Origin of the sequence: Micromonospora sp. NPDC048169, from assembly GCF_040652815.1 — a bacterium.
In the GTDB taxonomy this organism is placed as follows: Bacteria; Actinomycetota; Actinomycetes; order Mycobacteriales; family Micromonosporaceae; genus Micromonospora.
Genome location: NZ_JBEZMS010000012.1, coordinates 57,176 through 114,047, shown reverse-complemented (window position 1 = coordinate 114,047; position 56,872 = coordinate 57,176). Strand labels below are relative to the sequence as shown.

The following is a 56,872-nucleotide window of genomic DNA, read 5'->3' as shown; positions in this document are numbered from 1 at the left end:
CTGGTCGCCTCCCAGCGCTCGACCACGATGCCGTCCGTCCCCACCTCGGCCACCAGGTGGCCCAGCCACCGCTCGTCGGCCGTCGGGAAGTCCTCGCGCCAGTGGCAGCCCCGCGTCTCCTGGCGCGCGTACGCGGCGGCGACCAGCGTCGACGCCACTGTGAGCAGGTTCGTGGCCTCCCAGTCGGCGGTACGCGGCGAGCCCTGCCCCGCGCCCAGCGCGGTGAGCGTGGCGGCGGTGGCCTCCAGCGTTCGCTCCGACCGGAGCACGCCCGCGCCCCGGGTCATCGCCCGTTGCAGATCCGCCGTGCCGGACGCCGGCACCAGCGGACCCGGCCCGCCCACCCAGGCGCCGGTCTCCGCCGGGCGAGCCTGCTCGGGCAGGCCGGCGGCGATGTCCTCGGCGATCCGGCGGGAGAAGACCAGCCCTTCCAGCAGCGAGTTGCTGGCGAGCCGGTTCGCGCCGTGCACGCCGGTGCAGGCGACCTCGCCGCACGCGTACAGGCCGGGGATGGAGGTACGGCCGCGCAGGTCCGTCCGGACGCCGCCGGAGGCGTAGTGCGCGGCCGGCGCGACCGGGATCAGGTCGGTCGCCGGGTCCACGCCGATGGCCAGACAGGACGCCACGATGGTCGGGAAACGCCGGGCCAGGAAGTCGCCGCCCAGGTGCCGGGCGTCCAGGAACACGTGGTCGGCGCCGGCCGCGAGCAGCACCCGGTGGATGCCCTTGGCGACCACGTCCCGGGGGGCCAGCTCGGCCAGTTCGTGCTGGCCGACCATGAACCGCTTGCCGTCGCCGTCAACCAGGTGGGCGCCCTCGCCGCGCAGCGCCTCGGAGACCAGCGGCTGCTGTGCCAGCCCGGCGCCCGGGCCGCCCGCCGGCACGATCAGCGCGGTCGGGTGGAACTGGACGAACTCCACGTCGGTGACCGCAGCGCCCGCGCGCAACGCCAGCGCCACGCCGTCCCCGGTGGAGACCGCCGGATTGGTGGTGGCGGCGAAGACCTGCCCCATGCCGCCGGTGGCCAGCACCACCGCGCGGCCGAGGATCGCGCCGACGCCGTCCTCGCTGCCCTCGCCGAGCACGTGCAGTGTGATGCCGCAGGCCGGGCCGAGTCCGCCCGGCCCGTCGCCGGGGGCGCGCAGCAGGTCCAGCACCAGCGCGTGCTCGACCAGCCGGATCCACGGGTCGCGGCGCACCGCGTCGTGCAGCGCCCGCTGCACCTCCGCGCCGGTGGCGTCACCGCCCGCGTGCACGATCCGGTCGGCCCGGTGGCCGCCCTCGCGGGTCAGCATCAGCGAGCCGTCCGGGTTGCGGTCGAACTCCGCCCCGATCCGCATCAGCTCACGCAGCCGGGTCGGCCCCTCGGCCACCAGCGCGCGGACCGCCGCCGGGTCGCACAGACCGACGCCGGCGACCTCCGTGTCGTACGCGTGCGCGGCCGGCGTGTCCGCCGGGTCCAGCACGGCGGCGATCCCGCCCTGCGCCCAGCGGGTGGAGCCCTCGTCCATGTCGACCTTGGTAACGACCGTGACGTGCAGGCCCGCCTCGCGCAGGTGCAGCGCGGCGGTCAGCCCGGCCACACCGGAGCCGACCACGATCACGTCTGTGGTCTCCACCCAGCCGGGGGCGGGCGCGGCGAGCAGCCGGGGCAGCGCCGGCAGGCCGACTGTGGGTAGGTCCATGAGCACAGTCAACCCGAAGCGTCCTCGGCTCGGGCGCGGGGGGCGTGACGAGTGCGGTCGGCTACCTCGTCCGGCGCGGCAGGGCGGCCGGTCCGGCGCCCTTGAGCGAGGTGGTCACCGTACGGTCGCTGAGCCACAGGTAACAGCGCACGCCCCGGTCACCGACCGCCCAGCGACCGGCCGCGGGCGGGCGGACCACCACGTCGCTGCGGTAGCGCAGATGGCCGTCGGCGGGCAGCCCGGCATAACGGGCGATCACGGCGAAGCAGCCGTCGTAGAGCGGCGCCCAGTCCTCCGGCTTCGTCGGGTACGGGCGGTCCGGCGCGGCCCACACGCCGACGAACTCGGCGTCGTGTGCCACAGTGCAGGCGATCGGGGTGAGCCGCTGCACGCGGCCCGCCTCCCGTACGGTGCGCTGGCAGCCCAGCCGCAGCGGGGACGGCGTCCTGAGCGCGTCGCGCAGGCTGCCCGTCCGAGTCACCACGGTGGCCGCCGCCTCGGTGGTGGTCAGCTCGGTCAGATCGCACCGGTACCAGCGGGAGCCGGCCGTCCAGCCGACACCCGTCGGCAGCGCCACCGCCAGCCGGAGCCGCCCGGCCCGCCAGTCGTCACCCACGTACCCGGCGGCCCGCTTGTCGCAGTCGGCGAACGCGGTACGCAGCTCGGGTGAGGCGAGCGGTGGCGGGGTGGGCCGGTCCGCGGTGAACGCGCCGACGTGCACCGTCTCCACCCGGTGCGGCAGCTCGCAGCCGACCGGCGCGTACGCGGCCAGCCCGACGCTCGCGGTGAAGTCGGCGACCTGGCAGACCCCGGCAGCCGGGGTGAACGGCGCGGGGGCCGCCATCGCGGCCCAGTCGTCGGTGAGGTCGCCGTCCAGCCCGCCGGTGCCGGCGCAACCGGCCAGGGCGGCGCTCGCGACAATCGCGGCGACCAGGGCGCTCATCGCACGGCGCATCGCGGCCTCCCCCAGCCGACGACCGTCGATCCCCGACGGTCCGCTCAGGGTAGCCGAAAATGACCTTCCGGTGACAGACCGCGTTCCCCACTCCGCCACCCTCGTCGATCTTGCACTAGCCGCCCCGGCAAGCCGGACAAAAGACGCATCCGAGGGGCCGAAAGTGCAAGATCGACGGGGCGAGAAAGGGCGAGAAAGGGCGAGAACGGCGGGGCGGGTCAGCTCAGGGAGGCGGCGAGGGGGTTGGGGACGGGGGCGCCCGCGGTGCCGGGGGCCGCCGTCGTCGGGTCTGCCGAGAGGTCGACGACCCTGTTGTCGGCGTCGACGTGCACCACCCGGGGGCGGTACGCGCGCGCCTCGGCGTCGTCCATCTGGCCGTACGAGATCAGGATGACCAGGTCGCCGGGGTGCACCAGGTGCGCGGCGGCGCCGTTGATGCCGATCACGCCGCTGCCCCGCCGCCCCGGGATCACGTACGTCTCCAGCCGGGCGCCGTTCGTGATGTCCACGATCGCGACCTGCTCGCCGGGGAGCAGGTCCGCCGCGTCGAGCAGATCCTCGTCCACGGTGACCGAGCCGACGTAGTGCAGGTCGGCCTGGGTCACCGTGGCCCGGTGGATCTTCGACTTGAGCATGGTCCGGAACATCGGGGTGCCTTTCCGCATTCGTGGTGGGTCAGGGACGCGGCGCGAGGTGGATCGCCGTGTTGTCGATCAGGCGGGTGGCACCGACCCAGGCCGCGATCAGCAGCCGGGCCGGGCCGTCGACCGGGCCGGGTTCCAGCTGGGTGTCGGTGAGCACCAGATAGTCCAGGCGGGCGTCCGGCGCGTCGAAGGCCCGGTGCGCGGCGGCCAGCACCGCGCCCGCGTCCTCGCCCCGCTCGGCCGCCTCGGCGCCGGACCGCAACGCGGCGGACAGGCTCAGCGCGGTCCGCCGTTCCTCCGCCGAGAGGTACCGGTTCCGGCTCGACATGGCCAGCCCGTCCGGTTCCCGTACGGTCGGCACGCCGACGATCTCGGTCGGCACGTCGAGGTCGCGGACCATCCGGCGCACCAGGGTGAGCTGCTGATAGTCCTTCTCGCCGAAGAACGCCAGGTCGGGCCGGGTGAGCTGGAGCAGCTTCATGACCACCGTGAGCACGCCGTGGAAGAAGCCGGGACGGCTCAGGCCCTCCAGGTCCTCGCCCAGCGGCCCCGGATTCAGCCCCACTGTCGGGCGTCCCTCCGGGTACATCTCGGTCGCCGAGGGCGCGAACACCACGTCCACCCCGGCCCGGCGGCAGATCTCCAGGTCGGAGTCGAGCGTGCGCGGGTAGCGGTCGAAGTCCTCGTTCGGGCCGAACTGCAGCGGGTTCACGAAGATCGTGACGATGACGTGGCCGGCGCGCTCGCGGGCGGCCCGCAGCAGCGCCTCGTGCCCGGCGTGCAGCGCGCCCATGGTCATGACGACGCCGACGGTGCCGGCCATCGCCTCGCGGGCCGCCGCCAGTTCCTTGCGCGTGTGCAGCACCTCGGCCATCAGGCCGCCACCTCGATTCCGTCGAGCACGTTGCGCAGCGCGGCCGCGTCCGCCGGGCGCAGGCGGCCGACCGCGACGGCGCGGTCCGCCGTCCGTCGTGCCAACGCCAGATACGCGGGTACGGATTCCGGCGCGGTCCGCGCCAGCCGGTCCAGATGTCGGCGTACGGTCCCCGCGTCACCCCGCGACACCGGACCGGTCAGCGCGTCGTCGCCCAGCCGCAGCGCGTTCTCCAGCGCGGCCCGCAGCAGCGGGGCGAGCACCTTCTCCGGCCGCTCCACCCCGGCGTCACGCAGCCGGTCGGCGGACTCGTTGACGAGCGTCACCAGGTGGTTGGCGCCGTGCGCCAGCGCCGCGTGGTAGAGCGGCCGGTCCGCCTCACCCACCCACTCCGGCACACCGCCCAGGTCGGCCACCAGCCGCGCCGCGAACGGACGCAGCTCGGCCGGGGCGGTCACGCCGTAGGAGATGCCCGGCAGGCGGGACAGGTCGTCCGGCGTACCGGTGAAGGTCATCGCCGGGTGCAGCGCGAGCGGCCGGGCGCCCGCCTCGACGACCGGGGCCAGCGCGGCCAGCCCGTGCGCGCCGGAGGTGTGCGCCACCACCTGGCCGGGGCGCAGCGCGCCGCTCGCGACCAGGTCAGCGACCACGTCCGCGAGCGCGTCGTCCGGGACCGCGACGATCAGCAGGTCGGTGGCGGCGCGCGCCACGGCGGACGCCTCGTGGTGCGGGGTCCGGGGCAGCAGCAGCGCCAGCCGGGCCCTTGTCGCGCCCGAGGCGCCGGACGCGGCGACGACCCGGTGGCCGGCGGCGGCGAGGGCCGCGCCCAGCACGGCGCCGACCCGGCCGGCGCCGAGCACGCCGACGGTGAGGGTACGGGGAGAGACGAGCGGGGCAGCGGTGGCCCGAGGGCGCAGCGGTGCGCTCATGGCAGCGATCCAGTCCTCGAAGGGGGTACCGGTCGATGGCAAGTATGCGCCCGGGTGACAGACCGGAAACAAGGAGGTGTGAAAACCTTCACCGGCCGCCGGAACCGGCCGCTGCGGTGGCGGGCAAACCGCCCGTTCGGGTACGTCCCGTAGGGTCGGCCCGGTGACCTCCCCGCTGCGCTGGCGCGACGCGATGGAGCGGGCGCTGTACGGGCCGGACGGCTTCTTCGTCTCCGGCGGCGGGCCCGCCGCGCACTTCCGCACGAGCGTGCACGCCTCGCCCGCGTTCGCCGCCTGCCTGCTGCGGCAACTCGAACTGGTGGACGCGGCGCTGGGCCACCCCGCGCGGCTGGACGTGGTGGACGTGGGTGCGGGCCGGGGCGAACTGCTCCGGGCGCTGCTGGCACAGGCCGCACCCGAGCTGGCCGCCCGGATCAACCCGGTAGCGGTGGAACTGTCGCCCCGCCCGGCCGACCTGCCGCCGGAGATCGCCTGGCAGGCCGACATCCCGGACGCGATAACCGGCCTGCTCCTGGCCACCGAGTGGCTGGACAACGTCCCCGTGGACGTGGCGGTCCACACCGAGGCAGGCTGGCGTCTCCTCCTGGTGAACCCGAAAACCGGCGAGGAGACGGTGGGCCCGCCCCCGTCCCCCACCGGCACCACCTGGCTGACCCACTGGTGGCCCTCACCGTCCGCCCCGCCTCCCTCCCCGATGATCAAGGAGTTCGTGTCGGCGGAGGGCCCGGATCAGGACACGAACTCCTTGATCACCGGGGTGGGCGAGGGCGGGAGTCGCCGCGAGGGCTGGGGACGGGGGGAGATCGGGGTGGGGCGGGATCTGGCTTGGGCGGGGGCCGTGGGGAAGGTCGCGCGGGGGCTGGCGCTCGCCGTGGACTACGGGCATCTGCGGGACTCGCGTCCGCTGGACGGGACGTTGACCGGGTACCGGGGTGGACGGCAGGTGCCGCCGGTGCCGGACGGATCGTGCGACGTGACGGCGCACGTCGCCATGGACTCGGTCGCCTCCGCCGGTGAGCGGGTCGCGCGGTGCGCGTACTCCCTGGTCTCGCAGCGGGAGGCGCTGCGGGCGCTCGGGGCCGACGGCGGGCGACCGCCGCTGAGCCTGGCCTCCCGCGACCCGGCCGGCTACCTGCGGGCGCTGGCCGCGGCGTCGGCGGCGGCCGAACTGACCGACCCGGCCGGGCTCGGCGGGCACCTGTGGCTGCGGCAGCCGGTCGGCGTCGCGCTCGACGCGGTCGTGGCACGATGACGGGCATGACCACGGACGCCGCCGACCTCCGCGAGCTCACAGTCGGCACCGGCGCGGGCGGTGAGCAGCTCGGCACCGACATGGTGCTCAACATCGGGCCGCAACACCCGTCGACGCACGGCGTGCTGCGGCTCAAGCTGGTGCTCGACGGGGAGCGGGTGGTCGCCGCCGAACCGATCGTTGGCTACATGCACCGGGGGGCGGAGAAGCTTTTCGAGGTACGCGACTACCGGCAGATCATCGTGCTGGCGAACCGGCACGACTGGCTGTCGGCGTTCTCCAACGAACTGGGCGTGGTGCTCGCCGTCGAGCGGCTGATGGGCATGGAGGTGCCGGAGCGCGCCACCTGGCTGCGGATGGCGCTGGCTGAGCTGAACCGGGTGCTCAACCACCTGATGTTCCTCGGCTCGTACCCGCTGGAGATCGGCGCGATCACGCCGATGTTCTACGCGTTCCGGGAACGCGAGACCATCCAGGCCGTGATGGAGGAGGTCTCCGGCGGCCGGATCCACTACATGTTCAACCGGGTCGGCGGCCTGAAGGAGGAGGTGCCGTCCGGCTGGACCGGACGCGCCCGCGCCGCCATCGCCGAGGTACGCCGACGGATGCCCGACCTCGACAACCTGATCCGGCGCAACGAGATCTTCCTGGCCCGTACCGTCGGGGTCGGCGTGCTGTCCGCCGCCGACGCCGCCGCGTTCGGTGCGTCCGGTCCGGTCGCCCGCGCCTCCGGGCTCGACCTCGACCTGCGCCGCGACGAGCCCTACCTGGCCTACGACCAGCTCGATGTGCCGGTGGTGACGAAGACCGCCGGTGACTGTCACGCCCGCTTCGAGGTACTGCTCGACCAGGTGTACGTCTCACTCGACCTCGCCGAGCAGTGCCTGGACCGGGTGGACCGGATCAGCGGGCCGGTGAACACCCGGCTGCCGAAGGTGCTGAAGGCGCCCGAGGGGCACACGTACGCCTGGACCGAGAACCCGCTCGGCATCAACGGCTACTACCTGGTGTCCCGGGGCGAGAAGACGCCGTGGCGGATGAAGCTGCGCACCGCCTCGTACGCGAACGTGCAGGCCCTGTCGTCGCTGCTGCCCGGCTGCCTGGTGCCCGACCTGATCGCCATCCTCGGCTCGATGTTCTTCGTGGTGGGCGACATCGACAAGTAACAGCCGTCCGGGCGCTGTCGGTCGATGCGGGCGGTTCAGCGCCAGCGGTCGGTGGCGTCCCGGTGCGGCCGGCCGTGTCCACCGCGCTCCGGGCTGCGCCACTCCGGTTCCGCCGGCCGCCACTCCGGCTCGGGCCGACGCCACTGCGACTCGGGCTGCGGCGTCTCCGGCTGCCGCCATTCCGGCTCGGCCTGGTGCCGTTCCTCCGGCTGACGCCACTCCGGTCCGGGCTGACGCCACTCGGGGGGCGGCTGCCGCCATTCCGGCTGGCCGCCGCGCCGCGCCGGTGGCCGCCACTCCTCCGGCACCGGCACCCCGCCGGCCGGCAGCGCCGGGTTGCTCTCCGCCGACCAGCGGCCCTCCGGCTCGCCCGGCCCGCTCGCGGCCGGACCGCCGCCGCGTACCGACGCCCACCGGTCCTCGACCCGGTACTCGGTGCCGCCGCCGTCGGCGTGCACAGCCGCCCGTCGTTCTCCGAGCCGGATCTCCCGGCCCGCGCCGTCGTCGCGGACGGCGGCCCACCGGTTGCCGGCACTCATCTCGGACCACTGGTCGCCGTCGCTCGCCCGGCCCGCCGGGGCGCCCGGCCCGCCCGCCGGCCACGCGCCCGCCGCCCGGTCGTCACCCCCGCCGGGCCACTGCCGCTGCTCCTCCGCCGCCGTCCGGCCCTGGTTGCTCGACCAGCCGCCCCCGGCGGTCCGCGCGGACCAGCCCGGTTCCCCGCCGGTGCGCCCGGACCAGCCCTGTTCACCATCGGTACGCGCGGACCAGCCCTGTTCACCGTCGGTGCGCGCGGACCAGCCCTGTTCACCGTCCGCGGTCCGGCCGACGCCCGCCCACGGATGGTCGGCACCTGGGCGTCCGGGGTCGTTCCACGAGTGCCTGTCGTCGCCGGACTCCGCACCCCGACCACGATCATCAGGAGCGGCCCGACGGCCCGGCCGGTCGCCCGGGTCGCGGTGTCCCGCACGCCAGTGATCGGCCGGGTCCGTGCCACGCGACCGGTCCTCGTCCGACCAGCCGCCGGGGAATCCGCCGTACCGGTTTCCGGCCGGCTCACCACCGCCGACGATCGTGTGCCGGGTGGTGACGTGCACCGTCTCGGTGTGGTGGACCACGCCGACCGGACGGGCCGCCGGATCGGAGACCCGCGCCGCGCCGTACACCCCGCTCGCCGGCCGGTCCGGACGTACGGTGGCCCGCGCCGGCTCGGCGTCGTGCCGGCCCGTCCGCACCGGGTCGGGTTCGTGACGGCCGGACCGGGGCTGTTCGGATTCGTAGTAATCCGCCCGGGACGGCTCATCGTCGTAACGGCCGGTCCGGGGCGGCTCGGCGTCGTAACGGCCGGGCCGGGGCGGCTCATCGTCGTAACGGCCGGTCCGGGGCGGCTCGGCGCCCGCCCTGGGTGAGTCGGAGTCGGTTCCGTAGCGGCTCGCGGCGCCCGCCGGCCAGGCCGGTTCGTCGTCGTCCCGGCCGGTCGGCTGCGCCCGTCCCGCGTCGGACCTGCCGGTGACCGGCACCCGTGCCGCACCGCTCGGGCGCTCCGGCACGGCGGCGGATGCGGACGCGGGCACGGCGGCGGACGCGGGCACGGCGACGGACGCGGGCACGGGCGCTGCGGCGGGCGCGGGCGCGGCGGCCAGTCCGGCGGCTGCCGCGTCGAGCCGGTGCCGTACCGCGCCGGCCGCCTCCTCCGCCCGGCGGGCCTGGTCGAGTGCCTGGTTGCCGCGCTGCGCGGCGGCCACGATCTCGGCTCGCAACTCCCGCCGGAGCTGCGCCAGCTCCTCGCGCAGCTCCTCGGTGGCCGCGTCGTCGGAACCGCCCTCCGGCCGCAGCGCCATCGACAGACCGATGAGCACGACGGCGAGGATCGCCAGGACCGCGCCGAACCGGAGCGAGCCGTTGCCGTCGGCGATCAGCAGGATGAGCGCGGCCAGGGGCGCCAGCCCCACACCGACCCAGAACAGGACGGTGAGCACTGTGGGCGTGCTCTTGTCGGTGGGCGCGACCGAGGCGGGCATGGCTGAGCAGATTACCGAGAGTTCCACCCGAGGGGAACGGGTCGGCACGACTCGATGCCCGGGCCGCCGGCCGGCACGCGTGGCACCGGCCGGCGGTGGTGCGTCAGCTCGTGGCCAGCGCGGCGTCGGAGGAGAAGACCAGGCCGACGCTCGCCGAGCCGGTCTTCAGCGCGTTCTTGGTCTGCGGGCCGCCCGCGTCGAGCGAGCTGAACGAGCCGGCCTTGAAGTCGTAGACCTCGACCAGGCCGGCCTGGCACTTCGGCCGCTGCGGGCACTCCGGCGGCCCGGCCAGCACGGTCGCCTGGCCGGAGCACTTGGCGGCCAGCTCGGAGAGCGTCGAGACGCCGTACTTGTCGGCGAACGCCTTGGTGACGGCGAACGCGTTCTGGTCCTGCGCCTGGGACGGCTGGCCGAAGACCAGGCCGTTCTTGTCACCCTGGCTCTTCAGCGCCGCGACCGTCTTGTCCAGCTCCGGCGAGGAGACGGGCTGCGCGTCCTTGCCGTTGTTCTTGGTGTTGAGGAACTCCGCCATGGTGGCGGCGTACTCCGGGACGACCTGGATCTGGCCCTTCTCCAGCGCCGGCTCGTAGAGCTCCCGGTTGCCGATGGTCTGCACCTTGACCTGGTAGCCGGCGGCGGTGAGCGCGATCTTGTAGAGCTCGGCGATGGTCTGGCTCTCGCTGAAGTTGCCCGCGCCGACTGTGATCTGGCCGCCCGGGCCCTTCTCGATCCCGTCGGTCACGCCGTTGGCGGAGGCGAACTCCTGCGCGGCGACCTGGGGCGTCTTGCGGTCGACGTCGACCGCCCGGTTGAGCTGGATCAGCTTCGGGGTGTCGAGCTTCGCGGAGACCTTGTCGAGCGCGGCGACGAGCTGCGGCGTGGCCGCCTTCGCGTTGATCGCGGGAATGACGTTGTCGGTGTTCTGGAGCTTCTTGTCGTCGGTCAGGACGACGAGCTGGTCACCGGCCACCGGAGCACAGCCCGCCCCCGAGGCGCCCTGCTCGGGCGCGTCGGTGCCGGACGAGCCGGCGTCGCCGCAGCCGGTGAGCAGCGCGGCCGCGGTGAGAGCGCCGATCGCCCCGGCGGCCATTCGTGTACGCGCACGCATGAGTGCCCGCCTTCCGTGTCCCGGCGCGACCCGTCGGGCCGGCCGCGTGTCCGACGGGCGACCCGGACGGCCACCCGCGACTCCAGCCAATATCCTCCAGACCCGACCGACAAACTCGGAGCGGTTTTCGTCACCTGATCGTCACCGACGGCTCAACCGCCGGTCGTCGCCGCCGTCGCGCGGCGGTTCGCCCGCCGGCGTACCCGGCGCAGCGGGCGCGGCGTGACCGCCCGCTCCACCAGCGCGAGCACCCCCTCCACGAGCAGCGCCAACCCGGCCACCAGCACCCCGCCCGCGATGATCTGCCCCCCTCCGGCGGCGATGTCGAGCCCGAAACCGGCCCGGATGATCTGGCCCAGCCCGCCGCCGTTGACGAAGGAGGCGAGCGCCGCGGTGGCCACCACCTGCACCGCCGCGGTACGGAAGCCGGCCGCCAGATAGGGCACCGCGAGCGGCAGCTCCACCCGGCGCAGCACCTGGCCGCCGGACAGGCCCATCCCCCGGGCCGCGTCCCGGGCCTCCGGGTCGGCCTGCCGCACCCCGGTGTACGCGTTCGCCAGCAGCGGCGGAACCGCGAAGACCGCGAGCGCCACGACCACTGCCGGCCGGCCGAAGCCGAGGAACGTCAGCGGGAGGATGGTCAGCAGCGCCAGCGTCGGGATCGCCAGCGTGACGTTGGAGACCAGTAGGACCAGCCCGCCGCCCCGGCCGCTGTGCCCGAGCCAGAGCCCGATCGGCCAGGCCACCAGGCAGCCCAGCAGCACCGCCAGCGCGGACATGCTCAGGTGCTCGCCGAGGCGGTCCAGCACGCCGCCGGGGTTGGTCCAGTTCAGCGGGTCGTTCAGCCAGACCACTGCCTGCTCGACGGGGTTCACCGGGCGGACCTCCCGCGCAGCCAGGGGGTGAGCAGGCGGCCCACGCCCGCCAGCACCAGGTCGAGCACCAGCGCCAGCAGCACGCACAGCACCGTGCCGGTCATGATCTGCGCCTTGTAGAAGTTGTTCTGGAAGCCCGCGAAGATGAGCTGGCCCAGGCCGCCCCGGCCGACCACCACCCCGACCGTGACGAGCGCGACGGTGGACACGGTCGCCAGCCGTACGCCGGTGAGGATGCCCGGCAGCGCCAGCGGCAGCTCGATCCGCAGCAGCCGCCCCCACCTGCCGTACCCCATGCCCTCGGCGGCCTCGCGCACCTCCGGCGGCACCTGGTTCAGCCCGGCCAGCGCGTTGCGCACGATGACCAGCAACGCGTACAGCGCCACGACGGTGAGCACGGTGATCGCGCCGATGCCCAGGTACGGCGCCAGGAACGCGAACAACGCCAGCGACGGGACGGTGTAGAGCACCCCGGTCACCGCCAGGATGGGCGCCGACAGCGACCGGAACCAGTACGCGAGCACCGCCAGCGGCAGCGCCACCAGCGCGGCGATCACCACGGCCCGGCCGGTCAGCCAGGTGTGCTCCCGCAGCGCGGCCAGGATCGTGTCAGAGTTGTCCCGCACGTACTGCCAGGAGAACCACGGATTACCCGGGTCGGCCCGGTAGCTCAGGTGGAGGGACACACGTGGACGGTACCCCGGGGAGCACCGCCGGAGGCGGCGCGGCGTCGATCACGCTGGAGCGCATCCGCAAGCGCTACCCGGACGGCACCGAGGCGGTACGCGAGCTGAGCCTGGAGGTCGCCGCCGGCGAGCTGGTGGTGCTGATCGGCCCGTCCGGCTGCGGCAAATCGACTGTGCTGCGGATGGTCAACCGGCTGATCGAGCCGACCGGCGGGCGGATCCTGCTCGGCGACGACGACGTCACCCGGGTCGATCCGGTGGCGCTACGCCGCCGCATCGGCTACGTCATCCAGAACGTCGGCCTCTTCCCGCACCAGACCGTCGCCGCGAACGTGGCGACCGTGCCGGGGCTGCTCGGCTGGCCGAAGCAGCGGACCCGGGCCCGGGTCGGCGAACTGCTGGAACTCGTCGGTCTGGACCCGGCTCAGTTCGGCAGGCGGTACCCGCACGAACTGTCCGGCGGGCAGCGGCAGCGCGTCGGCGTGGCCCGGGCGCTCGCCGCCGATCCGGTGGTGCTGCTGATGGACGAGCCGTTCTCGGCGGTGGACCCGATCGTCCGGACCCGCCTGCAGGAGGAGTTCCTGCGGTTGCAGGCCGAGGTACGCAAGACGATCGTGCTGGTCACCCACGACCTCGACGAGGCGGTCCGGCTGGGCGACCGGATCGCGGTGCTCTCCGAGGGCGGCCGGCTGGAGCAGTACGACACGCCCGCCGCGCTGCTCGGCGCGCCCGCCTCGGACTTCGTCCGCGAGTTCGTCGGCGCCGACCGGGGCATCCGGCGGCTCGCTGTCACCCCGGTGACCCGCGCGGTGCTCGACCCGCTCCCGGCCGACGGCGGCGCCGGCCTGCCCACTGTGGCGCTCGGCGACTCGGCGTACGACGCGCTCGGCGCGCTGCTCACCTCCGGCGCCGAGCACGCGGTGGTCACCGAGGAGGGCCGGGCGGTGGGGCTGCTCGCCCGCGCCCGGGTGCTGACGCTGGGCGCTCTGGACTGACCTCAGGCCCGGCCGCCGAGGCTGGCCAGGCCGACGATCCAGCCCGCGAAGAAGCCGTACGTGACACCGGTGCTGGCGGCCTGGAACGCGGCGTACAGCGAGCCGTGCGGGCCGAGGAGCGTGGCGAGCAGGGCACTGAGCCCGGCGGCGAGCGCGTACGCGCCCCAGCCGGAGAGGAACTGACTGCCCGAGGACGTCACCCGGTCGACCTGCGGGCCGGGCAGGAGGTACAGCAGCGCCGCGGCCAGCACGAGGAGCAGGATCGCCCGGAGATTGGTGGCGAACACGCCCTCGTCGGCCTGCCACCGCCAGGACGGCCAGGCGAGCAGCCGGAGGAACCAGCCACCGGCACCGGTCGGGTCGGTGCCGCGCTGCGCCCAGTCCACGTACATCGGGCTGCCACCGACGGCGACGAGCAGGAACGCGGCGAGCATCCCGGTGCCGGCGGCCGTGCCGTACTGGGAGACGGTACGAGGGCGGTTGCTCAGAGCCATGCGGCGGTCAGTTCCCGGCCGGTCCCGCCGGGCAAACCTGCGTAGGCGGGCGGCTGCCGCCGGCCGGCGGGCCGTCATCGACCTCAGTGCTTCATCAGGTAGTCGATGAAGGCGGCGCGCAGCAGCGGCGCGGACTCGTCGTAGCCGTGCCCGGTCAGCTCACGCCAGAGCGCGTTCGCCTCGTCGATGGTCGGGCCGATCGAGTTCGGCGCCCCGTCCAGCGCGGCGGCCTCGTCTGCGTTGGGCAGGTGCCGCAGGACCGACCAGAAGAAGCCCACGTCGCGGCGGTCGCGCGCCAGGTTGAACGCCTGCTCGCGCAGTTCCTCGGTGGAGAGCTTGTCGAGCTCGTCGAAGGTGCGGCCACCGGGGGCAGGAGTATCGGTCATGCCGCCGAGCCTAACCGGAGAGATCAGTCCCGGCGCGCGGGACGCACGGCCACCGCCGGGTCAGCGATCGTCGGCGTCCCAGCGCCGGGGTTCGCTGTCCCAGCGCTGGGCCTCCCATGCCTCGACCGGGGTGTCGTGCTCGCGTACCGGCAGCACCGACGGCCAGGTGTCGCCCGGCTGGGGCGCCGGGGTCATCGTCCAGCCGCCACTCGACGCGCCGTCCCGGGCCGGGCGGACCGGACCGGGTCCGACCGGCGCCGCCGGGCGCGGCCGGCCGAACGTCTCGACCAGCCGGGTGACGAGCAGGCCGACGCCGAGCACGGCACCACCCAGCGCCCACCGGCTGACCGTCCAGCCGTACGGCACGGTCCAGGCCAGGAACACCACCACCAGGCAGACCGCGAACAGGGTGCCGAAGATGCCGCCTCGGCGTCCGTACGCGCTGGTGCCGGCGAGCATCGCCGTGCCGACCGCCAGCAGGGTCCAGTCCAGCCCGGTGCCGGGCGCGACCTGACCGTCCCCGTTCGCCGCGAGCAGCACGCCGGCGAGCATCGCCAGCACGGTGGACCCGACGAGCGCCAGCGCGGTCACCGTGGCGGCCACCGCGCCGCGCCGCCGGGCCGGGTCGGCGACCGGCCGGAACCGGCCGATCAGCCGGCGTACCGGCTTCATCGCGGCGAACAGGCCACCGAGGACGGCGACCGCGGCGAAGCCGACGAAGAGGTACAGCGCGCTGCGGCGGGGGTCGTAGTCCCCCTGCACGGTGACCGGGCCGGTCCGCCGTTCCAGGTAGACGATCACGCCGGCCGCCCCGGCCAGGCTCGCCGCCCAGCCGGGCACGTGCAGCACCACGACGGCCAGGGCGAGTGCCAGCCCGGCCACCGCCGCCACCCCGAGCGCCGGCAGCAGCGCCTCCCGTACGCCCCGGTCGCCCTGCTCGGCGAAGTGCAGCGCGGAGGCCAGCGCGACCGGGCCGATCGCCAGGTTCACCGCGCCGGCCCGCAGGCTCAGGCCGGCGGCGAGGGTGAACAGGCCGAGCGCGGCCACGTCGACGAGCAGCGTCTTCAGGGCGCCGCCGCGCAGCGCGTCCGAGTCCTCCCGCCAGAGCAGCCAGGCCATCGCGACCAGCGCGGCCAGCAGCACGAACTCCCAGAGCACGTGCACCGCGATCCGGTCCCGGCCGGGTTCGCCGTGTGCCGGGTCGTCGAAGACGTTCTCCAGTACGGCAGCGGGCACCCCGGACGACGTCTCCGGCGGCGCTGTCCGGCCCGCATCGTCGTACGCCATTGGCTCGCGCCTCCCCAGGTGGCCGCGTCCGGCCCACGGGCGGGCGGACCGGTGGCGGCCGTCGCTCTCCGGTCGCCCAGGGACGGTACCGCCGGGCCGGGGTGGGGGGAACCCTCAGAGACGGCCGCGGGGCGTCTCCCGGTCGCCCGGCTCGCGGTCCTCGTCGTCCTCCTGCTCCGGGACCCGGCAGGAGCGTTCCAGCCAGAGCGCGGCCGCGACCAGCGCGAGCGCGGCGATCAGGCCGCCGAGCGCGGCGGGCCGGTCGCCCACCGCCGCGTTCGTGCGCTCGACGAACAGCCAGCCGGTCAGCCCCGCGTAGAAGCCGGCGAAGATGGCACCGGCCAGCGCGGACGCCTTGGCCAGCACCACGAACCGGGCCACCAGCAGCGGGTTCACCGGCTCCCGGCCGGGCCGCCGCTCGATCCGGCCGCGCGTGTTGACCGCGGCGTAGCCCTCCAGCACGGCCAGCCCGGCCAGCGTGATCACCGGCAGCCAGGGCAGGTCGGAGCCGAGGTCTCCATAGAAGCCGCTGATCAGCAGCCAGGCCACCGCGGCGGCGGCCAGACCGGCCACCACCAGCGTGGAGGCCCGGGTCGGGCCCATCCGGAAGCGGTCGGGCCCCTGCGGGGAGCGCGCGGTGCTCACCGCGCCTCCTCGGCTCGCGACTGCGGGGCCGCACTCCAGCGGGTCATGTTTCCGACTCTAGCGTCAGATCCGGTCGCGGGCTCAGTTCCAGCGCGTCCCCGGCCAGCGGCTCGGCGTTGAGCAGGTCGGTCAGCCAGCCGTGCCCGGGTAGCCGGCCGTGCGGCTCGATGTCGATCCACGGGCGCAGCACGAAGGCGCGCAGGTGGGCCCGGGGGTGCGGCACCGTCAGCTCGGCGTCGTCGCGGAGCACCGGCTCACCGGCGTCGTCCCAGACCGCGATCACGTCCACGTCCAGCGTGCGCGGCCCGTACCGCCGTCGCGGGTCGCGGTCGCGCCCGGCCGCCGCCTCCGCGGCCCGGGCGCGGGCCAGCCAGTCCTCGGGCGCCGCCGCCGGGTCCGCGACCATCACCACCGCGTTCAGGTACGCGGGCTGGTCGGCGTCCCCCCACGGTGGAGTCTCGTAGACGCCGGAGACCAGCAGCACCCGGTCGCCGAGCGCGGCCACGGCGCCACGCAGGTGGCCGAGGCGGTCGCCCAGGTTGCTGCCGATCGACAGCACGGCCCGGGTCACCGGGTACGCCGCATCGTGACGGCGACGTCCCGGAAGGCGTGCGGGATCGGGGCCTCGGGCTTGTGCACGGTCACCGTCGCGGCCTCCACCAGCGGCTCGGCCAGGCAGACCGCGAGCAGCCGGTCGGCGAGTGTCTCGATCAGGTTCACCGGCTCGCCGGTGATGACCGCGACCAGACGTTCGGCCAGCTCGCCGTAGTGCACGGTGTCGGTCACCTCGTCCGAGCCGGCGGCCGGGCCGAGGTCCAGTTCGAGCACCGCGTCGACCACGAACTCCTGGCCCTGCGCGCGCTCGAAGTCGTAGACGCCGTGGCGGCCGTGCGCGCGCAGGCCGGTCAGCTCGATCCGGTCGGTCACCTGTCGCCTCCGCTCAGGCCGGTGGTCGCTGCTGTCCGCGACGCGGTCGCCGGCCGCGCGCCGCTCGCGGTGGCCAGCCGGGGGCTGCCGGTGGCCCGCCAGACGGCGAGCGCGTCGGCGGTGCCGCGGACGTCGTGCACGCGTACCCCCCAGGCGCCGGCCGCGACGGCGAGCACGCTGGTCGCGACGGTCGCGGCCTCCCGCCCGGCGGTGGGCCGGGGTTCGCCCGCCGGGTCGGCGAGCAACCGGCCCAGGTAGGACTTGCGGCTGGCCCCGAACAGCACCGGGAAGCCCAGCTCGACCAGCTCCGGCAGGCGGGCGCTGAGCGCCCAGTTGTGCGCGGCGGTCTTGGCGAAGCCCAGGCCCGGGTCGACGATGATCCGGTCGGCGGCGACCCCGGCGGCGAGCGCGGCGTCGACGCGCCGGCTCAGCTCGTCCCGGACGTCGGCCACCACGTCGGTGTACGTGGCCAGCTCACGCATCCCCCGGGAGTGCCCCCGCCAGTGCATGAGCACCCAGGGGCAGCCCGCGTCGCGGACCACCCGGGCCATGTCCGGATCGGCGAGGCCGCCGGAGACGTCGTTCACCGCGTACGCGCCGGCGGCGAGGACGGCCTCGGCGACCCGGGCGCGACTGGTGTCGATGCTGACCAGAATCCCGGCGGCGCTCAGCTCGCGGACCACAGGCAGCACCCGGGCGGTCTCCGTCTCCGGGTCGACCCGGTCGGCGCCCGGCCGGGTGGACTCGCCACCCACGTCGATCAGGTCCGCGCCGTCGGAGCGCAGTCGCACCCCGTGTGCGACGGCCGCGTCCAGATCGGCGTATCTGCCGCCGTCGGAGAAGGAGTCGGGCGTGACGTTGAGGACGCCCATCACCACCGGGTTCTCCGCCCGTACCAGATCGGTCACGGCCCGACAGTACCGTTCGCCGCCAGGGCTTCCGGCCACCGGGCGAACGCGGAACGCGGCACCCCTGACGTGCGCATTGGAACAGGTGTACGATCGGTCATCCGGGCATTCGGGGGTCGACTCTTCACGGCTTGTCGCAAAGGTGGCCGGGCCGTACGCTTTGGAATTGCCCAGCATCGAGATGGCGAAGCCTGGAGGGAGGGCCGAAGCGGGAAGAATCCCCCCAAAACTCACCACTCTGCGTGGTGGGTGACGGACGCAGCGTTTACGGCGCTGTCTCTGACGAGCACCATCCCGCCAGGCTTGCCTACTTGCACCAACGCGGCGCCGCCGGCCGCGACCTTGGGGAGGTTTCCAGTGATCGCCATCGAGCTCATGGCAACGGCATCCAGTGCCGTCGACCACGCGCTCCACACCCTGGCGTCGACTCCACTCGCCGAGCCGGCCCCGAAGGGCATCGACACCGACAACGTCGTCACCTTCTTCGCCAGCAAGATCGCGCCGATCCTGCTCGCGGTCCTCGGCGTGATCTTCATCGGCCGGGCCAGCCGGGGTGAGATCTCGAAGGTGCTGACCAGCTCGGCCATCGCCATCATCGGCCTGGCCTTCATCGCCGGGGCGGCAACACTGTTCTTCGTCGGCGACTACCTGATCAACCTGATCTTCGAGTAGGGCGCGGGCGACGATGCGGCTGCGCACCGACGACGACATCTACCGGGCACGCCTCGTCTACCTGGGGCCACCCGGGTACACCCTTCCCGTCCATCTGCCGTACGCCCAGTACGGCCTGTTCATGCTGCTCGTACCCCTCTACATGTTCATCCACTGGTTGTTCACGCTCCAGGTCGAGCTGTTCCCCGCCTGGGAGATCTCGCTGGCGATCGTGACGACCTCGTTCATCTTCCGGTACGTCGACCCGGACCGGCCCGCGCGAATGGTCATCCGGACCGCGCTGACCGACTGGCGACGCACCCGGGAACCGGCCACCGAGCAGCGGGATCCGCGGCTCGTGGCGAGCCGGATCAGGATCCGGGAGGAACTGGCATGACCGGGCGTACGACAACCGTGCAGACGAACGATGCGGGTGAGGCGGTCGCATGAGTCGCTCTTCCACGCCGGGTTCCCCGGCCGGGCGCCCGGCCGGGCCCAACGGTAACCGTGCGCGATCGTTCGACTACCCACCGGACGAGGATCTGGACGAGGTGGTCCTGGACAGCGCGCTCGTCACCAGCCCCGGGCACGGCCGCGTCGGCGTCTTCCAGCCGCCGCGTCCGATGACACCGCGTGAGCCGGTACGCCCCGACGGCGACATCGACTCGCCCTTCCTCGACCTGTTCGGCGGCGCGCAGCCCCGGCGGCGACCCGCCGCGTCCGCGCCGCCCTCTCCGGTCGAGCCGGTGGTGGCGCCGCCCCGCCGCGGCGTCGGCCGCGAGCCCCTGCCGATCCCGCACCAGCCCGCCGTCCCGATCGAGCCGGCCCCGCGGCCCGAACCGGAACCGCCGGTCCGCGAGCAGGCCCCGGGGGTACGCGCCGTCGGGCGTCCCCGGCCCGCGCCCACGCACGCCGCGCCGCCGCCGGTCGAGCCGTCCCTGCCCGACCCGCCAGCGGTCCTCGCCCCGCCGCCGCCGTCCCGTAGCCGGGTTCCGCAGCAGGCCGGTGACCGGCTGCCCGTGCTCCGCCCTCCGGCCGAGCCGGAGCCGGCGCTACCGCCGCCCCCGCAGATCCCCGCGCCGCCCGTGCCCGTCGCCGCGCCCGCCCCGGCCGAGCACCGGGAACCGGACCTCGCCCCGGCCGGGCCGCTCGCGGCCGGCACGGCGCCCTCGCGTGAGGTGGGCCGCCCGGAGCACCGCGAGGTGACGCCGCCCCGGCAACGCACGCCGGAACGCCGGAACCGGCCGACCAAACCGGCCCGGGTCCGCGCCCCGAAGATCAAGTTCGGCGATCGGGACCCGTCGGTCGAGCTGGCCATCACCGAGATCGCCGGTCACCTCACCTTCACTCCGAACACGGTCACCGCCTGGTACTGGCTGCCCGAGGTGCGGTGGGCGTTCCGGCCGGACGCGGAACGCGAGGCGCTGCTCTCGGCGATCTCCGAGCAGTACGCCGGCCTCGCCGGCTTCCGGCTGCACCTGCGCCGGACCACGAGGCCCTTCCCGGCCGACGAGTGGGCCCGCACCATCGACGCGCACACCGTCGCCCCGCTGCCCGACGTGCCGGGCACCACCGGCTGGGCCGATCACCTGGTCGCCGCCCAGCGGCACCTGATGGCGGTCAACCACGCCGAGGGCCAGACCTACCTCGGTGTCACGTTCGCCCGCCGGTCACTCGGCGACTCGCTCACCGAACGACTGCTGCGTACGTTCGGCCGGGGCACCGCCGACGGCGAGCGGCGCCGGCTGAGCCGTACCGTCGAGCAGTTCGACGAGGTCCTCGGCGCGTTCGGCATGCGCGGGCGGCGGGTCACCGCGCCCGAGCTGGAATGGCTGCTCTACCGGTCGGTGGCGCTGTGCATGGCGCCGCCCGGCGTCCTCTCCCCGATCACGAACGGCCGGTGGGAACGCGGCGATCTGCTGGCCCTCACCGAGCAGGTCGAGCGCTACCGCACCCCGTACGGCTCGACGGTGAAGCTGGTCAACCGGATGACCGGCGAGGAGCGCCACGTCGCGGTGCTCGCGGTCGGCCGGATGGAGCCGCTGGAGATCCCCGAACGGCACGAGCCCTGGCTGCACTTCCACGAGCGGCTGCCGTGGCCGATGGAGCTGTCCACCCGGGTCGACATCCTCGGCCCCAACGATTCCTTCCGGAACCTCGAACACCGGCTCCGGATGATCCGCTCCCAGCAGCTCGACTACGCCGAGCACGGCATCGACGCGCCACCGGAGCTGGAACGGCTGGCCAAGCGCGCGCTGGTGATCGGCGACGAGATGACCACCGGCCTGCCCGTCGACTCGGCCCGGGCACACGGCTGGCACCGCATCGCGGTCGGCGGGCGGACCCGGGAGGAGTGCCTGGAACGGGCCCGGCGGCTCATCCAGCTCTACTCCCGCGAGCTGCGGATCTCGCTCCAGCACCCGAAGAACCAGGACTGGCTGGCCCGCGAGTTCATCCCCGGCGAACCGATCGCCAACACCGGCTACGTCCGGCGGATGCCCGTCAACCTGCTGGCCGCCGCGCTGCCGCAGGCCGCGTCCACTGTCGGCGACCGGCGCGGCGACCTGATCGGGCGCACCGCCGGCACCTGCCGCCGGCCCGTCTTCCTCGACCTGCACTTCCCGATGGAGGTACGCGAGCGCTCCGGCCTCGCCGTCTTCGTCGCCGAACCCGGCGGTGGCAAGTCGACGCTGCTCGGCGCGCTCGGCTACCTGGCCGCACGCCGTGGCGTACAGGTGACGCTGCTCGACCCGTCCGGTCCGCTGGCCCGGCTGTGCGCCATGCCCGAGCTGGCACCGTACTCCCGGGTGCTCAACCTGACCGGCTCGGAGCAGGGCACGCTCGCGCCGTACGCGCTGATCCCGACGCCGCTGCGCAGCGAGTTCGGCGCCGGTGCGGCGGGCGACCGCGAGTTCGAGATCGCCGTGTCGAACGCCCGCGCCGAGCGCCGGATGCTGGTGCAGGACATCTGCATGATGCTGGTGCCGCCGCAGGTGGCCCGGGAGGCGTCCACCGCCACGCTGTTCCGGCACGCCGTACGCCAGGTGCCCGCCGAGGAGACCTCCACGCTCGACGACGTGGTCACCTGCCTGCAAGGGCTCGACGACGACGCCGGTCGCGAGCTGGCCCACCTGCTGCTCGACACCGCCGAGATGCCGCTGGCCATGCTCTTCTTCGGCCGGCCGCCGGAGGGGCTGCTCGGCGCCGACGCCGCGCTCACCGTCATCACCATGGCCGGCCTGCGGCTCCCCGACCTCAAGATCGAGCGGGAGTACTGGTCGGCCGAGGAGGCGCTCGCGTTGCCGATGCTGCACACCGCGCACCGGCTCGCGGTACGCCGCTGCTACGGCGGGTCGATGTCCTCGCGGAAGCTGGTCGGCCTCGACGAGGCGCACTTCATGGAGGGCTGGCGCTCCGGCCGGTCGTTCCTGGTCCGGCTCGCCCGCGACTCCCGCAAGTGGAACCTGGCCGCGCTGGTCGCCTCGCAGAACCCGAAGGACATCCTCGGCCTCGACGTGCAGAACCTCGTCTCCACCGTCTTCGTCGGCCGGATCGCCGAGGACAGCGAGATCGCCTCCGAGGCGCTGCGCCTGCTGCGGGTGCCCGTGGACGACGGGTACGAGGCGACACTCGCCTCTCTCTCCCAGGCCGACAGCGGGTCGGCCAACCGGCTCGGCTTCCGCGAGTTCGTCATGCGCGACGTCGACGGGCGCGTGCAGAAGGTCCGGGTCGACGTGTCGTACGTCGACGGGCTGCTGGAGCACCTGGACACCACCCCCGCCGCGGTCGCCCAGGCCGCCGGGATACTGCCGACCGTCCTGGCTGATCTGGAGGCGTGACATGGCGAGGGCCCGGGCACGGATCACGGCGCTCCTCCTCGCGCTCGGCGTACTCGCCGGGGCCACGATCTCCTGGCCGGTGATCGGGGCGGCCACACCCGCGTACGCCGCCGCGCCGGTCGCCCAGGCGCGCGCCGAGCTGTGCAGCACCAAGGAGTGGCAGGCCGACTTCCGGTCCTGCGTCGGCAAGCTCAAGGCCGTCAGCGAGGACCAGGTCGAGTGCCGCAACGCGCCGGTGCCCGCCGCGCCGGACTCGGGCCTGGCCGGCTGGTTCGCGTCCCGGCCCGACTCGGCGAAGGAGCCCGGCCCGAAGGGCCTCTACAGCGACTACGGGTACGCCGGGTACAGCTACAACACGTACGACATCGACGGCGGCTGCGCCTCCTCGGTGCTGCATCCGGACTACCGGTTCACCACGATGGTCGCCAACGGCGAGTTCATGTTCGCCAACGCGGTGATCGGTGCCTCGAACGCGCTGCGCGAGCGCGCCTGGGACCCGCGCACGATGTGGAGCTGGGCCGATCCGCTGGTGGAGCAGGCCACGAAGGCCGTCTACCAGAAGGTGTTCAGCGTCTTCGGCATCATCACCGTCTGCGTGGTCGGCCTCTACCTGCTCTGGCGGTCACGCCAGTCGGACATGAGCAACGCGATGACCACAGCGGGCTGGGCGCTGCTGGTGATGGTGGCGGTGACCGCGCTGGCCGCCTGGCCGGTCAAGTCCGCGAACATCGCCGACAACACGCTGATCAGCACGCTGGGCGTGGTGCACGACGCGGTCGGCCCCTCCTCCAAGACCGTTCCGCCGGACAAGTGCGCGCTGCCGAACCCGAGCGCCTGTGTCGACAAGCGGCCACCGGCCGTGCGCGCGAGTGACACAGCCACCGAGACGATGCTCTACCGGAACTGGCTGCGCGGTGTGCTCGGCTCGGCGGACAGCGAGACCGCCAAGAAGTACGGCCAAGCGCTCTACGACGCAAAGTCCCTGACCTGGGAGGAGTCGGAGAAGCTCCGCCAGAACCCGGCTACCCGCGAGGGCACGATCAAGGCCAAGCAACAGCAGTGGGCTCGTGTCGCCCAGCAGATCGAGACCGAGGATCCGGAAGCCTACGAGTACCTCAAGGGCACCAAGGACATGGACCGGGTCGGTGCCGGGTTCATCGCGGTGCTGGCCTCGGTGCTGTTCGCCATGTTCGACCTCACCGCGTCGCTGCTGGTGCTGCTCGGCTTCCTGATCTTCCGCTGGGCGGTGATCGCCGCGCCGATCCTCGGCACTGTCGGCCTGATGCGCCCGGCCAGCGCCGGCCTCCGGCGGCTGGCGAACGCGGTGGTCGCCGCGGTCTTCAACATCGCCATCTTCGGCACCGGGGCGGCCATCTACCTCTTCGCCGTCGACCTGATCATGAATACCGCGACGCTGCCCGGCTGGCTCCAGGTGGTGCTGGTCTGGCTCTGCGGGGTGGTCGGCTGGCTGCTGCTGCGGCCGTACCGCCGGATCACCCAGCTCGGCGGCAAGGACAGCAGCGAGGCGGTCAGTTCGGCCGGGTCCTGGCACCGCCGGTTCTTCCGGGACATGCGGATCGCCGCCCGGCTGGACGTGGCCGAGCCCGGTGGCACCAACGAGCCGGCGATCGGCAAGCGCCGCACCGTCACGGCCGACCAGCGCAGCCTCCGGCCGGAGGCCCGGCACGAGGATCCGGCGCACAGCGCCACGCCCGCCGAGCGGGAACGGCCGGACGGACGGGAACGGCCGGAGGAGGCACCAGCCAGCGGACGGCCAGGCACCGCACCCCGGCCAAGGCGCACGCCGTCGACCTGGACCGAGCCGGACGTGCCGGAGGAGTCGCCCTCCTACGCCGTCTACCGGCCGGACTCGGCGGGCCGCGGCACCTCCCCGGCCCGGCCGGCGCCCCGTGTCCGCTCCGAGGCCCGGTGAGTCCGGTGCGTCGGGCGCTGGAATTCCTCTTCACCCGGGTCCTCCGGTCCCGGATCGGTGTCGCCCTGGTGATCGCCGTGCTGGTCTTCGGGGTGATCGGCGCGGCGCGTCTGGTCGCCGGGCCGGGCGACACCGGCCCCGGCCTGGCCAGCCGCCCGTCCCAGCCGATCAGCACAGCCGACCCGGAGGCCGGTGACGACGGCGTGCTGTCCAGCCCGCCGGCCGCTGTCGCACCCAAGGTCCGGCCGGGGGAGGCCACCCCGGAGCAGATCGCCGGGCGGTTCACCACGGCGTGGCTGAGCGGGCCGGGCAGCAGCGGCGATGCCTGGCAGGCCCGCCTGCGGCCGCTGTCCACCCCGGCCCTGGTCGAGAAGATGACCGGTGCCGATCCGGAGACGGTGCCCGCGCGGAAGGTGACGGGCGCCCCGACGCTCCGGCCCCGCACCGAGTCCTTCGTGGAGGCACTGGTTCCGCTGGACAACGGCACGCTCCGGCTCGAACTCGTCGCACCGGACGGGCCCTGGCTGGTGGACGCGGTCGACTGGGAGCGGTCGTGACCGCCGCCGGGCAGGCCCGCCGGAAGCTGCGCCTCGGCGTGGTCGCCGCCGCCGTGACGAGCGTGCTCGCCCTGCTCTGCTGCGTCGGCGGTGCCGGTGCCTTCCTCCTCACCGAACTGGGCGGCGACGAGGACGACCCGAAGCTCGCGGCCCTGAACTGCGACCCCGCCTACCAGGTGAACCTGACCGGGGACATGCCGCGCTTCGCCGAGTACGGCGAGCGCCAGCTCCGCAACGCCGCGGTCATCATCAAGGTCGGCCAGGACATGAAACTCCCTGCCCGCGGCTGGGTGATCGCGCTGGCCACCGCGATGCAGGAGTCGGCGCTGCGCAACCTCGCCAACAGTACGGTCCCGGCGTCGCTCGCGCTGCCGCACGAGGGAGTGGGCGCCGACCACGACTCGCTCGGCCTGTTCCAGCAGCGGCCCGGGTGGGGCAGCGTCGAGCAGCGGATGACACCCTCGTACGCGGCCCGCAAGTTCTACCAGAAGATGGAGAAGGTGCCGGACTGGCAGCAGCTCCCACTCACAGTCGTGGCCCAGCAGGTCCAGGTCAGCGCCTATCCCGACGCCTACGCCAAACACGAGGAACTGGCCGGACGCATCGTCGACGAGCTCGCCGGAGGCGCCGCCCGGACCGTGGAGATCGCCGGCAAGGCGGTGTGCGACGCCGCCGCCGGAGACCGGATCGCCGCCTCCGGCTGGACCGCGCCGCTGCCCGGCGGCGTGGTCTCCGGCTTCCGCACCACCGCCCGGCCCAGCCACCACGGCGTCGACCTGGCCGCCTCGAAGGGCACTCCGATCCACGCCGCCTCGGCGGGACGGGTGCTGGTCGCCCGCTGCGACCCCGACCGCTCCGGGCGGCGGGACTGCGACCGGGACGGCTGGCCGGACAAGGGCGGCTGCGGGTGGTTCGTGGACATCCTGCACGCCGGCGGGTTCATCACCCGCTACTGCCACATGGTCGAACGGCCCCGCGTGGTGCCGGGTCAGTCGGTCGCGGCGGGCGAGGTCATCGGGATCTCCGGCAGCAGCGGCAACTCGTCCGGCCCGCACCTGCACTTCGAGGTGCACCACGACGGCGATCGGTCCAGCAGAGGAGCGGAGAACCCGGTCCCCTTCATGCGCAAGCGGGGCGCACCCCTCGGCGAGACCGGGTGAGGACGGGCGGATGAGCAACCCCCTGCCCGACCCGTTCGCCGACCGGCCGGACTGGGCGCCGCTACCACCCCGCCCGGTGGAGACCGTGCCCGCCGCCGGCGGGGCCGAGCTACGCGGCCGCCGCGTGCTGGTCGGCCTGCCCGGTCTCGGCTGGCGGGGCGACCTGCGGGCCGACGAGCGGGTGGTGCAGGGCAGCCGCACCTACGTACCGGTGATTCCGGAACACGAGTGGTACCGGGCCGAGGCCGAGCAGGTGGAGGTGTTCGCGCCGCTGGTACCAGTGGAACGGGTCTGGGTGGAGACCATCGGCGAGCGGCGTCCGGCGGCCGGGGCGAGCGCCCCGGGTCTCCGGCTGGTGTCGCTGGACGTGCCGGAACGCCGGCCACCCACGCCGGTGTTCGAGGCCGACGCGGTGACCGGACGGCGCGTGGTGTACGTGGACGACGGTGTGGAGCGACGCGACCTGCGCGCCGTCACCGAGACCTACTCCGGCCCGGACGGCGACATCTGCGTGCGGGTGGCCCCGGAGCTGGAGTGGTACCGGTGGGCCTGGCGTGGGCAGGCACCGACCACGCTGGAGGTGCCGGTGCACCTGCTCTGGCTGGAATAACCGGAAGTCAGTCGGCGCGCTGCGCCGAGCAGACGCCCCAGCCGTCGTCGCGTCTGGTCTCGAACCGCCACCTCTGCCGCTCACTCTGCGTGGTGCCCTCGACGGAGGCGGAGATGATGAGGTCGACCTCGACCACCGCGACCTCGCTGGATTCCTGCACGGCCAGCGGGCCCCAGCTCACCGAGATCTTCGTGTTGAAGCGCTGCTCCCGGGCCGCAAGGTCATCGCGAAGCGCACGCAATGCATCAGCGTCCACCCTTCCAGTGCAGTCGAATTCCTCGGTTCTCGTGTCGTTGCGGTCTACGAGGAAGGCTCGGAGGTAGTTGTCCACCACAACGTCGGGGGCGCTTCGGTCCGGGGCGGTCGCGCGGTCGTACAGCACGAACCCGACCACCGCACCGCCTATGCACAGCAACGCCAGCACCCCCGCGACGACCGCGAGCACCGTGCGCACGGAACGCTTGGGGCGTACCGGTGCGGGAGCGGGCGCGGGGGGCGCCAACGGCTCCGGCGGGGTTCGCTGCGCCGGCACTCGGGACACCTGGGAACCGGCGGGGGGCTGCACTGATTCCACCTCCTGAGGCTATCGGCTGCGCGTCGCGTACCCAATGCCTGGAACCGGCGGATCGTGGCGAACCGCCGGGCGGACGCCGCCCGGCGACGGGGGTGAGGCTGCTCACCGCCGGCCAGCTCACCGCGCCGACCGACATCCCGGTGGACGGCCGCCGCCTGGGTTACCGTCACAACTCGGGGAGGACATGTCGGCCTCGGAAAGAGAGGTGGACGCGGTGGCGACTCCGAAGGCGCGCGCCGGCCGGGCCGCCGCGCTGCACCGCCGGGCCGAGGCCGCCGCGACGGCGGCCGCGGGCATCCTCGACGAGATCCGGCCCGCGCCGGCCGACCACCACCGGCAGTACGAGCTGGCCGAACGTCTGCGGGCGGCGGCCGACCTGGCGGCACCCGGCTGGGCCGGCGGGCCACTGGAATCGCTCAGCGCGGCGACACCGCCCGGTGACGGCCTGCCGCCACTGGTCCGGGTGGGCACGGCCGCGCCGCTCGACGACGCCCGCTTCCCGGCGCTGGTGCCGTTGCTCGGCAGCGGCCACCTGAGCCTCGACGCCGACGCCTCGGACGCCCGGGTGGCCGGGCTGCTCCGGGCGCTGCTGCTGCGGGTGTTCGCCGCCACTCCGGCGGGTGCGCTGCTGGTCCGCGCGGTCGACGGCGGTTCCGGTGCGACATTCGCCGGGTACGCGCCGCTGGCCGACGCCGGGCTGTTGCCTCCGCCCGCCACCGACCTCGCCGGAATGCGCGCGGTGCTGGCCGAGGCCGAGCAGTGGATGGCGGCCGGAACCGCCCGGCAGCGCGGGCACGACCGGACGCTGCTGCTCGTGGTCGCCGCGCTACCAGGCGGTACGACCACAGCCGACCTGGACCGGCTCGCCGGACTGGCCGAGGGTGGGCCGCGCGCCGGGCTGCATCTGGTGCTCGCCGGCTGGCCGGACGGCAGCCCGCTGCCGCGTGCCACACCGGTGACGGTGCGCACCGCGTACGCGCTTGTCGGCGACCCGCCCGGTGCCGGCTTCAGCAGTCCCGGCGCCGAGCCGCCGGGCGGGCTGAACTCGCCCGTGTTCCTCGACGAGGACCCGCCCGCCGAGCTGGTCGCCGACGTGTGTGCGCGGCTGGCCCGGCAGATCGAGGACGGCTCGCGTCTGTCCCTGCGTGACCTGCTGCCGGCGGACGGTTTCTGGGCCGCCGGCTCGGCGGACGGGCTGAGCACCACAGTGGGTGACGCCGCCGGGCGTCCGGTCAGCCTGGGCTTCACCGAGCTGACCCCGCACTGGCTGGTCAGCGGCCGGGGCCAGGCGGGCCGGTCGGCGTTCCTGACCGACGCGTTGTTCGGACTCGCCGCCCGGTACGGCCCGGACGAGCTGGCGCTCTACCTGGCCGACCTGGCCGACGGCGAGTCCTTCGTGGAGTTCCTCCAGACCGAGCGGGACCGTTCCTGGGTGCCGCAGGTGCGCGCCGCCGGGATGGCCGCCGACCGGGAGTACGTGGCCGACCTGTTCGGCGAGCTGGAGGCGGAACTGCGCCGCCGCGAGGAAGCGTCCCGGCGGGCCGGTGGGCAGCGCTACACCGAGCTGCGGCAGCACCAGCCGCTGCCCCGGATCGTCTGCGTGGTCGACAACTTCCCGCTGGCGCTACGCGAGCGGGACCGCCTCGCCGCCGACCTGCTGGCCCGGTTGGACGCGCTCGCCCGCGCCGGCCGGTCGTACGGGATCCACCTGGTGCTGGCCGGCGAGGGTGACCTGGGCATCGGCGGTCCGCGTGACCCGCTGCTCGGGCAGTTCCCGGTGCGGGTGGCGCTGCCCGGCGGCTCGGCGGTGCTGGAACCGGCGAACGACTCGGCGGCCGGGCTGCCGGTGGGCAGCGCGGTGGTGAACACGGCGGGTGGCCTTGGCGGGCCGCGCGGCGCGACCCGGGGGCACGAGCGGATGATCCGCTTCCCGGATCCGTACGAGGACCCCGAGGTCCTCACCGACCTGCGGCGACGGCTCTGGGAGGCGCGGGACGAGGCGGCGACGCCGCCGGTGGTCTTCGCCGGGTACGCCCGCCCGCTGCTGGCGAACGATCCTCGGCACCGGGCCGCGCTCGCCGGCCGCGCCCACGGGCCCGCCGCGTTGCTGGGCCGGGCGGTGGACGTGCGCCGGTCCACGGTGACGGTGCCGCTGGGGCCGGGCGCGGGACGGAACCTGGCCGTCCTGGGGCGGGACGAGGAGGCGGAGCGCCTGCTGGTGACGGCTGTTCGCAGTGCGGCGGCGGCACAGCCGGGCGCGGTCCGGTTCGTGCTGGCGCCGCTGGCGAACGGGTCGGCCGAGCCGGCCGGGGCGCTCGCCGCCGAGCTGGCCGGACGGCACCGGGTGGAGACCGTCGACGCGGCCGGGCTGAGGGACGCCATGGCGTCGGACGAGCCGGGTTACCTGGTGGTGTTCGGGCTGGACGTGCCGGACGCCTCCGAGCTGCCGCCCGACCTGCTTCGGTCGCTGCTGGTGGAGGGCCCGCCGGCCGGCCGGCACCTGCTCGGCTGGTGGCGGACGCCGGCTCCGCTGGCCGGGCTGCTCGGCCCGGAGGGCGAGGTGGACAAGCTCACCGCCGTGGCGGTCACGGACGTGCCGGGCGGCCGGCTGGAGCAGCTCTTCGACCGCCCGGTGTGGTGGCGGCCCCGGCCGGGCCGCGCGGTGCTCTGGGACGGCCCGGACGAGCAGGGCACGGTTTTCGTGCCGTTCGGCACGACCGGGGCGGCGGCGACCGCGCGGGTCGAGCCGGACCGGCGGCCGACGGACCGCACCGGGGAGGGCACGGCATGAGTGAGACCGGCACGACCGTACCGGGGCCCCGCTCGGGTGGGCCGGCCACGGTGGCGGATCCCGCCGAGTCGGCCTGGGCGGAGTATGTCGCCGCCGCGCGGGCGCTCGACGGCGTACGCCGGGCGGCGGCCACCGCCGCCGGGGAGCAGGCACGGTCGGTGGCTGCGGCCCGCGAGGAGCTGACCGTGGTACGGGAACGGCTGGCGCCGCAGCAGTCCCGGCTGCGTGAGCTGGGCGTACCGGCGTTGTCGCTGGTTCCGACGCCGCCGGAGGTGACCGAGGCGGCCCGGTCGATGGCGGGTGGGCCGTCGGCGGTGCTGGCGGCGCTGCGCGCGGCCGGAGACTGGGCGGACGCGGCGGACGACACGCTGAGCGCGCGTGGCCTGCCCCGGCTGGCGCGGTGGCCGGCCCGTCCCCGCAACCTGCTGGTGTACGGGCCGCTGGCGCTCGTGGTGCCGCTGCTCCAGCTCGTGCTGTACGCGGTCGCCGGCCCGGGCCCGGTGACGGTGCTGGCGCTGCTGGTCGGGCTGCCGCTGCCGGCTGTCGCGTTCATGCTGGGCTGGCTGGCGGTGGGGCGTGTCTTCCGTCCGCGTCCCACCGACCGGGTGGACCGGACGCCCCGCTTCGGCGCCCTGGTCTGTCTGGTGCCGGCGGTGCTCACCGCCGCCGGGCTGCTGCTCGCCATGCTGCCGGACTGACGACGGCCGCGCTCCCGGCGGGAGTACGCGGCCGTCGGTGGCGGTCCGGGGTCAGCGGGCCATGATCAGTGCCATCGCCTCGGCCCGCGACTTGGCGTCGTTCTGCAGGCCGCCGCGCACCGCGGACGTGATGGTCTTCGCGCCCGACTTCTGGATGCCGCGCATCGCCATGCACATGTGCTCGCACTCCAGCACGACGATCACGCCGCGCGGGGCGAGGCTGGACATCAGCAGGTCGGCGATCTGCGAGGTGAGCCGCTCCTGCACCTGGGGCCGGCGGGCGAACACCTCGACCAGCCGGGCCAGCTTGGACAGGCCGGTGATCCGGCCGTCCGGGCCGGGGATGTAGCCGATGTGCGCGCTGCCCCGGAACGGCAGCAGGTGGTGCTCGCAGAGGCTCATCACGTCGATGTCCCGGACGAGCACCAGCTCCTCGTGGTTGGCCTCGAAGGTGGTGCGGAGCACCTGCGCCGGGTCGACCCGCAGGCCGGCGAAGAGCTCGGCGTACGCACGGGCCACCCGGGCCGGCGTCTGCTGGAGACCGTCGCGGTCCGGGTCCTCGCCGACCGCGATGAGGATCTCGCGGACCGCCTTCTCGATCCGGGCGAGGTCGACGCTCTCCTCCACCGGGCCACCGGTGAGCTTGCCGCTGATCAGCCGCGCGGCCACGTAGTCGAGCGCGTCGTCGCCGTCGGGCTCGGTCGCGGAGACGGCCGACTCCCTGTGCGGGGAGCCGGCCGTCGTCGGATCGCTGTTCAGTGCATACCGTCCGAGTTGTTGCTGGAACCACCGATCGAGGCGGCACCGTCGGCGCGGGCCTGAGCGGCCAGCGCCTCCTTCTCGGCCGGCGTGAGCACCGGCGGCTCGGTGGAGGGCTGACGCTTGCCGAAGCCGTGGTACGGCGCCATCGGCGGGCGCTTGACCACGCGCGCGCAGATCCGGGCCATGTCGGCGGTGGAGAGCGTCTCCTTCTCCATCAGCTCGAGGACCATGTTGTCCAGGATGTCCCGGTATTCCACCAGGATCTCCCAGGCCTCGTCGTGGGCCAGCTCGATCAGCGCACGCATCTCGCCGTCGATCTCGGCGGCCACCGCGTCGGAGTAGTCCCGCTCGTGGCCCATGTTGCGGCCGAGGAACGGCTCGTCGCCGCTGGTGCCGTACTTGATCGCACCGAGCTTGGAGCTCATGCCGTACTGCGTGATCATCGCGCGGGCCAGCTGGGTGGCCTTCTCGATGTCGTTGCCGGCGCCGGTGGTCGGCTCGTGGAAGACCAGCTCCTCGGCAGCCCGGCCGCCCAGCGCGTACGCCAGGGTGTCGATCATCTCGGCCCGGGTCTGGGTGTACTTGTCCTCCGTCGGGAGGACAAGCGTGTGGCCCAGCGAGCGACCCCGGGACAGGATGGTCACCTTGTGCACCGGCGCGGCGTGCGGCAGCGCCCAGGCGACAAGCGCGTGCCCACCCTCGTGGTACGCGGTGATCTTCTTCTCCTGGTCGCTCATCACCCGGGTCCGGCGCTGCGGGCCGGCGATCACCCGGTCGATCGACTCCTCCAGGGAGTCGTTCGTGATCGCCCGCTGCTCCTTACGAGCGGTGAGCAGCGCGGCCTCGTTGATCACGTTGGCCAGGTCGGCGCCGCTGAAGCCCGGGGTACGCCGGGCGACCGCGTCGAGGTCGACGTCGGGCGTGAACGGCTTGCCCTTGGCGTGCACCCGCAGGATGGCCTTGCGGCCCTCCATGTCGGGGGCGTCGACCGGGATCTGCCTGTCGAACCGGCCCGGGCGCAGCAGCGCCGGGTCGAGGATGTCCGGCCGGTTGGTGGCGGCGATCAGGATGACGCCGCCCTTGGTGTCGAAGCCGTCCATCTCGACCAGGAGCTGGTTGAGCGTCTGCTCCCGCTCGTCGTGACCGCCGCCCATGCCGGCGCCACGGTGCCGGCCGACCGCGTCGATCTCGTCGACGAAGACGATCGCCGGGGCGTTCGACTTGGCCTGCTCGAACAGGTCGCGGACCCGGCTGGCGCCGACACCGACGAACATCTCGACGAAGTCGGAGCCGGAGATGGAGTAGAAGGGCACCCCGGCCTCGCCGGCCACCGCGCGGGCGAGCAGGGTCTTACCGGTTCCGGGCGGGCCGAACAGCAGCACGCCCTTCGGGATCTTGGCGCCCAGGGCCTGGTATTTCGCCGGGTTCTGCAGGAAGTCCTTGATCTCGTGCAGTTCCTCGACGGCCTCCTCGGCCCCGGCCACGTCCGCGAAGGTGGTCTTCGGCGTGTCCTTGGTGATCATCTTCGCCTTGGACTTGCCGAAGTTGAGCACCCGCGAGCCGCCACCCTGCATCTGCGACATGAAGAACAGCAGCAGGAGCACGAGAAGCGCGATGGGAAGCAGGTTGACCAGCAGGCTGACCCAGATGCTGTCCGACGACACCTTGGTGTCGACCGGGCCGGTGATCCGGTCCGCCGCCTCGGCCTCGCGGACCTGGTTCCAGACCTGGCCGCCGACCTCGTACGGGAACTGCGCCTCGATCTTGTCGGTGGTGGTGTCGTCGCCGAACTTGGCCTTGTCCTTCAGGTCGAGCTGGAGCGTCTGCTCCTTGTCCTGGAAGACGACCTTCTCGATGCCGCCCTTGTTGAGCTGGTCGAGCGCGACGGAAGTATCCACCCGGTGGTAGCTGGGACCAGCGGTGAACAGTTGACTGAGCACGACGGCGCCGAGGATGACCAGGATGATCCAGACCACCGGTCGGCGGAAGAAACGCGTACGTTCCATGCTGTAGTCGGGTGCCGAGGCGCCCGCATCCTCCTGATCGACGTCCTGACCGTCTGAATGGTGTCGCCGCCTTGAGCGGCGGCCGGGGCCGCCGTGCGGGCCGGCCCGACCCCCGGGGCACGCAAACTGCCGCACCACGGTCATTCGACGGTACACCGTGCGCGCGAGGAGTGAGCTTGCGAGCCCCGCAGTCGCGCACATTCGGAACCTCGGCGCGCACGTTGAGCGAGCTTGCGAGCCCGGCGCTTACGCGTAGGGCGAACCTGGGTTTGAGCCGGCGTGGCGGGGAGCTCCCACCCGGCCCGCCCACACCGCACGGTCACGCGGTTCGAGGGGCCGGGCGTGGAGGGTGCCTCCACGTCACCGGCCCCTACCGTAGACCGGAAGACTGAGAGCCCGCTGAATGTCAGCTGACGAAGGGCTCGGCAGGGTCAGGCCCGGGCGTACACCTCGGGCTTGAGCACCCCGACGTAGGGCACCTCGCGGTACCGCTCGCCGAAGTCGAGCCCGTAGCCCACGACGAACTCGGTCGGGATGTCGAACCCGACGTACTTGACCGGGACCTGGACCTTGACCGCGTCCGGCTTGCGGAACAGCGCGACCACCTCGACGCTCGCCGCGGAGCGCGACTCCAGGTAGCGCAGCAGCCAGGACAGTGTCAGGCCGGAGTCGACGATGTCCTCGACGACCACCACGTGCCGGCCGGCGATGTCGCGGTCGAGGTCCTTGAGGATCCGGACCACGCCGGACGAGGTGGTGCCCTGGCCGTAGGAGGAGACGGCCATGAACTCCAGCTCGGCGGGCGGGCCCTGGCGGCCCAGCGCGCGGGCGAAGTCGGCCATGAACATGACCGCTCCCTTGAGCACACACACGAGCAGCAGGCCGTCCTCGACGTGGGCGTAGTCCGCCGAGACCTGCTTGGCCAGCTCCGCGGTCTTGTCGCGGATCTGCGCCTCCGAAATGATCACGTGGTCGATGTCGGCGTCGTACCAGGAGCCGTCAGCCATGCTCCTAGCCTGCCGTACGCGCCCGCGCCGCCGTCGGCGGGGCCGCCCCTTTTGGCGCGGTCCCGCCGGGGATTTTCGGCGCGAAGTGACCAAATCACCTCAGCAGGTACGGGAGCGCCAGCGCTGCCCGTCGTCGCTCGGCTTCCAGTCGGCCGAGTCGCGGGTGTCGGCGGTGAACCCGAAGGCGCTGGCGCCAACGAGGAGGAGCAGGAAGAGCAGAAGCAGGAGAACGGTCATGGCGGCGCTCGCTTTCACATGGTTGAGACTGTTTTCGCCGCCGGTGCGCACCGGACACCATTGATTCTGCGGACCACCGACCGAGGCCGACAGTGGCAGGAAAGCCAGTGGGCATCGATTTCCTGCCATCCGGCGGGTTACCCTCGTCACATGCTCCGCACGGTCGCCGTCATCGCCCTGGACCAGGTCGCCGCGTTCGAACTCGGCGTGCTCGCGGAGGTCTTCGGCACCGACCGCACCGCCGACGGCTTCCCCGGCTACCGGTTCGACGTCTGCACCGCCGACGGCAGCGCGGTACGCAGCCGCTCCGGGTTCCTGCTCACCCCCACCGCCGACCTGGGCCCGGTCGAGGACGCCGACCTGGTGGCGGTGCCCGCGCACGCCGACGGCACCCCGGTGCCCGAACCGGTGCTCGCCGCGCTGCGCCGCGCCGCCGACCGGGGCGCCTGGCTGCTCAGCGTCTGCGCCGGCGCGTTCGTCCTCGGCGAGGCGGGCGTGCTCGACGGGCGCGACTGCACCACCCACTGGCGGTACACCGACGAACTCCAGCGGCGCTTCCCGGCCGCCCGGGTCCAGTGCGACTCGCTCTACGTGCAGGACGACCGGCTGCTCACCAGCGCCGGCACCGCCGCCGGCATCGACGCCTGCCTGCATCTCGTACGCCAGGAACACGGCTCGGCGGTGGCGACCCGGCTGGCCCGCCGGATGGTGGTGCCACCGCACCGCGACGGCGGCCAGTCGCAGTACGTCGAGGCGCCCATCCCCAAGGCACCGGAGGCGCCCACCCTGGAACCGGTGCTGGAGTGGCTGATGGGTCACCTCCGGCGGCAGGTGACAGTGGACGAGCTGGCGGCGCGCGCCGGGATGGCCCCGCGTACGTTCGCCCGCCGGTTCCGCGCCGAGACCGGCACCACCCCGCACGACTGGCTGACCAACCAGCGGGTGCTGCTGGCCCGGCACCTGCTGGAGGACACCACGCTGAGCGTGGAGGGCGTCGCCGAGCAGGCCGGATTCGGCGACGCGGCGGCCCTGCGGCACCACTTCACCCGCCGGGTGGGCACCACCCCGCTGGCCTACCGCACCACCTTCCGAGACCGCCAATCCACCTGACCCACCCCCGTCTCGTGCACCCCCTCCCCGGCGCGCTCACTTCGTCGATCATGAGGTTGACCGCGCTTTCCGCCCATTTTCTCCCCGCCAACCTCATGATCAACGCCCCGGCCGGCACGCCTGGAGCGGTGATCAAGGAGTTTGAGGGGTGGGGAGGGCCGGAACGTGACCCAAACTCCTTGATCAGCGGGGCCGGGGGGTGGGGAGGGTCGGAACGGCGGCGGGCAGGCAGGGGTGAGGGCGGGCGCAGCGCCGGGTACAGCGGGTCAGGGTTGGAGGTGGTCTGCCCGGCGGCGGATCTGGAGGCCGCCGGGCAGGTGCACCGGGCCCTGTCCGTGCCAGGCCGTGACCAGGGCGTCCAGCGCCGCCACGTGACTGTGGGACAGGGCGGCCGGTGTCGCGCCCAGCTCACGGGCCCAGGCGTGCAGCACCCGGGTACGGACGGCGGCCGGCAGCCCGGCGAGCCCGGCGACGGACAGACCGCTCCCCTCGGTCCGGACGTCGGCCAGCGCGGCGGCGGCGAGCGCGTCGAGCGCGGCGTTGTCGGCCGCGAGCAGCCCGGCGGTACGGGCCAGGTTCGCCACCACCCCCGGGCCCAGCGCGTCGACGAGCGCGGGCAGCGCCTCGGCCCGGACCCGGGCCCGGGCGTACGCGGGATCGGCGTTGTGCGGGTCCGCCCACGGGTCGAGTCCGAGCGCGGCGCAGGCGGCCCGCGTGTCGGCACGCGGGACGTCGAGCAACGGGCGCAACAGGGGCACCCCGTCGAGATCGCGCCGTTCCGGCATCCCGGACAGCCCGCGCGGTCCGGCGCCCCGGGCCAGTGCCAGCAGGACGGTCTCGGCCTGGTCGTCGCGGGTGTGCCCGAGCAGCACCCCGGCCGCGTCGTACCGGCGGGCGGCGGTGACCAGCGCCTCGTACCGGGCCTCCCGGGCGGCTGCCTCGGGGCCGCCGGGCCGGCCGTCCACCCGTACCGTGAGCGCCTCGACCGGGTCGAGCCCGGCGGCGCGGGCCCAGCCGGCGACCGCCTCGGCCCGTTCGGCGGACCCGGGTTGCAGGCCATGGTCGACTGTCACCAGGCCAGCCGGGCGCCCGAGCCGGGGGGCCACGAACGCGGTGGCGGCAGCGAGCGCGAGCGAGTCGGCCCCGCCGGAGCAGGCCACCAGCACCGGGCCGCCGCCGGGCAGACGGGTCAGCAACCGGCGTACGGCGAGCCGCACGGCCGCGACGGCGGGAGCGGGCGACGGAGATCGCCGCGACCGAGCGCCGGAATCAGCCGGGCCGGTGCCGTCGGCCGAGCCGGGACCAGCCGAGCCGGCCGGACCAGCCGAAACGACCGGATCAGACGACGGGCGGGGTGGCACCGGCGGGCCCGTGTACGCGGTTCACCCAGGCGTCCGGGTCGCCCAGCTCGTCCAGCCGGGGCAGCGTCAGCGGGGACGAGAAGATCTTGTTGAAGCCCTGCATCCCCACCCGGTCGACCACGCCGTGCACGAACTTGCGGCCCTCGGCGTACTGGCGCATCTTGACCTCGATGCCGAGCAGCCGCCGGATCGCCTTCTCCAGCGGGTTGCCGGACTCGCGACGGCGGTTGAACGCCGCGCGGATCGACTCGACGCTGGGGATGACCTGCGGGCCCACGCCGTCCATCACGAACTCGGCGTGGCCCTCGAGCAACGTCATCAGCGCGGTCAGCCGGTCCAGCACCGCGCGCTGGGCCGGGGTCTGCACGATGTCCAGCACGCTGGCCCGGCTCTCCGGGTCCTTGACCGCGTCGGAGAGCGTGGCCACCCCACGGCGGAGTCGTTCCAGCAGGTGCTCCCCGCCCTGCGAGGCGTCCACGAACGCCTGCACCTCACCGAGGAAGTACGCGCGCATCCACGGCACGGCGGTGAACTGGGTGCGGTGGGTGACCTCGTGCAGGCACACCCAGAGCCGGAAGTCGCGCGAGTCCGCGCCGAGCTTCCGCTCGACCTCGAGGATGTTCGGCGCCACCAGCAGCAACTGGCCGGGGTCGCCGGCGAAGACCTCGTACTGGCCGAGCACGCGCCCGGAGAGGTAAGCGAGCACGGTGCCGGCCTGCACACCTGTCACCCGGGAGCCGATCGCCTCGGTGAGCGCGCCCGGCCGCTTGTCGCCGGAGAGGCGCTCGACCAGCGGGGAGACCACCTCACGCAGCCCGGCGATGTTCGCCGCCGCCCAGTCGCGGCGGTCGACCACGCGTACCGGCGGGTGGGCGACCTGCGCACGCAGGCCGGTGTAGTCGGCGACGTGACCGGCCGCCTCCTCGGTCAGCCGACGCAGGTCGCCGACCACGTCGGTGGCCTCGGCGTACGACACCCGAGGGCCCGACTTACTCAGCGCCCCCGCGGTCGCGGCGGCCAGATCCCAGTCCACGAACTGCGCCATGAACCCACCGTACCCGCGCCGGAACACCCCCACCCGGGGTCGCGCCGGCCGATCGACGCCCGTCGGTCAGCGGCAGCCGCACCCGGCCAGCGCCGAGCTGATCCGGTCCAGCGCCGCGCGGCTCTCGTCCAGCGAGCCCTGGGTCCGGTCGGTGAGCACGGCGAACGTGAGCAACCGGCCGTCGGCGGTGGTCACCGTGCCGGCGATCGCGTTGACGCCGCTCAGCGTGCCGGTCTTGGCCCGCACCACACCCGCCCCGGCGCTCGTGGCCGCCGCCCGGTAGCGCTCGCCGAGCGTGCCCGACCAGCCGCCGACGGGCAGGCCGCCGAAAATCGCGGCGAGTTCGGGGTGACTGCCGTTGCCGGCCATCGTGATCAGGTCGGTGAGCAGCGAAGGGCTGATCCGGTTGGTGCGGGACAGCCCGCTGCCGTCGGCCAGGCTGATCTCACCGGCGGGCAGGCCCAGCTCGCCGAGCACCTGGTCGGTGGCGGCCGCGCCGCCGGCGAACGAGCCGGGCTTGCCCTTGGCGAGCGCCACCTGCCGGGCCATCGCCTCGGCGATCACGTTGTCGCTGTCGCTGATCATGATGTCGACCAGCCGGATCATCGGCAGGGACTCGACAGTGCCCAGCTCTGCGCCGGGAGCCGTACCCGTGGCGCCGGACTCGGCCGGCGCGGTGCCCCGGGCCACCTGGGCCGCGCCGGTCAGGCCGAGAAGCCTGGCGAACTGCCGGCCCGCGGTCAGGTCGGGCTGCGGCACCCGCTCGGCGGCGTGGTTGGTCTGCTCGGCGGTGCGCCGCGCCTCGGCGGGGTTCTTCCGAGCGCCGTCGGTCATCAACGCGGTGATCGCCGCGCCGAAGCCGCCGGTGGGGATGTCGGCGTCCCAGCCGGGCTCGAAGACCGGGCCGCTGAACAGCGACGAGTCGACGATCACCTTGGTCGGCGCGGTGCCGCCGAGCGCGTCGCGCACCTGGGCGGCGAGGTCGTCCAGGCGGGCCGCGCCCGGGTAGAAGCCGTCCTTGTTCACGGCGAGCGTGGGGTCACCACCGCCGACCAGGACCACCTCGCCCGGGTTGGCCCCGGCCACCGCGCGGGTCGGGATCCGGTACGCCGGGCCGCGTGCCGCGAGCACCGCCACCCCGGTCGCCAGCTTGGTCACCGAGGCCGGCACGGTGGGGGTGTCCTGGCCCCTGCCGTAGAGCGCCTGGCCGGTGCTCACGTCGGCCACCGAGACGTGCACCCGGTCGCCGAGCGTGGCGGCGCGGACCAGCGGGTCGAGGGCCGCGCGGATGCCGGCCTCGGTGGGCAGCGGGGCGTTGCCGTCCGGCCCGGCCAGCACTGCCGGCGGGGTCGGCTCGGGCGGCGCGGCGACCGCCGTACCCGTGCTGTCGGGGTCGCCCAGCCACCCGGCGACCGGGCCGGGGCGCAGCACCGCGAGCCCGGCCACCGCCAGGGCCAGCACGAGCACGCAGGCCAGCGCCGCGAGCAGCCGCGAGCGGCGTCGTGGCCGGCCCGGCGGCGGACCGGAGGGTACGGGCGGCGCGGCGCCGGACGGCGGAACCGGCGGGCTGACCGGAATCGAGCCCGGGACGCCGGGCCGGCTCACCGGGCCTGCCGGATCGTGCGGCGGGCCGACGCGGGCGGACCCGGCGGCCGGAGCCGGACGATGAGGGATGTTGGCACCCGGGACGGACACCCGCCCGGTGGCCCCGCCGGAACCGGAACCGGCGGACCCGCGCCCGTCAACCCTCTCGGGGCGGTAGTGTGAATCTTCCCTCCCCACGGCCCCCTCCTCCCCCGCTCGAAATCGCCTTGGGCGACACTACTTCGGTCCGAACACTATGCGGCGGCCGGAGCCGACGGGGGGCGTTCACCCCGCGCCGGGGGTGAGCCGCTGGTTTCCGTTAGCCAGCGTGGGCAAACGAGGGAGCGTGGAAGATGGATTTCGACGTCACGGTTGAGATCCCCAAGGGTCACCGCAACAAGTACGAGGTAGACCACGCGACCGGCCGTATCCGGCTGGACCGCACCCTCTTCACCTCCACGCAGTACCCGGCCGACTACGGGTTCATCGAGGGCACCCTGGGCGAGGACGGCGACCCGCTGGACGCGCTGGTGCTGGTGCCCGAGCCGACGTTCCCGGGCTGCCTGATCCGCTGCCGCACCATCGGCATGTTCCGGATGACGGACGAGAAGGGCGGCGACGACAAGGTCCTCTGCGTGCCCTACGAGGACCCGCGCCAGGAGCACCTGCGCGACATCCACCACCTGGGCGAGTTCGACCGGCTGGAGATCCAGCACTTCTTCGAGGTCTACAAGGACCTGGAGCCGGGCAAGTCGGTCGAGGGCGCGACCTGGGTCGGCCGGGTCGAGGCCGAGGCGGAGATCGCCAACTCGTACCGGCGGGCCAAGGAGGCCGAGGAGCGCGGCGAGACGCTGCACTGACACCCACGCTTTCGCCGGAGGCCCGGGTCGCGACGCGCGACCCGGGCCTCGGCGTGTCTCAGGTGAGCAGGTCGCGGGCCCGGTCGTAGAGGCCCAGCACCGCGCAGGCCACCGGCACGACCGCGACCACCAGCGCGGTGTCGGTCAGGTCGGCCAGCCGCCCGAGGTACGGGGAGACCGGGCGCCGGGCGTACGTGGCGCCGGCGGTGACCGCCGTCAGGGCCAGGGCCAGCCCGCCCACAGTCAGCGCCAGCCGGCCACCCGGACCGGCCCGGTCGGCCAGCACCACGCCGAGCAGGGCGAACCCGGTCAGCCCGGCGACTATCGCCGGCACCCGGTGCCGTACCGCCACGAACAGGCGCGAACGCAGCAGCAGCACCCCGCACGCGACTGCCGCCAACAGCAGCCCGGCCGTCCGGCCGACGGAGACCAGCACCGCGACCGCGCCGACCGCGAGCACCGCGTGGCCGAGCAGCATCCCGGTCAGCACCTCTTCCGCGCGGGCCACCGCCGCGTGCACCCGACCCCGGTCCGGCAGGTCCCGGGTGCCGGCCGGGCTGGGCAGGGTGAGCGGCGGCAGCGGCAGCTTGCCGACCCGGATGGCCAGCAGCGGCAGCCCGCCGAGGGCGAACACCAGCACGGCGAGCAGTACGGCGGCGGTGCCGTCCGGGTGGAGCAGCAACCCGCCGAGCGCGGCTGCCACACCTGACAGGCCGACAGTCACCCCGGCCACGAAGACGCGGGACCGGCTGGCCACGCCGAGCAGGCCGAGCACCGCCACCAGCAGCAGCGCCACCGAGCCGACGAGCAGTTCGGGGGCGCCCACCCAACGCAGGCCCACGATCGGGCCGACCGGATCGCCGGAGGCGACCGAGAGCGCTCCGGCCACCGCCGCCCAGGGCAGCGCGTACCCGCCGAGGGTGGCGCCGACCGGGCCGTCCCCGTATGCCCGGGACGCGGCGGTGGCGGTGAGCACCAGGACCAGGGCGACCGCCGCGGCGACCGGCCAGCCGTGCTCCCCCGGACCGGCCGCGACCACCGCGACCAGCCCGACGGCCAGGGGTACGGCGGCACCGGCCAGCGCGGCGGCCCGGGTGGCGTGACCCGACCAGGCGGCGCCCCGGCGCCGGGCGCCGTCGACTATCGCCTCGACCACGTCGTCGTACTCCAGTTCGGGCCACTCGGCGCGGGCCGGCACCAGGTGCAGCACCTCGCCGTCGCGGACGCCCTGCGGCAGCAGCGCCTGGGCGGTGGCGAGCACCGCGCCGTCGGTACGGCGCAGCACCCAGCCGCCGTGCCGTTCCCCGTCGTCGGCCAGCCCCTCGCCGGCGTGCCGGAGCACCTCGGGCAGCAGCTCGGCCAGGGGGACCTGCTCCGGTAGGGCCACGTCGACCCGCCGCCTGGGCGCGCTGATGGTGACCCGGGCGAGCCCGCTTGTCATCGAGGCATCTCCATATCGCGCGGAGGGAGTGGGCTGACGGACGAGAGGACTTTACCTACGATGAGCCAGGCTCGGGTTACCCAGAGCCACGTTCCGGGAGGGTAAGTGTCCACTGTCGTCATCAAGCGGCCGCCACGCCGCCCGGCCCCGGAGATCCCGGTCGGTGAGCTGCCCGTCGAGGCGCCGCCGGAGATCCCCGCCGCCGCCGGTGGGCGCTGGCAGCAGGCGCTGACGGTGCTGCCGATGCTCGGCGGGACGGTGGCCATGGCGATGATGTTCGGCCGCGGCGGTGGCGCCTACTCGTACGTCGTGGGCGGCATGTTCGGCCTCTCCTCGGTGGCGATGCTGGTGACCACCTGGGGCAGCGCCGGGCCGAAGAAGTCCGAGCTGATGGCCGCCCGCCGGGAATACCTGCGCCACCTGGGCACGCTCCGGCGCCGGGTGCGGGAGACCGCCGGCGCCCAGCGGGCCGGGCTGTCCTACCGCCATCCCGAGCCGGGGCGGCTCTGGTCGACTGTCGACAGTCACCGGGTCTGGGAACGCCGGCCCGGCGACCCGGACTTCGCCGTGGTCCGGGTCGGTACGGGGCCGCAGACGCTGGCCACCCCGCTGGTCCCACCGGTCACCCGCCCGCTGGAGGAGCTGGAGCCGATGACGGCCGGGGCGCTGCGGCGCTTCCTGGACGCGTACTCGGTGGTGCCGGACCTGCCGGTGGCGCTGTCGCTGCGCAGTTTCGCCCGGGTCTTCGTGCGCGGGCCGGCCGGCCCGGTACGCGGCGCCGGCTCGCCCGCCGCGCAGGCGCTGGCCCGGGCGGTGCTCACCCAGCTCGCCGTCTTCCACGCGCCGGACGAGCTGCTGATCGCGGTCTGCGCCGGGCCGGAACGCCGGGCCGCCTGGGAGTGGGTGAAGTGGCTGCCGCACGCCCATCATCCGGCGCGTACCGACGCGCTGGGCCCGGTGCGGCTGGTCACCAGCTCCGCCGCCGACCTGGAACGGCTGCTCGACGACGTGCTCGGCGCCCGGTCCCGGTTCAGCCCGCACGGCACGGCCACGGACGGGCCGCACGTCGTGGTGGTGCTCGACGGCGGCGACCTGACCGGCGCGAGCGACCTGGCCGGTGACGGCGGCATCGACGCGGTCACCGTGCTCGACCTGGACACCCCGCCGCCCCGGCTGCTCGACCGGTACGCGCTCCTGCTCGACCTGGTCGACGGCCGCCTGCACTCGCACTCCGCCGAGGGGCACGCCGAGGTGGGCGCCGCCGACGCGCTGGCGCCCGCCGACGCCGAGGCGGTGGCCCGGCGGCTCGCGCCGCTGCGGCTGGCCGGCACGGTACGCGGGCCGGACGCGCCGCCCGGCGCCGAGCTGGGCCTGCCCGAGCTGCTGGGTCTGGGCGACCCGGAGAGCTTCACCGCCGAGCAGGGCTGGGCGCCCCGGGCCGCGCGGGACAGGTTGCGGGTGCCGATCGGGGTGGGCGCCGACGGCGGGGCGATCGACCTCGACCTGAAGGAGTCGGCGCAGGACGGGATGGGCCCGCACGGCCTGCTGATCGGCGCTACCGGCTCGGGCAAGTCGGAGCTGCTGCGCACGCTCGTGCTCGGGCTGGCCGCCACGCACAGCTCGGAGCAGCTCAACTTCGTGCTCGTCGACTTCAAGGGCGGCGCCACGTTCGCGCCGTTCGAACGGCTGCCGCACACCGCCGCCGTGATCACCAACCTGGCCGACGCGCTGCCGCTTGTGGACCGGATGGTGGACGCGATAAACGGTGAGCTGATGCGCCGGCAGGAGCTGTTGCGCCGGGCGGGCAACTTCGCGAGCGTGCGCGACTACGAGCGGGCCCGGACGGCCGGTTCGCCGCTGGCCCCGCTGCCGTCGCTGCTGCTGATCTGCGACGAGTTCTCCGAGCTGCTGTCCGCCAAGCCCGACTTCATCGACCTGTTCGTGCAGATCGGCCGGCTGGGGCGGTCGCTCGGGGTGCACCTGCTGCTGGCGAGCCAGCGGCTGGAGGAGGGGCGGCTGCGCGGGCTGGACACGCACCTGTCGTACCGGATCGGGTTGCGGACGTTCTCGGCGCTGGAGTCCCGGACGGTGCTGGGCGTGCCGGACGCGCACGAGTTGCCGCGCAGTCCGGGGCACGGTTACCTGCGCTCGGGCACCGACCCGCTGGTCCGGTTCAAGGCCGCGTACGTCTCCGGCGCGGTCCGGCGGCGCGGCGGGGCGGCGGGCGCGTCCGGTGCCGGTGAGGCGCGCGTGCTCACCTTCTCCACCCACCTGGTCCCGGTGCCCGAGCCGCCCGTGCCCGCCGCCCTCCCGGCCGAGGACGACGGCGGCGAGACGCTGCTGGACCTGCTCGTGGACCGGCTGGCCGGGCAGGGCCCGCCGGCGCACCAGGTGTGGCTGCCGCCGCTGGACGCGTCGCCCGCCCTGGACGAGCTGCTCGGCCCGGTCGGCGCCGACCCGGTACGCGGGCTCGCGGTGGCCAATCCGGAGCTGCACGGGGCACTACAGGTGCCGGTGGCGGTGGTGGACAAGCCGTTCGAGCAGCGGCGCGACCTGCTCTGGCTGGCGCTGGACGGCGCGGCCGGGCACGTCGCGGTGGTCGGCACCACCCGCAGCGGCCGGTCCAGCCTGCTGCGCACGCTGGTCTGCGCGCTCGCGCTCACCCACACCCCGGCCGAGGTGCAGGTCTATTGCCTCGACTTCGGCAGCGGGACGCTCGGCGTGCTGCGCGACCTGCCGCACGTGGGCGGCGTCAGCGGACGGGCCGACGGCACCGCCGTGCGCCGTACCGTCGGCGAGGTCGCCGGGCTGCTGGCCGAGCGGGAGCGGCGGTTCGCCGAGGCCGGTGTGGAGTCGATGGCCGCGTGGCGACGGCGGCGGGCGGCGGGCGCGCCCGACCCGTTCGGGGACGTGTTCCTGGTGGTGGACGGGTGGAACACGCTGCGCGGCGAGTACGAAGACCTGGAACCGCTGGTCACCGAGCTCGCCACCCGGGGCCTGGCGTACGGGGTGCACGTGGTGGCGAGCGCCCTGCGCTGGTCGGACTTCCGCCCGGCGATCCGCGACCTGTTCGGTTCCCGGCTGGAGTTGCGTCTGGGCGACCCGGCCGACTCGGTGGTGGTCAAGCGCGCGTTGGCGGCGACCGTGCCGGAGGAGCGTCCGGGACGCGGCATCACGCCCGGCGGGCTGCACTTCCTCACCGCCGAGCCCCGCGTCGAGGCGCTGGGGGCCGAGACGGCCGACCTGGTCAAGGCGGTGGCCGGCGCGTGGACCGGTCCGCCCGCGCCACGGGTGCGGCTGCTTCCGCCGGTGCTGCCGTACGCCGAGCTGGACCAGAGCGCGACGAGCGGGCTGGCGTTCCCGATCGGCGTGGCCGAGGCGGACCTGTCCCAGGTGGTGCTGGACTTCACCACCGAGCCGAACTTCCTGGTCTTCGGCGACGCCGAGTGCGGCAAGTCGTCGTTCCTGCGCGCGCTCGCCACCTCGATCGTCAACCGGTTCACCCCGGAGCAGGCCCGGGTGATGCTCGTGGACTACCGGCGCAGCCTGATGGGCGTGATCGAGACTCCGCACCTGATCGGGTACGGCACCGCCGCGCCGCACACCGCCGAGCTGATCGAGTCGGCCGCCGGCTACCTCCAGGGGCGGCAGCCGGGGCCGGAGGTGACCCCGGCGCAGTTGCGCAGCCGGTCGTGGTGGAAGGGGCCGGAGCTGTTCGTGCTCGTGGACGACTACGACCTGGTGGCCGGTGGCCCGACGAACCCGTTGCGGGCGCTGGAGGAGCACCTGCCGCACGCACGGGACATCGGGCTGCACCTGGTGCTGGCGCGGCGTACCGGCGGTGCCGGGCGGACCGCGTACGAGCCGATCGTGCAGCGGCTGCGCGAGCTGTCCACGGCCGGGCTGGTGATGTCGGGCGGGCCGGAGGAGGGCACTCTCGTCGGCCAGGTGAAGGCCGGGCCGCTTCCCCCGGGGCGGGCGCGGCTGGTCACCCGCCGGGAGGGGGTGCGCCTGGTGCAGCTGGCGCATCTCCCGCCCGGGTGATCGGGCTGGCCGAGTTGCCCCGTGACGGGCGGGACAACCGGTAATCTCCGTGCAGCATTTGTCTGACGCGACCGAACGGCTGGGGAATGTGACAGGGGATCGGCAGGGACTGCCCGGTGGGCCGCCCCGGCGTCTCGCCGGACGCGCGCTCCTCGCCGCCGCGTCGGCACTGGTCACCGTGGCCGGTCCGCTGGCGCCGCCGGCACATGCCGCGCCCGCCGCCCCGGCCACTGTGGCGCGGCCCTGGGTGGCCCCCGGCGGCCTGCTGCGCACCGACCAGGTACGCGACGAGCAGTGGCAGTTGGAGGAGTTGCGGGCGACGACCGCGTGGCGCACCTCGACCGGGCGCGGCGTGGTGGTCGCGGTGATCGACTCCGGTGTGGACGGCTCCCACCCCGACCTGGTCGGTCAGGTGCTGCCCGGCCTGGATCTGGTGACGCCGGACGGCTCGGACGGCCCGGACCCGGTGGGGCACGGCACCACCGTCGCCGGGCTGATCGCCGGGCGGGCCGACGACGACCGGGGCGTGGTGGGGCTCGCGCCGGATGCCAAGATCCTCCCGGTCCGGGTCCTCGACGCCGAGAACCGCTACGACGACGCGCTGATCATCGCGAAGGCGGTGCGCTGGGCGGTCGACAACGGCGCCCGGGTGGTCAACCTGTCGCTCGGCGGCAGCATCGACAACCCGGCCCTGGCCGCGGCGCTCGACTACGCGTTCGCGCGGGACGTGGTGGTGGTGGCCTGCACCGGCAACCTGGCCACCTCGACGACCACCGAGGTCTGGTATCCGGCCCGGGAACCGGGTGTGCTCGCGGTCACCGGCCTGGAGCGGACCAGCGAGAACCTCTGGTCCGGCTCGATCACCGGGCACGAGACGGTGCTCAGCGCCCCGGCCACCGGGCTCTACGGCGCCCGGCCGGACGGCTACTGGCGGGTGCAGGGGACGAGCTTCGCCGCGCCGCTCGTCGCCGCGACCGCCGCCCTGGTCCGCGCCCGTTATCCGAAGATGTCGGCGGGCGACGTGGTCAACCGGCTGATCACCACAGCCCGGGACCTCGGGCCGACCGGCCGGGACGACCGGTTCGGCTACGGCCTTGTCGATCCGGTGGCCGCGCTGACCGGCGACGTGCCGGGGGTGGGCCACAACCCGCTCGACGACAACGCCTCCCCCGGCGTGGTGGGCTTCGGCCCGGCACCCGGCGAGGGGCGGGACACCCGGGCCGCGGCGGCGGGCCGGGGTGGCGATCCGTTCGGGCGTACGGCGGAGGGCTGGACCGCCCGGCCGGCGGGGCAGACGGAGGTCTGGGCCCCGGAGCGGCTCTGGACCGGCCTGGCCCTGTTCGTCGCGCTCGTCACCGGCACCGCGTTGATGGTGCGGCGGTTCCGGCAGACCCGCCGCTGAACCGGTCTGACCCTGCCCTCAGGTGGGTAGGGGAAGCCCCATGGAGACCACCGGGGCGCCGGTCACGCACCGGTCGTGGCGCGGCCGCCGCCTCGACCGCGAGCACTCTCTCGGCCTGCGGCTCACACTGGCCGCCGTCGCGGCGTTCCTGGTGCTGGTGCCGTTCGCCCTGATCGCGCTGCTGGTGCTCGGCGCCTGGCCGCCCCTGCTGCGGCTGGACGCCTCGATCACCGACGCGTTCCACGGGTACGCGCAGGACCACCCCGTCTGGGTCGACGTGATGACGGTCTGGACGCACGTCTTCGGGCCCGGCCCGCTGCGGGTCGCCGCCGTCGCGGTGGTGGTCTGGCTGGTCCGGCGCGGCGCGCCCCGGCTCGCGGTGTGGGTGGTCGTCACCATGGTCACCGGCGGGCTGCTCGGCGCGCTGCTCAAGCTGCTCGTCGGCCGGGACCGGCCGGATCTGCTCGAACCGGTGGCGCGGGCCGCCGGTTACTCGTTCCCGTCCGGGCACGCGCTCAACGCCACGCTGGCCGCCGGCGTGCTGCTGCTGGTGTTCCTGCCGTTCGCACGGGACAGCCGCCGGGGCCGGGTCGCGTTGTGGACGGCCGCCGTGCTGGTCACGGTGGTGACCGGGATCAGCCGGATCGCGCTGGGCGTGCACTGGACCAGCGACGTGGTGGGTGGCTGGGTGCTCGGGACCGCCGTGGTGGCCGCGACAGCGGCCGGCTTCGCCACCTGGCGCAGCGGCTCCGGGCGGCGGTCCGCGCGTCCGCTGCGTGAGGGGGTCGAGCCGGAGCTGGCCGACCAGGGGCCGGAGGGCGGGCGGGCGTAGCCGGACCCGCGCCGGGGTACAGGCGATGCCATGTCCGATGTCGTGATCCGAGTCACCCGGCGTGTCCTGCTGCCGCTGGTCCTGCTCTTCGCGCTGATGGTGGGCCTGGGCCTGCTGGTGACCCGGGTGCTGGCCCACACGTGGCCGTTCACAGTGGAGGACACGGTCAACCGTGAGCTGGCCGGCGACCGGACGCCGGGCTGGAACGACGTCTCGCTGGTGTTCAGCACGCTCGCCAGCACCCAGATGATCGTCGTGGTGACGGTGCTGGCGGCGCTGGTGCTGCGGCTGGTGCTGCACCGCTGGCGGGAACCGTTGTTCCTGTGCGCGGCGGTGACCGCACAGGCGCTGATCTTCCTGTTCACCACGATGGTCATCGACCGGAACCGTCCGGCCGTGGCACACATGGACGCCTCCCCGCCCACGTCCAGCTTCCCGTCCGGGCACACGTCGGCGGCCACCGCGCTCTACGTCGGTCTGGCGCTGCTGCTGGCGCTGCGGGCCCGCAGCACCCCGGCCAAGGCCACCTGGTGGACGCTGCTGGTGCTGGTGCCGATCGGCGTGGCGCTCACCCGGATGTACCGGGGCATGCACCACCCCAGCGACGTGGTCGCCTCGTTCCTCAACGGCGGCACCTGCGTGGCGATCATGGCGCGGGCGGTCCTCGACCGCACGCTCACCTGGGGCCGTGCCCATCTGCCGCTGTCCCGCTCCGGTGACGAGGCGACACCGGCGGGAGCGTCGGCGGGCGGCTGAGCGCCGCCGGGCGGCTCAGGTGCAGTCGCCGGTGGCGACTCCCCGGGTACGCTCCGCACCCGCCAGCGCCACCGGTCGCGCCTCGGCCGCGGTCACCGCGAAGCCGGTGTTCGGGTCGTCCGCCGCCGCCGCGAAGATCACGCCGAGCACCAGACCGTTCGAGGAGACCAGCGGGCCGCCGGAGTTGCCGCTGCGCACCAGCGCCCGGATCGTGTAGATCTCCCGGTTGACGTCACCAGCCGAGTAGATGTCCGGGCCGGTGATCCGGTCGACGTCCCGGATCCGGGCCGGGCGGGCGTCGTACGGGCCGTCGAGCGGGAAGCCGAGCACGATCGCGTCCGCACCGGTGGCGGCCGGCCCGGCGGCGAACCGCAGCGACGGTCCGGGCAGCCCCGGCACGTAGAGCACGGCGAGGTCCCGGTCCGGGTCGTAGACGACGACCTCGCCGTCGTACCGCTCGCCGCGCAACTCCACCGCCACCGAGCGGGTGCCGGCCACCACGTGCGCGTTTGTCATCACCCGGTCGTCGGCGTACACGAAGCCGGAGCCCTCGATGCGGCGCGAGCAGCTCGGCGCGGAGCCGAGCACCTTGACCACCGACCGCCTGCTGTTCTGCACCACCTGGGAGTTGGCCAGCGCCGGGTCGGGCGGTGCGACCTGCCGGGCCGGGGTCCTGCCCAGACCGTTGAACACGTCGGGGAAGCCGTTCGTGTCGACGGTGTCCCGCAGGGCGGTGGACAGGTCCTGGGCGCGGTCGGGCAGCACCCGGTCCACCACGGTGAGCAGTGCGCTGTTCTTGACCGAGGCGGCCAGCCAGGGCACCGACGAGGAACCCAGCGGCACCGCCACCAGCCACGCCACCAGCATGACCGCGATGACCGAGATGAACGCGCCGCCGACGTCGTCGATCTTCCGGCCGGTCCGCCCGGTGATGGCGGCCCGCAGGTTGGAGCCGAGCCAGCCGGCCAGCGCCTGCCCCAGCACGGCGAGCCCGAAGATCGCCACCAGGGAGATCAGCACGCGGGTGCCGCTGGCCTCGAACTGCTGGGCGATCAGCGGCCCGACCTGGAGGCCGAGCAGCGCACCCAGGAAGAAGCCGGAGAACGACAGGGCCCCGATGACGAAACCCTGACGGTATCCGCTGGTCGCGAACACGAGCATGAGCAGAAGAAGGACGAGATCCACGGCGGACACGCCCCAAGGGTACGGGCACCCTGCCCGCGGTCGGCTCAGCGCTCGCGGAACGTGACCCGGGGATGCGTACGGGTGATCAGCGCACCGGGCTCTCGTCGGCCGTCTCGGTGCCGGCCGAGGGAGCGGGCGTGGCGTCGACCGGCGGCAGATCCACCACCCGGGAGTGCGGCCAGGGCCGGGACCAGCCACCCATCTCCAGCAGCCGGTCGATCACGCCCGCGGTGAAGCCCCAGACGAGCATCCCGCGCACCGAGAAGGCCGGGCCGATCCAGCCGCTCGGGTGGCGTACCCGCATGCGGTTGTCCGGGTCGACCAGCTCGGTCACCGGCAGCCGGGCCACGTGTGCGACCTCGGCCGGCTCACGCGGATGCACCGGGTGCGGGTCGTGCCACCAGGCGAGCACCGGGGTGACCACGAAGTCGCTGACCGGGATCCAGAGCCGGGGCAGCTCGGCCAGCACCGTGACGCTGCCCGGGTCGAGGCCGACCTCCTCGTTGGCCTCGCGCAACGCGGTGGCGCGGAGGTCGGCGTCCTCCGGGTCGGCCGCGCCGCCGGGGAACGCCGGCTGCCCGGCGTGGTTGCGCAGCGTCGCGGCGCGCTGGAGGACCAGCACGTCCGGCCCGGCACCGGGCTCCTCGCCGAGCAGCACCAGCACGGCACTCTCCCGGCCGCCGCTCTCCGGCGTGACGATGCGGGTGAAGTCCTCCGCCCGCGCGGTACCGAGCCGGCCCAGCAACGGGTCGAACCATCCCGGCGGGCGTCGGGTCATACCCGCACCCCGAGGTGGCGTTCGAGCAGAGCGGCGAGGCGGGCGTCGTCGAGCGCGCCGGTCGCGTCGGTGTGCCGGATCCGCCCGTCGGCGTCGACCAGCACGGTCAGCGGGAACGCGTTGCGTTCCAGCGCGCGCTGGAACGCGTCGCCCTGGTCGAGCAGCATCGGGAAGTCGACGCCGTAGTCCTCGCCGATGGACTGCGCACCACCGCGGCTGTCCCGGCTGTTCACGCCGATCACCTGGAACCGGCCGTCGGCCCGCTCGCTGAGCCGCTGGAAGGCGGGCAGCTCCTTGCGGCAGGGCGGGCACCAGGACGCCCACACGTTGATCACGGCCGGGCCCTTGACGTCGCGCAGATTCACAGGTGTGCCGCCGGTGAAGCAGTTGAGCGTCAGGTCGGGCAGCTGCTCCCCGGCCTTCCCGGCGGGCGCCGGGGACGCGACGGCGGGCGCGACGGTCAGCGGGGTGCAGTCGGCGAACGGCGAGGGCCGCTCGGCCCGGGTGGCGGCCGCCGGGCGTTCCGGCTGCTCGGCCGTGGCGGTGCAGCCCGCCGCCGCCAGCAGCAGCGGGACGAGCAGGTACGCGAGCCGGCGCATCACGGCACGTCCGCCGCGGCGGCCTGCTGCGGCACCAGGTCGGGGTCGAGGCCGACGGCGACCGCCAGGTCACGGGCCCGGGGGCCCTTCAGCAGCTTGGCCGCGGCGGCCGGCTCGGTCGGCCCGGTGCCGTACGCGGGGCACAGCTTCGCCAGCGTGCACGCGCCGCAGGCGGGCTTGCGGGCGTGGCAGACGCGGCGGCCGTGGAAGATCACCCGGTGCGACAGCATCGTCCAGTCGCGCTTCGGGTAGAGCGCGCCGATCGCGTGCTCGATCTTCACCGGGTCGGTCTCGGTGGTGAGCTGCCACCGCTGCACCAGCCGCTGGAAGTGGGTGTCGACGGTGATGCCGGGGACGCCGAAGGCGTTGCCGAGGATGACGTTCGCGGTCTTGCGGCCGATCCCGGGCAGGGTCACCAGGTCGTCGAGCCGGCCGGGCACCTCGCCGTCGTACCGCTCGCAGAGCGCCCGCCCGAGGTTGATCAGGGAGCTGGTCTTGTTGCGGTAGAACCCGGTGGGCCGGATCAGCTCCTCCATCTCGGCGCGGTCCGCCGCGGCGTAGTCGGCGGCGGTGCGGTAGCGGGCGAACAGCTTCGGCGTGACCTCGTTGACCTTCTTGTCGGTGCACTGGGCGGACAGGATCGTCGCGACGGCGAGCTCCAGCGCGTTGGAGTGGTCGAGCTCACAGTGCGCGTCGGGGTGCGTCTCGGTCAGCACCCGGCCGATGCGCCGGGCACGGCGCGTACGGCCGAGGTCGGTCTCGGGGGAGCGCGTGGTCACGTCGGCCAGCCTACGTCGCGGGGCCGACGCTCCGGCGGCTCGGCGCGGCCGGCGTGCGCTCAGCCACCCGCCGGTGCGGTGATCTTGCCGGTTCCGTCGAGCTTCGCGCCGGTGTCCGGGAAGTCGGTCCGGTTCAGCTCGCGGACCAGCCCGAGGCCGCGGTTCTGCCGGTCGACCGACGGACGGCCCACGCCGTTCATCACGGTGGAGGTGAACGTGCCGCCGACGAACTTCCCCTCGGCGGTGAGCGACACCTTGAGCACCCCGCCCCAGCCGAGCCGGCCCGAGCTGTTCAGCGACTTCCCGCCGCCGGCGAAGTTGCCCAGGCTGTACGCGATCAGCCGCCCCTTGTAGAACTCCATCCCGCGCAGCACGTGCGGGCCGTGCCCGATGACCAGGTCGGCGCCCGCGTCGATGACGGTCCGGGAGAAGCGGATCGGGTCGCCGCGGTTCTCGCCGAAGAACATCTCGGTACCCGGCTTCACCCGGGTCTTGTCCGCGCCCTCGGCGCCCATGTGCACCTGCACCACGACGATCTGGGCCGACTCCTTCGCCATCTCGATCACCTGCTTGGCGGCGTCGAGGTCGACCAGGCTGTTCGACCAGGGGTACGACGAGAAGCCCACCACGGCGACCTTGACGCCCTTGACGTCCACCACGGTGATCTCGCCCGGGGCGCCGGTGTGCTTGAGCCCGTGCGCCTCAAGCGCCGACTGGGTGTTCTCGTAGCCCTGCCGGCCGTAGTCGTAGCCGTGGTTGTTGGCCTGGTTGAGCAGCTGGAACCCGGCCGAGCGCAGGTGCGCGGCATAGCCGGGCGGCGCGCGGAACTGGTAGCAGTTCTTCGGCTCCGGGCCGCACTTGCCGGCGCCGGTGTCGTCGGTGAGCGGCTCCTCCAGGTTGCCCATCACCAGGTCGCCCTTGAGCGCCGACTTCACGTCGTCGAAGAAGCCCTTGCCGCCGTTGGGCGGCAGCCGGTCCGGCGCGTTCCCCATGATCACGTCACCGGTCGCGGTGAGCGAGATCGACGGCTCGTTCGCGCCGTCCGGCGCCGCCGGCTGGTCACCGGTCGCGGGCCCGGCCGAGCCGGTCGACCCGCCGCCCTGGCCCGCCTGCCACCTGGGATCGCCGGACCCGCCGGCCTCACCGCCGCAGCCGGCGACGAAGAGGACGGCGACGAGCGCGGCGAACGCGGCCAGGCGCCGGCCGAGCACCGCGCGACGCGGCCCGGGAGCGGCGGCGGGCGTCCCGGCGACGGCGGCACGGAGGGTACGGGGCACAGAACGGGCGGGAGCGTACATCGTCGGCGACGCTACCGTCCCCGGAACGCCGCGACGAGGGCCGATCGGTCGGAAAACCCGTCGTGTCGAATACGCCGAGCCCACGTCAGCCCGCCCGCCGGTCGGACCACGGCACCACGGTCCCGGTGCCGCCGGAGCGCACGGCGGCGTGCACGGCCCGGGCCAGCGGCGCGCCCCAGGCCGAGCGAGGGCCGCCGTAAGCCGCCGGATCGCCCTCGGCCGGGCAGAGCACAGTCACCGCGTCGGTGGGGGTGCCGGTGGCCGGCAGTCCCAGTTCCCAGATCGCCTGCGCCTTCGCCTCCGTGGCGGTGGCCACGGCGTTCACCAGTGCGGCCTCGCTCAGCCGCACCGGCACGTACGCGACGATGTTGACGGTGCCGACGTGCTGCGCGGGCCGGACCGGGCCGGATGCGGCGTGCGGGGCCGGGCCGGATGCGGCGTGGGCCGGCTCGGGCGCGGCGGCCCACACCGGCGTGCCCAGGCCCACAGTCGCCCAGACCCGGACGCCGCCGTCGGCGCGGCGCACCACCTCGGTCACGTCCACGCCGGTCAGCAGCCCCACACCGGGGCCGTCCAGGCCGAGGCCGTCCGCCAGCTCGGCCAGGTGGGCGGCGGGGTCGTCCCGGTCGTACGACATCGGCACCGTCGCGTTGAGCACCCACCCGCGGACGCCGATCCCCCCGCCCAGCGGCGCGGAGCCGACCGCCAGCAGCGGCCTCTCGGCCCGCCACACCAGCAGCGGGATGTCCCACCCGGTTTCGGACCGGCTGGTCAGGAACGGCTCACACAGCACGCCGGTCACCCTACGATCACAGGTGGGAACGGGTGGCGCCGGGCCGGGCCGAGTGCGGGATCTTAGCTGCTCACCAGGTCCGGTGGGTTACGCCCAACGATCAAGATTCCAGGGGTGCACCTCTGATTCCTACTCATGTGCGCCTAGACTGGCGGCGCGCGAGGGATCAGCGGACGGCGGACCCGGCCGACGGACGGCACGCGCAGGCGGAGGTGCGCGATGGACGAGGTACTGGCCCGCAGCGGGATCTTCCAGGGTGTCGACCCGGAGGCTGCCGAGGCGCTCGCCAAGGAGATGGAGACGATCGAGGTCCGCAAGGGCGAAATCGTCTTCAACGAGGGCGAACCCGGCGACAGTCTCTACATCCTCCTGTCCGGCAAGATCAAGGTGGGTCGCCGCGCGGCGGACGGCCGGCAGAACCTGATCGCCGTGATGGGCCCGTCGGACATGGTCGGCGAGCTGTCGCTGTTCGACCCCGGTCCGCGTACGGCGACGGCCACGGCCGTCACCGACACCCGCCTGGTCCGGCTGCGCAAGCAGGCCCTGCGGCCGTGGCTGAACAACCGGCCCGAGATCGCCGAGCAGCTGCTGCGGGTGCTGGCCCGCCGGCTGCGCCGCACGAACGACTCGCTCGCCGACCTGATCTTCACCGACGTGCCCGGGCGGGTCGCCAAGAACCTGCTCCAGATGGCCGGCCGGTTCGGCACCCGCGACGGCGGCGTGCTGCGCGTGACGCACGACCTCACCCAGGAGGAGATCGCCCAGCTCGTCGGTGCCTCCCGGGAGACCGTCAACAAGGCGCTGGCCGACTTCGCCTCGCGCGGCTGGCTGCGGCTGGACGGCAAGAGCATCATCATCCTCGACCCGGAGCGCCTGGCCCGCCGCGCGCGGGTCTGACCTCCGTACCGGCTTCCCGGCCCGGCCCGCCTCCGCGTGGAGCCGGGCCGGTGCCGTCTCTGCCCGCCGCAGAATCGCTTGGCCCTCCCGGACCGGTGACGCCAGGCTGGGACGATGCCTGATCGCGTCGCCGTCCTCTCCGACATCCACGGTGTGCTGCCCGCCCTGGACGCCGTCCTGGCCGAGCCGGACGTGGCCGCCGCCGACCTGATCGTCCTCACCGGCGACCTGGCGGCCGGTCCGCAGCCGGTCGAGGTGCTGGACCGGTTGGCTGCGCTCGGTGACCGGGCGTGCTGGGTCGGCGGGAACGCCGACCGCGAGCTGGTGCAGGCGCGGGCCGGCCGGCCGGCACCCGTCGCCGTGTCGCACTGGGCCGCCGGGCAGCTGCGCGACGACCAGGTGGCCCGGCTGGCCGCGCTGCCGCCGTCCGTCACGGTGCCGGTCACCGGGCTGGGCGAGGTGCTGTTCTGCCACGCGACCCCGCGTGACGACGAGGAGGTAGTGCTCGTCGACTCCCGGCTCGACCGCTGGGCAGAGGTCTTCGCCGGCCTGCCGGCCGAGGTCGGCACGGTGGTCTGCGGGCACACGCACATGCCGTTCACCCGGCTGGTCGACCGCCGCCTGGTGGTCAACCCGGGCAGCGTCGGCATGCCGTACGGGGGCGCCGGCGCCTGGTGGGCGCTGCTCGGCCCGGGCGTGCAGTTACGCCGGACCCGCTTCGACGTGGACGCCGCGTGCGCCGCCGTCGCCGCCGGTTCGGCGTTCCCGGACGCCGAGGCCTGGGCCGACGAGTACGTCCGCTCCCGCCACTCCGACGCCGACGCCCTGGCCGTCTTCGCACCGCGCGACGGCCGCTGACCCGGGTCCCCCGGGGATCGACCGTCCTGTCTGGACCGGGACATCGCGATCCGCGACGCTGGGATAGCGTGAGGTGATGGACCGGCGGTATCGGATCCTCCTCGTCTCCAGCAGCGGCGGGGTCCTGCTCGATCTGCTCGCGCTCCGCCCGTGGTGGGAGCGGCACGACCCGGTGTGGGTGGCGGTCCGCGCCCCCGACACCGAGGTGGCGCTGGCCGGGCAACGGGTGCACTGGCAGCCCGAGCTGTCGACGCGCACCCGGTGGCAGGTGCTGCCGGCGGCCTGGCGGGCCCTGCGGCTGCTGCGCCGGGAGCGACCCGACGTGGTGGTCTCGGCCGGCACCGGCGTGGCCGTCGGCGTCTTCCTCGCCGCCCGCCTGCTCAGGGTGCCGTCGCTGTGGCTGGAGACGTTCAACATGACCGGGCCCGCCGGGGCCGCCGCGCGGCTCTGCTCCCGCCTCGCCGCCGCAGTGCTGGTGCAGCGACCCGCCCTGCTGGCGTCCCGGCCCCGCGCGGTCCTCATCGGGGAGCTCTACTAGTCATGGCCCGCCTCCTGGTCACCGTCGGC

The 56,872-nt window shown here is 74.3% G+C and carries 53 protein-coding genes (2 of these 53 cut by a window edge); 22 read left to right on the top strand and 31 right to left on the bottom strand.

The genetic code is table 11. From position 1 onward, the window contains the following. From AB0D28_RS13640 to AB0D28_RS13620, 5 genes are all read right to left on the bottom strand, one after another. Positions 1-1,685: the 5' portion of an L-aspartate oxidase gene (locus tag AB0D28_RS13640; protein ID WP_357385496.1), read on the bottom strand. The gene continues 16 nt to the left of window position 1, outside the view; the window shows 1,685 of its 1,701 coding nt (coding positions 1-1,685); it begins with the start codon at positions 1,683-1,685; its stop codon lies off the left edge, out of view. Between the two features lie 61 nt (positions 1,686-1,746). Beyond that, entirely contained in the window at positions 1,747-2,640 is an 894-nt protein-coding gene (locus AB0D28_RS13635) for a septum formation family protein (protein ID WP_357385494.1), read from the bottom strand. Between the two features lie 218 nt (positions 2,641-2,858). Next, positions 2,859-3,287 carry an aspartate 1-decarboxylase gene (gene panD / locus AB0D28_RS13630; RefSeq protein WP_357385492.1) on the bottom strand — a complete coding sequence of 143 codons (429 nt, stop codon included), beginning with the start codon at positions 3,285-3,287 and terminating at the stop codon, positions 2,859-2,861. A gap of 28 nt (positions 3,288-3,315) precedes the next feature. Next, on the bottom strand, positions 3,316-4,158 hold the full coding sequence (panC, locus tag AB0D28_RS13625; RefSeq protein ID WP_357385490.1) for a pantoate--beta-alanine ligase: 843 nt from the start codon (positions 4,156-4,158) through the stop codon (positions 3,316-3,318). Continuing rightward, positions 4,158-5,087, bottom strand: coding sequence for a Rossmann-like and DUF2520 domain-containing protein (locus AB0D28_RS13620; protein WP_357385488.1), 930 nt, complete (start codon positions 5,085-5,087; stop codon positions 4,158-4,160). The genes panC and AB0D28_RS13620 overlap by 1 nt, the downstream gene beginning before the upstream one ends. Before the next feature lie 193 nt (positions 5,088-5,280). Between AB0D28_RS13620 and AB0D28_RS13615 the strand changes: the two genes are divergently transcribed. Both AB0D28_RS13615 and AB0D28_RS13610 read left to right on the top strand, forming a co-directional pair. Next, on the top strand, positions 5,281-6,360 hold the full coding sequence (locus tag AB0D28_RS13615) for an SAM-dependent methyltransferase (RefSeq protein ID WP_357385594.1): 1,080 nt from the start codon (positions 5,281-5,283) through the stop codon (positions 6,358-6,360). Next, positions 6,357-7,526, top strand: a complete 1,170-nt coding sequence (locus AB0D28_RS13610) for an NADH-quinone oxidoreductase subunit D (protein ID WP_013288963.1) — start codon at positions 6,357-6,359, stop codon at positions 7,524-7,526. The genes AB0D28_RS13615 and AB0D28_RS13610 overlap by 4 nt, the downstream gene beginning before the upstream one ends. 35 nt (positions 7,527-7,561) lie before the next feature. Here the strand turns inward: AB0D28_RS13610 and AB0D28_RS13605 are convergent, their stop codons facing one another. From AB0D28_RS13605 to AB0D28_RS13590, 4 genes are all read right to left on the bottom strand, one after another. Further along, entirely contained in the window at positions 7,562-9,547 is a 1,986-nt protein-coding gene (locus tag AB0D28_RS13605) for a hypothetical protein (RefSeq protein ID WP_357385486.1), read from the bottom strand. A gap of 103 nt (positions 9,548-9,650) precedes the next feature. Further along, positions 9,651-10,655, bottom strand: coding sequence for a glycine betaine ABC transporter substrate-binding protein (locus AB0D28_RS13600; protein ID WP_357385484.1), 1,005 nt, complete (start codon positions 10,653-10,655; stop codon positions 9,651-9,653). Positions 10,656-10,807: 152 nt separating this feature from the next. Continuing rightward, on the bottom strand, positions 10,808-11,530 hold the full coding sequence (locus AB0D28_RS13595; protein WP_091047687.1) for an ABC transporter permease subunit: 723 nt from the start codon (positions 11,528-11,530) through the stop codon (positions 10,808-10,810). Beyond that, positions 11,527-12,216 (bottom strand): ABC transporter permease, encoded by a 690-nt coding sequence (locus tag AB0D28_RS13590; RefSeq protein ID WP_357385482.1) that lies wholly within the window; start codon positions 12,214-12,216, stop codon positions 11,527-11,529. The genes AB0D28_RS13595 and AB0D28_RS13590 overlap by 4 nt, the downstream gene beginning before the upstream one ends. Positions 12,217-12,218: 2 nt before the next feature. On the opposite strand from AB0D28_RS13590, the gene AB0D28_RS13585 reads away from it, so the two are divergent. Beyond that, positions 12,219-13,211 carry an ATP-binding cassette domain-containing protein gene (locus AB0D28_RS13585; RefSeq protein ID WP_357385480.1) on the top strand — a complete coding sequence of 331 codons (993 nt, stop codon included), beginning with the start codon at positions 12,219-12,221 and terminating at the stop codon, positions 13,209-13,211. A gap of 2 nt (positions 13,212-13,213) precedes the next feature. On the opposite strand, the gene AB0D28_RS13580 is transcribed toward AB0D28_RS13585, so the two are convergent. The 7 genes from AB0D28_RS13580 to folP form a co-directional block, all read right to left on the bottom strand. Next, positions 13,214-13,705, bottom strand: a complete 492-nt coding sequence (locus AB0D28_RS13580) for a hypothetical protein (RefSeq protein ID WP_357385478.1) — start codon at positions 13,703-13,705, stop codon at positions 13,214-13,216. A gap of 83 nt (positions 13,706-13,788) precedes the next feature. Further along, positions 13,789-14,091 (bottom strand): hypothetical protein, encoded by a 303-nt coding sequence (locus AB0D28_RS13575; protein ID WP_135242344.1) that lies wholly within the window; start codon positions 14,089-14,091, stop codon positions 13,789-13,791. A gap of 60 nt (positions 14,092-14,151) precedes the next feature. After that, positions 14,152-15,378: an ABC transporter permease gene (locus tag AB0D28_RS13570; protein ID WP_357385476.1), complete on the bottom strand. Its 1,227-nt coding sequence runs from the start codon at positions 15,376-15,378 to the stop codon at positions 14,152-14,154. 114 nt (positions 15,379-15,492) lie between these two features. Further along, entirely contained in the window at positions 15,493-15,981 is a 489-nt protein-coding gene (locus AB0D28_RS13565) for a DUF3180 domain-containing protein (RefSeq protein ID WP_357385592.1), read from the bottom strand. Positions 15,982-16,066: 85 nt separating this feature from the next. Continuing rightward, on the bottom strand, positions 16,067-16,594 hold the full coding sequence (folK, locus tag AB0D28_RS13560) for a 2-amino-4-hydroxy-6-hydroxymethyldihydropteridine diphosphokinase (protein ID WP_357385474.1): 528 nt from the start codon (positions 16,592-16,594) through the stop codon (positions 16,067-16,069). Next, on the bottom strand, positions 16,591-16,950 hold the full coding sequence (folB, locus tag AB0D28_RS13555; protein WP_357385472.1) for a dihydroneopterin aldolase: 360 nt from the start codon (positions 16,948-16,950) through the stop codon (positions 16,591-16,593). The genes folK and folB overlap by 4 nt, the downstream gene beginning before the upstream one ends. Continuing rightward, positions 16,947-17,858, bottom strand: coding sequence for a dihydropteroate synthase (gene folP / locus AB0D28_RS13550; protein ID WP_357385470.1), 912 nt, complete (start codon positions 17,856-17,858; stop codon positions 16,947-16,949). The genes folB and folP overlap by 4 nt, the downstream gene beginning before the upstream one ends. Before the next feature lie 357 nt (positions 17,859-18,215). Here folP and AB0D28_RS13545 point away from each other — a divergent pair, with 357 nt between their 5' ends. Genes AB0D28_RS13545 through AB0D28_RS13515 form a run of 7 tightly spaced genes read left to right on the top strand, consistent with a single transcriptional unit; the run spans position 18,216 to position 26,608 of the window. Then, entirely contained in the window at positions 18,216-18,530 is a 315-nt protein-coding gene (locus tag AB0D28_RS13545; protein ID WP_013288976.1) for a hypothetical protein, read from the top strand. Between the two features lie 13 nt (positions 18,531-18,543). Continuing rightward, entirely contained in the window at positions 18,544-18,906 is a 363-nt protein-coding gene (locus tag AB0D28_RS13540; protein ID WP_013288977.1) for a hypothetical protein, read from the top strand. Between the two features lie 49 nt (positions 18,907-18,955). Beyond that, entirely contained in the window at positions 18,956-22,348 is a 3,393-nt protein-coding gene (locus AB0D28_RS13535) for an ATP-binding protein (RefSeq protein ID WP_357385467.1), read from the top strand. Position 22,349: 1 nt separating this feature from the next. Beyond that, positions 22,350-24,281, top strand: a complete 1,932-nt coding sequence (locus tag AB0D28_RS13530; RefSeq protein ID WP_357385465.1) for an MFS transporter — start codon at positions 22,350-22,352, stop codon at positions 24,279-24,281. After that, positions 24,278-24,838: a hypothetical protein gene (locus AB0D28_RS13525; RefSeq protein WP_357385463.1), complete on the top strand. Its 561-nt coding sequence runs from the start codon at positions 24,278-24,280 to the stop codon at positions 24,836-24,838. The genes AB0D28_RS13530 and AB0D28_RS13525 overlap by 4 nt, the downstream gene beginning before the upstream one ends. Then, on the top strand, positions 24,835-25,998 hold the full coding sequence (locus AB0D28_RS13520) for a peptidoglycan DD-metalloendopeptidase family protein (protein ID WP_357385461.1): 1,164 nt from the start codon (positions 24,835-24,837) through the stop codon (positions 25,996-25,998). The genes AB0D28_RS13525 and AB0D28_RS13520 overlap by 4 nt, the downstream gene beginning before the upstream one ends. A 10-nt stretch (positions 25,999-26,008) precedes the next feature. Beyond that, entirely contained in the window at positions 26,009-26,608 is a 600-nt protein-coding gene (locus AB0D28_RS13515; RefSeq protein ID WP_357385459.1) for a hypothetical protein, read from the top strand. Between the two features lie 7 nt (positions 26,609-26,615). Here AB0D28_RS13515 and AB0D28_RS13510 read toward each other — a convergent pair whose 3' ends face one another. Then, positions 26,616-27,173 (bottom strand): hypothetical protein, encoded by a 558-nt coding sequence (locus tag AB0D28_RS13510; RefSeq protein ID WP_357385590.1) that lies wholly within the window; start codon positions 27,171-27,173, stop codon positions 26,616-26,618. A gap of 214 nt (positions 27,174-27,387) precedes the next feature. On the opposite strand from AB0D28_RS13510, the gene AB0D28_RS13505 reads away from it, so the two are divergent. Both AB0D28_RS13505 and AB0D28_RS13500 read left to right on the top strand, forming a co-directional pair. Further along, positions 27,388-29,973 carry an FtsK/SpoIIIE domain-containing protein gene (locus tag AB0D28_RS13505; RefSeq protein ID WP_357385588.1) on the top strand — a complete coding sequence of 862 codons (2,586 nt, stop codon included), beginning with the start codon at positions 27,388-27,390 and terminating at the stop codon, positions 29,971-29,973. Further along, the gene (locus AB0D28_RS13500; protein WP_357385457.1) at positions 29,970-30,671 is read left to right on the top strand and encodes a hypothetical protein; all 702 of its coding nucleotides are present in this window, start codon (positions 29,970-29,972) and stop codon (positions 30,669-30,671) included. The genes AB0D28_RS13505 and AB0D28_RS13500 overlap by 4 nt, the downstream gene beginning before the upstream one ends. 51 nt (positions 30,672-30,722) lie before the next feature. Here AB0D28_RS13500 and folE read toward each other — a convergent pair whose 3' ends face one another. The 4 genes from folE to AB0D28_RS13480 all read right to left on the bottom strand — a co-directional run bounded on the left by folE (position 30,723) and on the right by AB0D28_RS13480 (position 34,683). Beyond that, entirely contained in the window at positions 30,723-31,340 is a 618-nt protein-coding gene (gene folE / locus AB0D28_RS13495) for a GTP cyclohydrolase I FolE (protein ID WP_259275967.1), read from the bottom strand. 86 nt (positions 31,341-31,426) lie between these two features. Continuing rightward, on the bottom strand, positions 31,427-33,439 hold the full coding sequence (ftsH, locus tag AB0D28_RS13490) for an ATP-dependent zinc metalloprotease FtsH (protein WP_357385455.1): 2,013 nt from the start codon (positions 33,437-33,439) through the stop codon (positions 31,427-31,429). A 431-nt stretch (positions 33,440-33,870) separates the two neighbouring features. Then, complete coding sequence (gene hpt, locus AB0D28_RS13485; protein ID WP_013288988.1) at positions 33,871-34,446, bottom strand: hypoxanthine phosphoribosyltransferase; 576 nt, start codon at positions 34,444-34,446, stop codon at positions 33,871-33,873. 99 nt (positions 34,447-34,545) lie between these two features. Next, positions 34,546-34,683 carry a hypothetical protein gene (locus AB0D28_RS13480; protein WP_018786602.1) on the bottom strand — a complete coding sequence of 46 codons (138 nt, stop codon included), beginning with the start codon at positions 34,681-34,683 and terminating at the stop codon, positions 34,546-34,548. 150 nt (positions 34,684-34,833) lie between these two features. Between AB0D28_RS13480 and AB0D28_RS13475 the strand changes: the two genes are divergently transcribed. After that, positions 34,834-35,793 carry a helix-turn-helix domain-containing protein gene (locus tag AB0D28_RS13475; protein WP_357385453.1) on the top strand — a complete coding sequence of 320 codons (960 nt, stop codon included), beginning with the start codon at positions 34,834-34,836 and terminating at the stop codon, positions 35,791-35,793. Between the two features lie 266 nt (positions 35,794-36,059). On the opposite strand, the gene tilS is transcribed toward AB0D28_RS13475, so the two are convergent. From tilS to dacB, 3 genes are all read right to left on the bottom strand, one after another. Then, on the bottom strand, positions 36,060-37,010 hold the full coding sequence (gene tilS / locus AB0D28_RS13470; RefSeq protein ID WP_357385451.1) for a tRNA lysidine(34) synthetase TilS: 951 nt from the start codon (positions 37,008-37,010) through the stop codon (positions 36,060-36,062). A 121-nt stretch (positions 37,011-37,131) separates the two neighbouring features. Then, positions 37,132-38,199 carry a zinc-dependent metalloprotease gene (locus AB0D28_RS13465; protein WP_357385449.1) on the bottom strand — a complete coding sequence of 356 codons (1,068 nt, stop codon included), beginning with the start codon at positions 38,197-38,199 and terminating at the stop codon, positions 37,132-37,134. A gap of 66 nt (positions 38,200-38,265) precedes the next feature. After that, positions 38,266-39,687, bottom strand: coding sequence for a D-alanyl-D-alanine carboxypeptidase/D-alanyl-D-alanine-endopeptidase (gene dacB / locus AB0D28_RS13460; protein ID WP_357385586.1), 1,422 nt, complete (start codon positions 39,685-39,687; stop codon positions 38,266-38,268). Positions 39,688-40,136: 449 nt separating this feature from the next. Here dacB and AB0D28_RS13455 point away from each other — a divergent pair, with 449 nt between their 5' ends. Next, the gene (locus AB0D28_RS13455; RefSeq protein ID WP_181570752.1) at positions 40,137-40,643 is read left to right on the top strand and encodes an inorganic diphosphatase; all 507 of its coding nucleotides are present in this window, start codon (positions 40,137-40,139) and stop codon (positions 40,641-40,643) included. 58 nt (positions 40,644-40,701) lie between these two features. Here AB0D28_RS13455 and eccD read toward each other — a convergent pair whose 3' ends face one another. After that, positions 40,702-42,084, bottom strand: coding sequence for a type VII secretion integral membrane protein EccD (gene eccD / locus AB0D28_RS13450; RefSeq protein WP_357385447.1), 1,383 nt, complete (start codon positions 42,082-42,084; stop codon positions 40,702-40,704). A gap of 105 nt (positions 42,085-42,189) precedes the next feature. On the opposite strand from eccD, the gene eccCa reads away from it, so the two are divergent. The 4 genes from eccCa (at position 42,190) to AB0D28_RS13430 (ending at position 49,118) form a co-directional block, all read left to right on the top strand. After that, positions 42,190-46,128 carry a type VII secretion protein EccCa gene (eccCa, locus tag AB0D28_RS13445; RefSeq protein ID WP_357385445.1) on the top strand — a complete coding sequence of 1,313 codons (3,939 nt, stop codon included), beginning with the start codon at positions 42,190-42,192 and terminating at the stop codon, positions 46,126-46,128. Positions 46,129-46,216: 88 nt separating this feature from the next. Continuing rightward, positions 46,217-47,530: a type VII secretion-associated serine protease mycosin gene (mycP, locus tag AB0D28_RS13440; RefSeq protein WP_357385443.1), complete on the top strand. Its 1,314-nt coding sequence runs from the start codon at positions 46,217-46,219 to the stop codon at positions 47,528-47,530. Positions 47,531-47,570: 40 nt separating this feature from the next. Beyond that, positions 47,571-48,362, top strand: coding sequence for a phosphatase PAP2 family protein (locus AB0D28_RS13435; protein ID WP_357385441.1), 792 nt, complete (start codon positions 47,571-47,573; stop codon positions 48,360-48,362). Positions 48,363-48,392: 30 nt separating this feature from the next. Beyond that, positions 48,393-49,118: a phosphatase PAP2 family protein gene (locus AB0D28_RS13430; RefSeq protein ID WP_357385439.1), complete on the top strand. Its 726-nt coding sequence runs from the start codon at positions 48,393-48,395 to the stop codon at positions 49,116-49,118. A 15-nt stretch (positions 49,119-49,133) separates the two neighbouring features. Here the strand turns inward: AB0D28_RS13430 and AB0D28_RS13425 are convergent, their stop codons facing one another. The 6 genes from AB0D28_RS13425 to AB0D28_RS13400 form a co-directional block, all read right to left on the bottom strand. Further along, entirely contained in the window at positions 49,134-50,312 is a 1,179-nt protein-coding gene (locus AB0D28_RS13425) for a MarP family serine protease (protein WP_357385437.1), read from the bottom strand. A 76-nt stretch (positions 50,313-50,388) separates the two neighbouring features. Beyond that, the gene (locus tag AB0D28_RS13420) at positions 50,389-51,081 is read right to left on the bottom strand and encodes a CoA pyrophosphatase (protein ID WP_357385435.1); all 693 of its coding nucleotides are present in this window, start codon (positions 51,079-51,081) and stop codon (positions 50,389-50,391) included. Then, entirely contained in the window at positions 51,078-51,683 is a 606-nt protein-coding gene (locus AB0D28_RS13415; protein WP_357385433.1) for a TlpA disulfide reductase family protein, read from the bottom strand. The genes AB0D28_RS13420 and AB0D28_RS13415 overlap by 4 nt, the downstream gene beginning before the upstream one ends. After that, positions 51,680-52,459, bottom strand: a complete 780-nt coding sequence (nth, locus tag AB0D28_RS13410) for an endonuclease III (RefSeq protein WP_357385431.1) — start codon at positions 52,457-52,459, stop codon at positions 51,680-51,682. The genes AB0D28_RS13415 and nth overlap by 4 nt, the downstream gene beginning before the upstream one ends. 59 nt (positions 52,460-52,518) lie before the next feature. Then, a complete protein-coding gene (locus AB0D28_RS13405; protein WP_357385429.1) occupies positions 52,519-53,736 on the bottom strand; it encodes a CapA family protein in 1,218 nt (405 codons plus the stop codon). 106 nt (positions 53,737-53,842) lie between these two features. Further along, positions 53,843-54,550 carry an adenosylcobinamide amidohydrolase gene (locus tag AB0D28_RS13400; protein ID WP_357385428.1) on the bottom strand — a complete coding sequence of 236 codons (708 nt, stop codon included), beginning with the start codon at positions 54,548-54,550 and terminating at the stop codon, positions 53,843-53,845. 219 nt (positions 54,551-54,769) lie between these two features. On the opposite strand from AB0D28_RS13400, the gene AB0D28_RS13395 reads away from it, so the two are divergent. From AB0D28_RS13395 to AB0D28_RS13380, 4 genes are all read left to right on the top strand, one after another. Beyond that, positions 54,770-55,447 carry a Crp/Fnr family transcriptional regulator gene (locus AB0D28_RS13395; RefSeq protein ID WP_007466162.1) on the top strand — a complete coding sequence of 226 codons (678 nt, stop codon included), beginning with the start codon at positions 54,770-54,772 and terminating at the stop codon, positions 55,445-55,447. A gap of 114 nt (positions 55,448-55,561) precedes the next feature. After that, complete coding sequence (locus AB0D28_RS13390) at positions 55,562-56,305, top strand: metallophosphoesterase family protein (protein ID WP_357385426.1); 744 nt, start codon at positions 55,562-55,564, stop codon at positions 56,303-56,305. 76 nt (positions 56,306-56,381) lie between these two features. After that, on the top strand, positions 56,382-56,843 hold the full coding sequence (locus AB0D28_RS13385) for a glycosyltransferase (protein ID WP_357385424.1): 462 nt from the start codon (positions 56,382-56,384) through the stop codon (positions 56,841-56,843). 2 nt (positions 56,844-56,845) lie between these two features. Next, positions 56,846-56,872, top strand: partial view of a hypothetical protein gene (locus tag AB0D28_RS13380; RefSeq protein ID WP_357385422.1) — the 5' end (the start) only. Its footprint extends 468 nt past the window's final position; the window shows 27 of its 495 coding nt (coding positions 1-27); its start codon is at positions 56,846-56,848; its stop codon lies off the right edge, out of view.

Bases quoted from the DNA above. Each gene is read 5' to 3' on its own strand.
- AB0D28_RS13475 (WP_357385453.1), top strand. From the start codon at position 34,834: ATGCTCCGCACGGTCGCCGTCATCGCCCTGGACCAGGTCGCCGCGTTC.
- AB0D28_RS13500 (WP_357385457.1), top strand. From the start codon at position 29,970: ATGAGTGAGACCGGCACGACCGTACCGGGGCCCCGCTCGGGTGGGCCG.
- AB0D28_RS13580 (WP_357385478.1), bottom strand. From the start codon at position 13,705: ATGGCTCTGAGCAACCGCCCTCGTACCGTCTCCCAGTACGGCACGGCC.
- AB0D28_RS13575 (WP_135242344.1), bottom strand. From the start codon at position 14,091: ATGACCGATACTCCTGCCCCCGGTGGCCGCACCTTCGACGAGCTCGAC.
- AB0D28_RS13615 (WP_357385594.1), top strand. From the start codon at position 5,281: ATGGAGCGGGCGCTGTACGGGCCGGACGGCTTCTTCGTCTCCGGCGGC.
- panD (WP_357385492.1), bottom strand. From the start codon at position 3,287: ATGTTCCGGACCATGCTCAAGTCGAAGATCCACCGGGCCACGGTGACC.
- AB0D28_RS13390 (WP_357385426.1), top strand. From the start codon at position 55,562: ATGCCTGATCGCGTCGCCGTCCTCTCCGACATCCACGGTGTGCTGCCC.
- AB0D28_RS13565 (WP_357385592.1), bottom strand. From the start codon at position 15,981: ATGGGCCCGACCCGGGCCTCCACGCTGGTGGTGGCCGGTCTGGCCGCC.
- AB0D28_RS13515 (WP_357385459.1), top strand. From the start codon at position 26,009: ATGAGCAACCCCCTGCCCGACCCGTTCGCCGACCGGCCGGACTGGGCG.
- panC (WP_357385490.1), bottom strand. From the start codon at position 4,158: ATGGCCGAGGTGCTGCACACGCGCAAGGAACTGGCGGCGGCCCGCGAG.
- ftsH (WP_357385455.1), bottom strand. From the start codon at position 33,439: ATGGAACGTACGCGTTTCTTCCGCCGACCGGTGGTCTGGATCATCCTG.
- AB0D28_RS13395 (WP_007466162.1), top strand. From the start codon at position 54,770: ATGGACGAGGTACTGGCCCGCAGCGGGATCTTCCAGGGTGTCGACCCG.
- AB0D28_RS13435 (WP_357385441.1), top strand. From the start codon at position 47,571: ATGGAGACCACCGGGGCGCCGGTCACGCACCGGTCGTGGCGCGGCCGC.
- hpt (WP_013288988.1), bottom strand. From the start codon at position 34,446: ATGGCTGACGGCTCCTGGTACGACGCCGACATCGACCACGTGATCATT.
- AB0D28_RS13480 (WP_018786602.1), bottom strand. From the start codon at position 34,683: ATGACCGTTCTCCTGCTTCTGCTCTTCCTGCTCCTCCTCGTTGGCGCC.
- AB0D28_RS13430 (WP_357385439.1), top strand. From the start codon at position 48,393: ATGTCCGATGTCGTGATCCGAGTCACCCGGCGTGTCCTGCTGCCGCTG.
- AB0D28_RS13465 (WP_357385449.1), bottom strand. From the start codon at position 38,199: ATGGCGCAGTTCGTGGACTGGGATCTGGCCGCCGCGACCGCGGGGGCG.
- AB0D28_RS13570 (WP_357385476.1), bottom strand. From the start codon at position 15,378: ATGGCGTACGACGATGCGGGCCGGACAGCGCCGCCGGAGACGTCGTCC.
- AB0D28_RS13610 (WP_013288963.1), top strand. From the start codon at position 6,357: ATGACGGGCATGACCACGGACGCCGCCGACCTCCGCGAGCTCACAGTC.
- AB0D28_RS13530 (WP_357385465.1), top strand. From the start codon at position 22,350: ATGGCGAGGGCCCGGGCACGGATCACGGCGCTCCTCCTCGCGCTCGGC.
- AB0D28_RS13600 (WP_357385484.1), bottom strand. From the start codon at position 10,655: ATGCGTGCGCGTACACGAATGGCCGCCGGGGCGATCGGCGCTCTCACC.
- AB0D28_RS13620 (WP_357385488.1), bottom strand. From the start codon at position 5,087: ATGAGCGCACCGCTGCGCCCTCGGGCCACCGCTGCCCCGCTCGTCTCT.
- AB0D28_RS13635 (WP_357385494.1), bottom strand. From the start codon at position 2,640: ATGCGCCGTGCGATGAGCGCCCTGGTCGCCGCGATTGTCGCGAGCGCC.
- AB0D28_RS13540 (WP_013288977.1), top strand. From the start codon at position 18,544: ATGCGGCTGCGCACCGACGACGACATCTACCGGGCACGCCTCGTCTAC.
- AB0D28_RS13535 (WP_357385467.1), top strand. From the start codon at position 18,956: ATGAGTCGCTCTTCCACGCCGGGTTCCCCGGCCGGGCGCCCGGCCGGG.
- AB0D28_RS13385 (WP_357385424.1), top strand. From the start codon at position 56,382: ATGGACCGGCGGTATCGGATCCTCCTCGTCTCCAGCAGCGGCGGGGTC.
- eccD (WP_357385447.1), bottom strand. From the start codon at position 42,084: ATGACAAGCGGGCTCGCCCGGGTCACCATCAGCGCGCCCAGGCGGCGG.
- AB0D28_RS13420 (WP_357385435.1), bottom strand. From the start codon at position 51,081: ATGACCCGACGCCCGCCGGGATGGTTCGACCCGTTGCTGGGCCGGCTC.
- AB0D28_RS13455 (WP_181570752.1), top strand. From the start codon at position 40,137: ATGGATTTCGACGTCACGGTTGAGATCCCCAAGGGTCACCGCAACAAG.
- AB0D28_RS13605 (WP_357385486.1), bottom strand. From the start codon at position 9,547: ATGCCCGCCTCGGTCGCGCCCACCGACAAGAGCACGCCCACAGTGCTC.